This is a genomic window from Candidatus Eremiobacteraceae bacterium (assembly GCA_036511855.1).
Lineage (GTDB): Bacteria > Vulcanimicrobiota > Vulcanimicrobiia > Eremiobacterales > Eremiobacteraceae > JABCYQ01.
This window is the reverse complement of record DATCBN010000041.1, coordinates 1-51,462: the sequence shown is the minus strand read 5'-3', so window position 1 is coordinate 51,462 and position 51,462 is coordinate 1. Positions and strand designations below refer to the sequence as shown.

Genomic DNA, 51,462 nt, shown 5'->3' with positions numbered 1-51,462 from the left:
GGATCCTCGCCGTGGTCACGGTGCTGATCGGCGCCACGTTCTTCGCGTATCTCGTTTTCCCGCCGATCGCGTGGCTCGAAAAGCGCCACTGGCCGCGCTGGCTTGCGATTGCCACCGTCTACGTCGCGCTCGCGGTTGTGTTTGGCGGCATCTTCGCGTTTCTCGGTCCGCGCATAGCGTTCGAGTCCCGCACACTCGGCCGCGATTTCCCCGGACTACTCACGCAAGCGCGCGACAGCATCGTGGGTGCGAACAATAGCTTGTTGTCGTCAGTGCCGCTCGAAGCGCGCGAGACGGCTGCCAACCTCGTCGACCAATTGGTCGTCCAATTGCAGACCGATGCCGGCGCGTTCGCAGGTCAGGCGTTGAAAATCGCGCTGAGCGTCGCATCGGTGATTACCGCGCTCATCATCATCCCGGTGCTGGCAGCGTATATCATCATCGACCTCGAGCATCTCCGCTCGATGGCGCTTCGCATGGTACCCGAACGCCGGCGCAGCTTGCTGCTGGAGGTACTGGCCGATATCGAATCGGTGCTGAGCGGATTCATCCGCGGGCAGATCATCGTGGGCGCGATCATCGCGGTGATTGTGACGGTCATGCTTTTGGCACTGCACATCAAGTTCGCACTCCTCATCGGCATCTTCGCGGGCATCACCGATATCATTCCGTACGTGGGCGCGATCGCCGGCGCGATTCCCGCCGTCATCATCGCGCTGTACACGAACGGCCCCATTTCCATGCTCGTCGTGGCGGTTGCGTTCGCGCTGATGTATCAGATCGAAGGGCATTTCATTGCGCCGATGGTGGTTGGGCAGCGCGTGGGCCTCACGCCGCTGGTCGTGATCATCGCGATATTGACCGGCGCAGAATTAGGTGGCGTGCTCGGGATGTTCATCGCGGTGCCGGTCGCCGGCATCATCCGCGTGATCGTAAAGCGCTTCATGCATCCCCATGATCCACAGACTACTTTGCGCCCACCGCTTGTAGTGGAGTTCGCACGGGAGACGACGAGCACATCGGAGTGATGGGCACGAAAAAAAATGGGCAAGCGATGCTTGCCCTAGTACATCGGCCCTAGTACGTCGGCCCTATTATATCGGCCCTCTTACGACGAACGGAGTTACGCGACTTCTTGGTAGATGGTGAGCGCAAGCGCGGCGGTCTTCGCGCGTAATCCCGCAAGCCGCTCAGGCGGCGAAGCGATGACTCGGGCCCGCGCAAATTCGTTCAGCTTACAACCCAACATGATATAAGGTAACGTGAGATCGCTGTGCGGTTCTGCTCGGTGATCCAATTCGTCGACGAGCGCCGCGTCGTCGGTGTGTACGAGAACACGCCGGACGCCGAGCACTCGAAGACGTTGCAAGGCGGCGAGCATGCCGGCATAGCCGAAGTCGCGGCCTAGTTGCGACGGCGTTTCTCTGACCTCGAACGGAATGAAGTGCTCGCCCGAATCGGTGCCGAGCGAACCCAAGACCTGTACCCCGACGACACCCCGTTTTGATCCGCAGCGTACGACGGTGACGTGGGCTTGATAATCGGCGTCGCGAACGGCGCGGGCGGCCCTGCCCTTGGCCGGGGGCAATGCTAGGGGAAGGCGGGCTGCTTGAGCTTGGGCGTTCATGACGCTATAATTGTATCGAACAGGTGTTCGATAGTCAAGGCAGGGCAAGGCTAAGTCGGGTGCCTACTGGTTCAAAACTCGAGCCAGCCTAAGTCTGGGTCGATCTCTCGCGCGCGTCTTCCGGGACAAGCCCGGGATCGACCACTTCAAATAGTTCGTCGAACGCCGACATGTCTGCAAGGCCCGCCTTGTTGGCGAGCACTGCGTTGTAGACCGCGAAGACTCTGCCTGCAGTGGCTCTGGCGTCGAATTGGACGGCAGCCGCCCTTGAGTGTGCCGACGCCGCAGCGCGACGCTCAGGCGACGTGAGAAGCGCGAACAAGGCCTGCGCCATGGCGGGCGCATCCGCGACGAGTTCGCCTGCGAGGTGGATCCCGAACACATCGCGCGCCTGCGGCGTATCCACGGCAACCACCGGCAGGCCGGCTGCAAACGCCTCTGCCATGACCAACCCTTGGGTCTCCGTGCTGGATGGGAACGCGAAGACATCTGCGGCCGAGTAGTACTCCGGCAGCTCTGCATACGGCACGCTGCCGGCAAAGGCAACCGCTTCCTCCAGACCCTCTGCCGCAGCTTGAGCTTTCAGCGCATCGTCCAGCGGCCCGGCGCCAACGAGCAGCAAGCGAGCGGCCGGTAGGCGACTTCGCAAATGCTTCAAGGCCTCCAATACCAGAGGCACGTTCTTTTCCTGGGCCAGTCGAGAGACCAAGAGCACGAGCGGGGCGTCCAGCGGAATGCCGTGACGGTTCCGAACGGCCATGCCACGCGCCGCATCGCCATCGCGGAAGGCCTCGATATCGACTCCCGTTGGAACGACGCACAGCGGCGCATTGACGCCTTGCTGCCGCAGTTGCGTCGCGACTGCTTGTGTCGGCACGATCACCGCATCGGCGGCATTGGCGTACGTGCGCGTGAGTTCGCGCGTGAGTTGCGAAGTCAGGCGCTGACCGAGCGGCGAGTAATGCGCGTAATTCTCCAACAGCGTGTGATACGTGAACACGAGCGGCACACGAAATCTTCTGCGCGCATAATACGACGCCATCCACCCTGTGATGAACAACGAATGCGAATGGATGACATCGCACTGACCCAAGAACGCGCGCTTATTTTTTCTCGATACGAGCGGCAGCGTGAGACGGTATTCGGTGCGCGCCGGCAACGGAAGCGACGGCATCCGAAACACGCGACCGAATGTCTCCGCGCCCTTTGGAATGTGCGGCGCAAACGTGTAGACGTCGTGACCCGCGCGACGCAGGTGATCCGCGAGCGAATCCACCGACGTGACGACACCATTCACAATGGGACGATAGACTTCTGTGAAAATCGCGATCTTCAATCGACGTTGTGGATAACCCGCATCACGGAACGCATTGTGAAATTCGCGTTCCTGTGGTTGAACTCGGACTCCTCTAGCGGAACGCAATCGCTTAAAACTACAAATCTCGCATGCGTGTACCGCATATGAATACCGAAAATTGACGCTGCTATATTTCGCGTGATATACTGCTAGCAATCATCTGGCTATCTATAGCCACCATTTATTCGTATTCGTTCGCGTCATTTGCGAACGCGCGATCATTACACCGGGGAATATTCGCCCGGTCGTATCTCAAAAATTGCAAACAGCCCGCAACCGCTTTGCACCGGCGAGTTTCGCACAATTTCATAGGACTCAGTTCCGCCCGCCCTAGATTCGCCCAATATCCGCAAGGAGAAAACGATCTGAGCCGCATGAGCCGCATTGCGCCGCTAACCTTCTTCGCAGTAACCGCCCTGGTTTTGTGCGGCCTTGCGCGGTCGGAAGCTATTGCGCAAGGGCCGCCTAGCCGTCAGCATTCGGTTTCGTACACGATATCCACCGGAATTGCGCGTGCGACCGTCACGTCTGCGGAGCACGATGTTCAGGTCGCGTTCTTCGCCACCCCGAACCGCACCGACTATCTTCAGAACAACGATGTCGCTCCACGTGTTGCGCCTATGCGCATCATCACGCGCGTCACCACGCATCGCGTGCTCGTCAAGCCGGATCCGATCATCGAGTTCACGCCCGCGCTCGCGCCGGGCAAACGATCCATCGTAAAAGGCAGAGATGGTCTGCGCGTCGTCACCGAGCGCGTGACGATGTGGGATGAGGTTGCAGTCGAGCGCGCCGTCATTTCGCGCATCACCATCCGCGGTTCGCGGCCGGCGCACATCTTGGAAGGCACGCCGCGCACGCTCTCACAACTTAAATCCAGCACGCCGTATCACAAATTGATCCACGTGTACACGATGGAGGCCACTGCGTATACGGCGCTCACCGCAAAAGCGAATCCCACGGGATATACCGCCAACGGCATGCGAGCGCAGTACGGCATCGTCGCAGTCGATCCGGACGTCATCCCGCTCGGCACGCACGTGTTCATTCCGGGTTACGGTCTTGCCATCGCCGCCGATACGGGCGGTGCGATCGTCGGCCGGCGGATCGACCTCTGCATGGATCGCTACGGCGATGCTATCCGATTCGGTCGCCAGCCGGTCACGGTCTACGTCGTCGATCGGTAATTTATTCAATATATGTAGGAGGGCAAGCATCGCTTGCCCTAGTTTTTTTTCTGGGGAAGCGATGCTTGCCCTAATACAGAAGTCGGCGTCCGATGCCGACAAACCCGTACGCTTCTCCCAAACGGATTCTCGATGAGCGAGGTCTTCGCGCGCGCAAGCGCTTCGGTCAGAACTTCCTCGTCGATGCACGATTCGCCGCACGCGTAGCGCAGGCCGTACCCGAAGGTTCCACGATCGTCGAGATCGGTGGCGGCACCGGCGCACTCACCGCCGCACTGCTCGACCGGTCGCGAATGCTGACCGTGCTCGAGATCGACCGCGACCTCGTCCCCATTTTGCGCGATCGATTCAAGGGTGACCCACGCGTGAACGTCTGCGAAGCAGATGCCCTCACATTCGACTACAGCGGTGCGCTGGCCAAATCTCCACCGCCGCGCGCGATATGCGGCAATCTTCCGTATAATATCACCACGCCGTTGATCGAAAGGATCATCGAGTGCGCGCCCGTTTGGGAATGCGCCGTCCTCATGGTCCAGCGCGAGTACGCCCAACGTCTGACGGCGCGGGCCGGCACTCAGGAATACGGCAGTCTTTCGGCGTTTGTCGCCTATCATTGCCGAGTTCGAAAATTGTTGGACGTGGGATCGGGCGCATTTTATCCTGCGCCCGCAGTCGCGTCGTCTATCGTCGTTCTCGAACCGCTGAAAACCGACGCGCTCCGAGCGCGCGACGAGCGCCTGCTGCTGCGGTTTATCCGTGCCGCATTTGCGCAGCGGCGTAAGATGCTCGTCAACAGCGTCATCTCGGCGCTAGGCGACGACGCACCGCCCCGCGACTTGCTACTTCGTGCGATGCAAACCGCCGGTGTCGACATCGACGTGCGCGCAGAGCGAGTTCCGCTCGAAGGCTACATCCGAATCGTCGATGCATTGACCGCCCTAGGATTCACCGCGCCGCGCACATAACGAAAGAAGCACGACAAGACGCGGGGAGGACGATGGAAGAGACGCAGCAGGTCGCGCCGGTTATCGCTCCGGACGTTCCGGCGTTTGGACCGAAGCGCTGGCGGGGTTGGCCGATATTCGGCATCACCGTTTTCGGCGTCGCCGTACTCTACTTAGCGCAGATCATCGTCAGCGCGATACTCTTTATCTTCACCTACTTTCCATACGCTCGGGCGCATCCGGGCACGCCGACCGACGTCAACACAATTTCGAAACTGGTCTTCACGGCGCCGGCATTATTTGCCACGGTAGTCCCCGGCGAAGCGTTGATGGCATTTCTTGCGATCGTTCTTGTCGCCGGCGCGGTCGGGGCGACGCGTGCGAATCTCGGTTTCGCCCGGCCCCCGAAAGCCGTCGATTTGCTGATCGGAATTCTGGCGGGCCTGGCGCTCGTCTTGGTATCTTTTATCGTGGGGGAATTGCAAGAGAAAGTGTTCGGTCCCCACCCGCAAGCGTCCGTCGAGATCATCAAGAGCCATCACGGACTTGCGTCGTTCGCGTTTGACTTCGTCGGGGTCGCGCTTGCTGCCGGCGTGTGCGAGGAGATCATGTTCCGCGGCGTGGTTTTCGCAGCGTTGGTGCAACGGATGCCGCTGTGGTGGGCAGCCGCCTTAAGCGGATTGATTTTTGCGGCAGCTCACGCCGACTATTGGAGCATCGCGGCGCTGTGGGCCGTCGGCATGGGTCTCTGCTTCCTGTACTACCGCTCGCGCACGCTCTGGGCCAACATGATCGCGCACACCACGTTCAACGCAGTCACACTTGTTTTCGTGTATTTTCTTCCGCAGCTAGCCAAGTGACACGGAAGAGATCATCTCCCGTGCACCATCATGTACGAGATGTACGCGAAGTAGAAGATGCCGCAGATCGCTAAGGCGCGCGAATCCAGACGCCGCCGGACCGATGTGACGGCCAATACGAGCGCCACAGCCAAAAGCGTCGCCCCGCAGGCGACATAAGCTTCCACGTCGAGGCGCCAGGGCGTGGCGAGCAATCCGATCGCCGACGCCACTGACGTTTGGAAGATCATCGCGCCCAACACATTGCCTACCGCGAGGTCGTCCAAGCCGCGTCGCATCCACAGCACGACGTTCATGATCTCGGGAAGCTCCGTCGCGATCGGGCTCAAGAACAACGAAACGACGAGCGGCGGCACGCCGACCTCGGCGGACGCTGCGGTCACCGCGGTCACAAACCAGTGTGACGCGGCTACCGTCACAACCAATGCGAGCGCAAGTTGGCCGAACACCGCATATGTAGGCGCATGGGTGGCTCGCGGCGCGAGCCGCAGCGGCGGCGGACGGTCTGCCGCTGGAGCGCCTTTGCGGCGGATATGGTAGATCAGATGGACGACGTACGCGCCGAGCACGAGCGCTGCGGTGATCGAGCGCACCGCCGGCGTCGGATCGAAGGACGCGCCGACGGCCAGCGCAAACGTGAATCCGAAGAGCACGAGGCCGAAGACGGCGGACTGAACGTTGGCTTGCAGACGTTGCCCACTGTCGCTCATCTTCCGCCGAACGATCGCCGTGAGACCGATGAGCGCGAAGACCACCGTTGCGAGCATGAACGGCGCGCCGAGCACGGCGCCGATGCCGACAGCTTGGCTCGCGGGATCCCGGAGAACCAAGATCGCGACGATCGCGACCATCGTTTCGGGCAGCGACGAACCGATCGCGGCGACCACCGATCCCATCGCGCTTCGCGTCAGGCCGTAGATCGATCCGACCCATTCGACCGCGTTGGTGAAGGCGTCGCTCGCGACGACGAGCAAGACGAGCGCGCCAAGCAATTCGAGGGTGATGAGCACGGCCGTGCCGATTTTGCCCGCGTGCACCACATCCCTTGTCACGCGCACTGCTCCGTACGAAAGGAACGGTTCTGAGCTACCGCATCCTCCACATCGCCGATGTCCACCTCGAGATGGCCTTCGGCGGTCGCGAACCGGCCTTTGGCGCAAAACGGCGCGAGCAATTGCGCGCCGCGTTCGAGCGGGCGCTCGATCTTGCCCGCGAGCGTGGCGTCGACGCGGTCTGCATCGCAGGCGACCTTTACGAAGACCGGCATGCCGGCCCTGATACCGCCGCCTACATACGCCGGCATCTCAGCGCCCTCGACGCCATTCGCGTGTTCGTCAGCCCAGGCAATCACGACCCTTGCACGGCCGGATCGGTCTATAGGCAGATGCAGCCGCTGCCTGCAAACGTCGTCATCTTCGATGATCGTAACTTTCGTCCGGAGCGGCTCGCCGATGGCCTGACGCTGTGGGGATTGGGCCAGACGTCTGCGCTCGATCATGGACGCGCGCTCGCGGGTTTTTCATGCACCGGCGACGGCACGCATCTTCTTCTTTTTCACGGGTCCGACGAAGAGCATATGCCGCCCGGCAAGGAGACGATCGCGCCGTTCAACGGCGCTGAGATCGCGAGCGCCGGTGCGGCGCACGCCATGGTCGGGCACTTTCACGGCCTGCTTCAGGGACCGCACCATGCGTACCCCGGATCGCCCGAGCCCCTCAACAGAAATCAGGACGGCGAACACACGGCGAGCATCGTCACGGTCGATGGCGGCCGCGTGAGCGTCACGTTCGAGCGGATCAACAAGACGCGCTACGTCGATGCGGAACTCGATGTGGCCGGGTTCGGCGATTCCGCCGCGCTCGTCCAGGCCGTTCGCGAAAAAGTTGCGTCGTCGATTCCGTATCCCGGCTCTATCTTCTGCCGCTTCCGGCTTACCGGCGCGGCGCAGGCATCGCTCGACCCCGATCTGCACGCCCTGCGCGACGACATGACGCTCCAATATCCGGGATTCGAGCTCGTCGAAGATTATCAGGCATTTGATTTAGACGCCATCGCGAATGAAGGCAATACCGTGCGCGCGGCCTTTGTCGTCACGATGCGCGAGCGCATGACGAGCGCGGACGACGACGAACGTCTCCTGCTGCAATTCGCGTTGCGGTATGGCTTGCTCGCGTTTGCCAAGAAGAAGCTGCGCGCGTGATCCTCAAACGGGTCATCGTGGACGGCTTCGGCAAGCTCGTCGGTCGCGGCCCGTTCGAATTTTCGCGCGGGCTCACGGTGATCGCCGGTCCGAACGAGTCGGGCAAGTCGACGCTCGCCGAATGCATCATGCGTCTGCTGTTCGGATTCCCGCAACAGCAATACACGTTCGACCTGGATCGCTACCGGCCGTGGCGATCGGGTGTTCCATACCGTGCGCGCTTGGAGTTCGAGCTCGATGACGGGCGCGGATTCGAGACCACGCGCGACTTCGCCGACGATGTGAAAACCGTCACCCGCACGCTCGACACGAAGGAACAAGTCGATGCCTGGAGCGGGGGCCGCAAAGTTTCTCCGGGTCAACTGGCGCTCAGTCTGTCGCTGGACGCGTACCGCGCGGCTGCAGTCGTCGGTCCGGGCGAGCTTCAATCGAAAGAAGATGCCGATTTCGGCGCGTTGGGCGAGCGGCTCACCGCCGTCGTTGGTTCGGGCGGCGACGAAGGCGCCGACTCGGCGATTCTAGCGCTTAGTAATTTTGCCACGAAAGACATCGGCAGCGAAGCGTCCAGGACCACGCCTTTTGCCGCCGCCCGGTCCGACCGAGAACAGGCCGAACTCGATTGGAAGCGAGCGAACGAACGATCCCACGAATTGAAGGCCACCATCGAACAGCGCGCCGCGGCGATGGCCGAGGCCGACACGCTCGAGACCAAGTGCCGCCAAGCGGAGGTTGTTGTCACTGTCGCTCGCCTCCGTTCACTTGAGGAGCGCTCGCGCCGCGTCGAAGTCGCTCTCGCGGATGTCGCGCAAGCCGTGCAATCGCGCGACGCCATCCCTGCGGCAAGATTCGGCGCCGGTGATCGCGTTCAATCGCGTGAGGATCAAGCAAAAGCGGCTGCCGAAATCGAGCATGCGATATCGATCCGCGAGATCGCGATCGCGGAAGCCGCATCGGCGTTTGGGCGAGCCGACGGCCGCGAACCCGAACGCGCGCTGCTGCGATCGCAACGCGACGAGTGCAGACAGGCGATCGCCGGCGACGAACAGCGGACCACCCAGCTAGGCGCACAACTCGAAGCTGCGTCGACCCGGGCGGGCGATGCGCCGGAATTGGACCGCGTCGCGGTCGAACAACTCGAGGAGCAAGACATCGCCGTGGATGCGGTGGAAAGTCGCGCGCGCAACCTCGAGACGCGCGCCGCGATCGCGCGACAGATGCGCCAGGCCACGCCGATGGCATTCGCACCCGTGCTGCTCGTTGCGGTGATCGTGCTCGTCATCGGAATGTTCGAACAGTTGACGATGCTGACTCGCGCCGGTGTCGGCGCGCTCGTCGTCGGATTGGTGATGGTGCTCTTCTATCTTTCTGCGGCCGGCAAGCGTGCGGAGCGAATCCGAGCTGCTGAGGCCGAAGCCGCGGATGCCCGCGACGTGCTCGACCGCGCGCAGGCCGACCTCACAAAGGCCTGCCGATCCTTATACTGCACCGATGTCGCGTCGGTACGCGCGAGATTTAATGCGCAGCGAGATCGCGATGCGGTCGAAGCCGAAGCGGCTGCGCTCGCTCAGACGCTGGAGTCGCGCCGCGGCCAGCTCCGCTCTCTTGAAGCGCAACTCGAAGGCATCGGGGCTTTGGAGCGCGATGTTTTGACCGGATCGACGGCGGCGGAATCGGCGTCGTCCACACTGACTGCGCTGTTCGACGATGCCGGCGTCGCCGCCGGCCCCGACTTGGACGTGCGGATTGCCGCTTTCCGGGGGCTGCGCGGCGCGGCCGAGCACGCGTCGCGTGCCGACGCGTCGGTCGCGATTGCGCAAACGACGCTTGCAGAGGCGCTCGGCGACTTCGACGTCGACTCGCTTCGCGATGAGATCGGCCGCCTCTCCGCTGGATTGCGCGAGGCGTCGCCGGATTATGCGCAATCGAAAGGGGCGGTCGATGAGAAGACGGCTGTCGCCGCTCGCGACGACCTGCGCCGTCAACTGGCCGAGGCAAAGACGAGGGCTCGTGAGCTCACCGCGCGATGCGACGCGGCGAAACTGCCCGATATCGCAGAGCTGGAAGAGCGTTTGGAGGCCAGCCGTGCCGAGGAGCGCCGTTTGTTCACTGCCGCCCGCGCGGCAATACTCGCGCGGGATATCATCGACGAGGTCAAGATCGCTATCCACAAGAGCTATTTGCCGACCATGAACGCCGCGCTTGGCGAAGCGGTCGGGAAGATCACGTCGGGAAAATACGTCGGCGCCAATTTGAATCCGGCGGATTTCACGGTGCGGCTCACGTCGCTGGAACGAGGCGGCACGGTGGATCCGTGGCAGTTGTCCAGCGGTACGATCGAGCAAGTGAATCTCGCGCTGCGCGCGGCGACGGCGCAGGCGCTCGGCTCCGGAGAACACGTGCCGCTCATCCTGGACGACGCGCTCGCCCATGCCGATCCGGAACGAGCGGCCGGCGCGCTCACATTGCTGGCAAACGAAGGTCATCGCGGCATCCAATCGTTGTTCTTCACGCAGCGCACGGATCTGGTCGGGTTGGCGCGCGGCCTGCATGGCGTCGTCATCGTCAATCTCGACGACGAATCGGCGGCCCGCACGAACACGAGTGCAAGCGAATCGGCGCCGGCGGGCTTCTCCGAAGCCGGCTTTGGCCGGCCCGCCGGCTAGCCGGACTCCGTTGCTCCAGCTCGGCGTCGATGCGGTCAACTTGCTGCACGACAAACGCGGCATCGGCCGCTACGCGCGCGCGCTTTTGCGCCGCTGGGCCACGCGCGCAACAGGTCGAGTCCGCCTGACGTTGCTCGTACCCCACCGCTTTCCCGGTTTGGTGCGAACGAGATTGTGCCGGCAAGTTGGCGCGGACGTGGCTGTTGAGCGCAGGACCCGATCGGGGCAGCTCGGCCTGGATGCGGTCTGGTATCCGTGGAACGGCATGACCTGGGTCGCGCCGGTGAGAGCGATCGCCACCGTGCACGATGTCTGGCCATTCGAGTCGCCGTCGCCCGACGATCGGCGCCGGCGCAACGAACAGGAGCCGTTTCAGACGACCGCTCGCACGGCGGAATGCATTCTCGCGGATTCCAACTTCACAAAGCGCGAGATCGTGCGCCACTTGGGCGCGGACGAAGCTAAGATCCGGGTCGTGCATTTGGGCACGGACTTTCCGCCGGCATTCGCGGACGCTGAACCCGCCCGATTTGACGGCGCGCGACAATACGTGCTCTTCGTCGGCGAAGTCGAGGGCCGCAAGAACGTAGCCACGTTGGCAACGGCGCTGGGCATGTTGCCGTCACGCCTTCGGAGCGACACCGCGCTCGTGGTAGCCGGGCGTGCGAAACATCTCCCCGGACGGGATGCGGCCGGCGAAGTTGTCGTGCGCATGGAAGGAGAGGTCAGCGATGCCCGGTTGGCGGCGCTCTATCGCGGTGCGGCGGCGCTTGTTTTTCCCTCGATGTATGAGGGTTTTGGTTTGCCGGTGCTCGAGGCCATGGCGTACGGCACACCCGTGATCGCATCCGATGCGGCGAGCGTGCCTGAAGCCGGCGGTGATGCCGCACTTTATTTTTCGCCGGCCGACGCCGGTGCGCTGGCCGATCGGCTTGTCGACGTGTTGACCGACGAAACGCTGGCGGCCGATCTGCGCGCTCGAGGTCTAGTCCGCGCGGCGGCGATGAGCTGGGATGCGTGTGCTGAATCCACACTCAAGGTCATCGAAGACGCATGCAGAGTATGACCGGCGAAATCTACGCTTCGTTCTGGCCGCGCAGCATCGCCGCGCGTGCCGGCGTCATGACGACCGCGGCGAGCACGCCGCCGATCAAGCCGCCGATGTGCCCCGCGTTGGATATGCCGGTGTTCAGCAGACCGTTTCCCAACGTGAGGACGATCGGGAAAATCGCACTCTGCAAAAGCGCGGTGCGCGCGTGCGGGATCTTGAAGCCAAGCACGCCCATCGCGCCGAACACGCCCATGATGGCGCCCGACGCCCCGGCTGTCGCGTTGTCGGAACCGATCGTGGAGTAGTAAGCGGCGAGTCCGCCCGCGATCAGCGCGACGAAGTAGATGACGAAAAATCGCGCACTGCCGTACACGTATTCCACCAATATGCCCACTTGGAAGAGCGCGTACGAATTGAATGCGATGTGCAAGATTCCGTAGTGCAAGAAGCCGGACGTGATCAGACGCCACCACTGGCCGCCTTGGATCAGCGACGGAACGATTTGACCGGCCGCCACGAGCGGCCCCATCTCCTGACGGCCGCCCGTCACGAAGAAGTCGAAGGCAAAGGCGAGCCAGCATGCCGCCAGCATGGAGAGCGTCACCGGTGCCGTGCGCCAGCTCACGTGGCGGCCATCAGCGGTTTGCTTCGATGGCCGCGCGAACTCCCGCGGCGAAAAGCGGCATCATGATCTCATGGTGACCGGTGAACATGTAGCCGCGCCCGCCGTGAAGGTGCGGCCGCACGACGACATTCGTGCGCGTTCGGTAGTGGCGGATGAAATCGAAATCGGCGGTGACGAAGTCGTTGCGATAACCCAGGTTGCGCGCGACCGATAGCGCCTTCAAGAACACTTCGGGCAGCACGACGGCCGACCCGAAATTGAGATACGCGCCGCCATCGGTGACTGCGGCGACCACTTCGGTAAAGCGCCGAAAGTCGAACAACGTCGCGGCGCCGAGCGCCGCACCGTCGGCTTTTGGGTGCATGTGGATGATGTCGGTGCCGATGGCGACATGAACGGTCACCGGAACGTCGAGCGCCGCGCCTTGCGCCAGAATCGACGCCTCCGCGAACGGCGCACCCCGCTTGAGCAGCGCGTTGCCGAGCGCGCGGCCGAGTCCGAGCGACGGCCCTTCGCCGGCGATAGCGTCGAGGATGAAATCCGCGGTTTCGCGCGTCATGCCGAACGAGCCGTCGCGCAGACTTGCATCGACATCCTCAGACGTCTTGCCGACGATCGCAAGCTCGACATCGTGGATGCACACTGATCCATTGGTCGCGACCGCGTTGACGATTCCATCGCGCATGAGATCGACGACGATCGGCGCGAGTCCGGTCTTGATGACGTGACCGCCCGCGCCAAGCGCCACGGCCTTGCCATCGCGGTTTGATCGAGCGATGTCGGCGACCAAACTGCGCAGATCTTTGACCGCTAAGATGTCGGGCAACGACTCCCAGAATTGAGCGAAAGTCTGTCCGGGGACATGCGACTTTGCGAGCGCGTCGCGAGAGACTTTCGACGGCCGATCGTCGAGCGCGGTCAGCGATAGGCGATTGAGATCCAACGTGGGAAACGTAAACGGTCGCTTCACGGCGACCCGTTCGCAGAGCCCGCGGACTCGACCTTTGAATATCTCAGTTAAGTATTAGGGCAAGCATCGCTTGCCCAAATGGGTGAGCGTTGCTCACCCTAGTACGGGATGCTTGCCCCAGTACGGCTCACCATCCTACAGAGTCGCCGGCACGCCATAGGATTCCAGGAGCGCGCGAAAGCCCGCGCGGAATCGCTCGGCCGAAAACTTCGCCGCGTGCGCCGTCATCGAGTCGACGCTAAATGCGAATGGATCGAGATTTTTGAGCGCGTTGGCGAGCGACTCGGCCGTCGGTTCGCGAAAGAACACTCCGGTCACTCCGTCCACGACCGTCTCCATCGCTCCGCCCGCACCGAATGCCACAGTCGGCCTGCCTGCCGCCGCGGCCTCGACCGGCACAAGGCCGAAATCTTCTTCGCCCGGCACCACGATCGCGCGAGCACGCGCGAATATCTGGCGACGTTGCGCATCGGACACGTGACCGGTAAAACGCACGGTTGGTCCGGCGAGCGCTCGCAATCGCGCCTCATCCGGCCCGGAACCAAGGACGATCAATGGCGCGCCCAACGCATTGCACGCTTCAACGGCAAGCCGCACCCGCTTGTACGGCAAGAGCCGCGCGGCGACCACGTACGATTCGCCTATTTCGCTTGCGTCGGCCGGCGCAAACGCTTCCGTATCGGCTGGACAATGCAAGACGTCGCTCTCGCGCCCGTAACACGATAATATCCGAGCGGCCACGTTTCGCGAGTTCGCCACGATGTGATCGGGCCGCTGAGCGGCCGCGTAGTCCCACCGGCGCAAACCCGGCAGTGCCGCCGCCAGCAAGGGGCGCGACCACCACGGTGCGACATCGAACGCATACTCGTCCATGCGCCACAAAAAACGCGTCGGCGTATGGACGTACGAGACGTGCAGCGCCCCGGGGCGCACCCGTACTCCTTTGGCGAACGAAGACGTCGAGGATATCACGAGATCGAACGGCGACATGTCCAGCGCGGCAAACGCGGACGGATATAACGGCAAGAGCGCGCGAAACGACTTGTGCGCGAGCGGCAGGTGCTGGAGCCAGGTCGTGCGCACGTCGACGCCGTTGAACGCGCCTGCAAAAACGGCCGGATCGTAGAGCGACGTGTACACCGGCGCATCCGGATACATCGCGCGCATGGCAAGCAACACCCGCTCGGCGCCACCGAACTGGGTGAGATAGTCGTGGACGAACGCGACGCGCACGCGCCCGCGACTACTGCTGCGGTGACGTCTGCGGCAACACGATGCCGAGGATCTCGCCCGTCAGATAGCGCCTTGCGACGCGCTGGACGTCCGCCGCGCTCACGTGCGCGATGCGGACCGGCACGAGGTTCTCGAAGTTGGTGCCGTCCGGCGACGATACGGCACGGCCGAGCAGCCACGCCGCGTCGCCAAGACTAGACACGCTCGTGTAGTACTGACCCATCGCGAGGCGGCGGCCGTGATCGATGAGAGAATCGGGCAGGGCGGTTCCGCGCAAGCGATCGACTGCGCTCTGCAGATCGCGCACGGCACCATCGACGCTCGAGTCGCTTCCGTTGAGGAAAATGGCGAGCATGCCGGGCTGCGCCTCGTATTGGTAATACGCGCCGACGAATTCGGAAGGCAACGCATTGTCCGAACCCAGCGAGAACGAATGCACGTCGCCGCCGCGACCAAGCAATGCTTCGATGACGAGCATGACCGGGTAGTCGTTTGTGAACATGCCGGGCGCCGGATAACCTACCGCCACCCATGGTGCGGAGACCATGCGATGCGTGACGACTTCGTGTCCGCGCGGCGCTAACGGCTGTGCCTGGCCGTCCGGCTTACCGCCTCCGAACGGAATTGACCGGCCGCGTGCATCTGATGGCGCGATGCCGTTGAACGAGGAGCGCACCGCGCTCAGCACCGAGTCGTCGACGGCGCCTTCGAGCGCGACGATCGTGCCCGGCCCGAGGTGGTATTGCGCTGCGAACAGCGAGACGTTCGATGCCGTCAGCTTCGACAGGCTGATCTGAAGCCCGGAATCGGGATACGCATAGCCCGTTCCCGAATAGGTCACTTGGCGCAGCATATCGAGCGCCGCGATCGCCGGACTGGCGCCGTCCGCCGCCGCCGCCGACAGCGCGGCGGAGCGGACCGCGACGAACTGGCTGAAGTCGGGCGCACCGATCGCCTTCACGAGTCCCTGGAGCAGGCCCGCGAACTGCGGCGCCTGTGCTTCGAGATAGTAGCGCGTGTCGAACGGGTCGAGCGTATAGGACACCGTCGCGCCGACGCGCTGCGCCGCATCGGCGAGCGACTCGCCGCCATCGATTGGCGTGCGCAGGACAAGTGCTGCGGTCACTCCCGCAACGCCGGCGTTGGCAGATGTCTGTTGCGCGAGTCCGGCCGGCACCACCACTTCCGCCGCCACCAAGCGGCCGCCGGTCGCCTGCGAGACGATCGTCGTTCCGTTGGTCAGCCGCTCCGTCGTCGCGGTTTGGAATGAAGCCGCGGGCACCGACTGTGCCGCGCCGATGAGCGCGATCCATGCCGCCGAACACATCATCGCGAAAGCTATCGAGCGATTGCGCACGTCAACGATCTCCTTGTTTTGGGGCGATCCAGGCGATCGAGCCGCCGGTATCGGGTGACGTTACCACGGCCGGCTCCGGCGAGAGGTAGCGGCGTGCGATGTCGTGCACGAATCCGGGCGTCAACGACCGGGCCGCAGCCTCGTAGCCGCCCGTACCGAAAATCATGTCGACCGGCGTGTACGCCGTGGCGCCTTGCGCGAAGTACCAGCCCACGTTGTCGGCCACCGGCTGCGGACCATCCATATCGTGCAGCAGATGCGTCTGGAAGGCGATCGACGCCCGCGCGAAATCCGCATCGGAAAGCGGTGCGTCGACGACGCGCTGAACGGCCGCGCGGATCGCGCTAACGGCGCCGCGTCGATCGAGCCCAGTCCCCCACATGCCCACGAACATGATGCCTGGATCCTGTAGCGTGATGAACTGGCCGTCAAACTCCGACTCCGGTTGCGCCTTCGCAAGCGCGAGCGCCGCCGTGCCGTAGCCGTCGCGCATCAGATAGTCGGACAGAAAATCCATCGCCGTGGCCGCTCGTTGGTCGCTGATCGGAGGACCAACCCAGCCGAGGGCGACCGCTCTCACCGAAGTGGACGAGTCCACGGGCAAGACCACAGGCTCGAAGGACGTCCGAACGCTCGAGTGCGGCAACGGCTGGCTCTGACCGGTCGTTGCGCTCGAGGTCGCGATCGCGCCGTATACGTCCATCGAGCCGAGCCCTGCGCTCGCGACGATCGCGTTGGCGGGCCGAAACGCATCAGCGATATACTCCTGGACGTCCGTCAGCGACATCTTGTCAAGCGTGGCGGCAGTGCCGAATGTGGAATCGCGATAGGGGCCGTTCGCGAAGATCGAGGCGAACAGCCGCTCGCGCAAATAGATGTCGGGCTCGACGCCGGCGAGCGATAATTGCTCCGCCATGCGCAGCTTCGCGCTCTTTATCGCATCATCGCCAAGCGACGGATGGAAGATGCGCGTCAGCATCGCGTCTTGCACCGCGCCCGCTAGATAGGCGGGAACGACGATGCCGATCTCGGTCGCGGCGGGAAATACTTGGATCGCGACTTCACCACCGCTCGCGTTTGCGATGTCGCGCAGACTCGCGCCGCCGCGGTTGTCGTCGGCGATGGCAAGCGCCGCCAAACGCGCGATACCCGGCCGCGATCCATCGTAGCCGTCGGCTGGGCAACGAAACCAGATCTCGATCGCTTCGGTCGGCGACGCTCCGCCGCCGATGATGCGGTAGGTGAGTCCATCCGGACGTTGGCCCGATTGGGTCAATTGCGAAGCCGTATCGCCCGCCGCGACCGCCGGAATCTGTGCGACCGCTAGCAGCAAGGTCGAGAAGAAAAGCGCGGCGAGGGCGCCGCGCGATGAATACGTCATGCCATCCTCGTGATGTTGGATTATGCGGGCTCGGGAGGCGGGAACGGAAGTCCCGCGGGTTTTGTGCGCGCCTTTTCGTCCGGCGGTTTCGCGGCGGCGGCCGCGATCTCGTCTGGTATCGGTCGCCCTTTGTCGGCAGACCGGGGTTGCTCGGCTGCGATCGGGCTGGGTGATGGATCGGAGAGCAGCCGGTCGACCTCTTCGGCCTCGACCGTCTCGCGGTCGAGCAGCGCTTCGGCAAGGCGGTGCAGTTTGTCGATGTTCGTTTCAAGCAATTGGTAAGCGTGGGTGTAGCACGCGTCGATGATCGCGCGCACCTCGGTGTCGATCTGACCCGCGACCTCTTCGGAATAGTTGCGCTCTTCGGCGAAATCGCGTCCGAGGAATACTTGTTCGTGTTTTCGTCCGAGCGCGAGCGGGCCGAGTTTCGCGCTCATGCCGAACTCCATGACCATCTTCCGCGCCAGGCTGGTGGCCTTTTGAAAATCGTCTTGCGCCCCGGTCGTGCACTCGTGAAAGATGAGCTCTTCGGCAACGCGCCCGCCAAGGAGCACCGTGATCCGGTCGATGATCTCAGCGCGCGACATCAGGTAGCGGTCTTCGGTAGGCAGCTGCATCGTGATCCCGAGAGCCATGCCGCGCGGGATGATGGTGATCTTATGCAGCGGGTCGGCGTTGGGCAGCATCTTGCCGACAAGCGCGTGGCCGCCTTCGTGATAGGCCACGATCTCTTTCTCACGATGTGAGATGATGCGGCTCTTGCGTTGCGGGCCGGCGATGACGCGATCGATGGCTTCTTCGCAATCGGTCATGTCGATGGCGGTCTTGTTGGACCGGGCGGCGAGCAGCGCCGCTTCGTTCAAAAGATTCTCGAGGTCCGCGCCGGAAAAACCGGGCGTGCGGCGAGCGAGCACTTCCAGCTTGACGTCCTGAGCCAGCGGCTTGTTGCGCGCGTGCACGGCGAGTATCTGGGCGCGCCCGACGACGTCGGCACGGTCGACCACGACTTGCCGGTCGAACCGGCCAGGACGCAGCAGAGCGGGGTCGAGCACGTCTGGGCGGTTGGTGGCTGCGATCAGGATGACGCCGGCGTTCATATCGAAGCCGTCCATCTCGACGAGCAATTGATTCAGCGTCTGTTCGCGTTCGTCGTGGCCGCCGCCCAAGCCGGCGCCGCGCTGGCGTCCGACCGCATCGATCTCGTCGATGAACACGATGCACGGCGCGGTCTTCTTGGCCTGTTCGAACAGATCGCGCACGCGCGACGCGCCGACACCGACGAACATCTCGACGAAATCGGATCCCGAGATGCTGTAGAACGGCACGCCGGCCTCACCGGCGATCGCGCGGGCCAGCAAGGTCTTGCCGCTGCCCGGCGGCCCGAGCAGAAGCAGGCCCTTGGGTATGCGCGCGCCCAGCGATTGAAATTTTTTCGGGTACTTGAGGAACTCGACGACTTCGGCCAGTTCTTCCTTAGCCTCGTCGACACCGGCGACATCGGCGAACGTCACCTTCGAACGGTTCTCCGAATGCAGCTTCGCACGGCTTCGTCCAAACGACAACGCTTGGCTTCCGCCCGACTGCGCCTGCCGGAGAAAGAAGACGATGATGGCCACGAGCACGACCACCGGTATCACGCTGAAGAGCACTTGGAGACCAAGCGTGTTGGTGGTGTTATTATCGAAGCTGTACAAGATGTGATTTTTGTCGAGCAGCTGTTGAAGTTGGTCCGACTTGCCCGGCGGTGTGTTGACGATCTCTTTCGTGTTGTCGGTCATCGTGGCCGTGGCGAGCCCGTCGCTGAGCACGACCTTGGCGAATTTGGCGGGATTCGTCGCGATCTGGGTTATGAGGACGCTGTAGGCGGGCTGCTGCTGCTGTTGCTTGCCGTTTTGCTGATACCAGCTAAAAACGAGGAGCAGCAAGATCACGATGCCCACCCACCATGCCATCGCGCGACCGATTCTAGCCAAGGGAAGTTCTCCTGATGATTCTTCTGCGCCGGCCTATCGCGGCGCGGGACGGGCGTTTTGGAGCCGCAGAGCCCCCTGGCCGCGTGAAGGCGGCCGCTATGTACACTACGATTTGGGGGGGCGTTTCAGCTTACAAATATAAGGCAGATTTCTGAAGCCTTCTTGGTAATCCAAACCGTACCCTACCAAGAATTCGTCGGGCGCGGTCAGCCCTATATAGTCTATCGGCACCGGCGCGATCCGGTGAAAGGGTTTATCCATCAAAGCGACCGCGCGTAAGGTGCGCGGCTCGCGACTGCGGAGGTTGTTCAACAGGTATTCGAGCGTTAGCCCTTCGTCGACGATATCTTCGACGAGCAGCACGTGTTTGCCGGCGGGTTTTTGATCGAGATCCTTGAGCAGGCGCACGTTGCCCTTGCCGCCGTCGCGGCCGCTTCCATATGAGCTGACGACCATGAAGTCCAACGTCAGCGGGTGCGCGCCCAACGCGCGCATCAGATCCGCATAGAAGAGGATAGCTCCCTTGAGAATTCCGACGAGCATGATCGGCTCGCCGGCGTAATCGCGAGTGATGGCAGCAGCCAAACGCTGGACAGCGCTCGCAATTTGTTTGGAGTCGAAAACCACGTCGCCCAGCAGTGATTCCTGTGCTGTGACGTTCACGGCGGCGAGTGCTTCATATTGAAGATATCGGTCAGTCCGCCTTGTCCCGATAGAGCGGCGGACTTCCATGTGACGTCGACGGTCGCTTCTCCGCAGATGGGCGTGAACGGTTCCATGATCCGAACGCCGAGCGCGGCGGCGATTCGGCCGTCGATGCACAGGAGCGGCACCGACGCGCGCAGATCGCGCGGAATGCCCTCCTTGGCGAGGAAGCGAGCGAGCGACACGGGATTCCGGCGACCCGACGGCACGCATGTGTCGCCTGGAACCGACAGCCTCACCGTGAAGTTCGGCGACGCGGGCAGCGACGCAGCGCGCAAGCGGACTGAATGGATCGCGCCGATTTCGTCGTCGTTTGTAGGAGGGTGAGCAGCGCTCACCCTTTTTTTTGGGCGAGCGATGCTCGCCCTCCTACAGGGTACTCGCGGGGCGACCCGGAGCAAGCCGGCGGACAAGACCACTTTCGCGTTGCCGGCGTGGAACTCGCCGCCGCGGCCCTCACGAATCGCACGAACGATCGCGTCACAGTGAGCCAACGAAAAATCCAACGGCGTGCCCGCCGTATCGCGGACGATCATCCTTACGACTCGACGCAGCAGCGCGGGCGTCAGCACGCGAAGCACGGGCGTGTTGAGCGCTGCGCGGACTTTGCGAGAACGGGCGCGGTCGAGTTCCGTCCGCGCGAGCGTATCCAGCTCCGCGCGGTCTTCGGCCAACAGCAGCGCGGATCTCGCCAGCGTTTTGTCGGGTGCAGCGCCACGCGCGGACCACGCTGCAAGAAATGACCGCACGAGATTGCGCGCATAGCGCGGCTGCGCGTTCGTTTCGTCGACGGAGACGGGCAGACGCATCCTGCGCACGGCGTCCGCTAAGCCGGATTTCGACTCGCGCAAGAGCGGCCGCACCAGCGTGATGCCGCGCGCGACTTGCCTGCTTTCGGGCATCACGGCTAGCCCGTCGACGCCGCTCCCCCGCATCATCGCGATGAGGACCCATTCGGCGACGTCGCCGCCGTGGTGGCCCGTGACGATCAGCGAAGCACGGACGCGCTTCGCCATCACGGTAAGTGCGGCATAACGCGCTTTGCGCAACGCCGCCTCGGAAGTGCCGGCACCCGTAGCGCGCAAGTGAAGGTGCGCGACCAGCGTGCGGGCGCCAACCGCCATCGCCTGAGCGCGAACGGCTGCGATATCGCGATCGATGGAAGCGCGTGGGCGCACGCCGTGATCCACGTAGCACGCGACGACGTCGGCGTGCGGCGCGAGCTTGCGCGTTTCAAGCAGAGCAGCCGCGCTATCCGATCCGCCCGAGCAGGCGACCGCAATAGTTGACGCATTTGCGATCGCGCCGGATGGGGAAGATGCCATCATGGTACGCATACTTTGGCGGATGCCGGCCCTATTCCGGCGCAGGCTGTTTGGAACTCGGCCCTTAGGCGCGGCGGGCGACGCGCTCGACTTCCCGGCGCGCTTCGCGTTCTTTGATGGCTTCGCGTTTGTCGTATTGTTTTTTCCCGCGTCCTAGGCCGAGCTCCACTTTGACAAGGCCGCGTTTGAAATAGACGCGCAGCGGCACGAGCGACAATCCCTTTTCTTGAAGATCGGACACGGCGCGCTTGATCTCGCGGCTGTGGAGAAGCAGCTTTCGATCGCGGCGCGCCTCGTGCTGCGAAAAAAACGAACCCTGTTGGTATGGCGGCACGTGCACGTTGAGCAGCCAGACTTCGCCGTTCCTGATGTTCGCGTATCCGTCCACGAGCGAGCACCCGTTCACGCGCAAACTCTTGACTTCAGTACCGGTTAGCGCGATGCCGGCTTCGAATTTGTCGAGGATGAAATAGTCGTGATAGGCGCGCCGGTTTGCCGCGATCGGCTTGATGCCCGTTTCCTCAGCCATCCGGCGAAAGCTCCGTGACGAACCGCGACTGAGCGTTGGCATAAACCGTGCCGTCCGCGCCGCGCAGGACACCCGAAACTTCGAGCACGCGTCCGCGCCGTCCGGTCACGCGGCCTTCCACCACAAGCGAATCACCCGTCGGCACTGGTTTGCGGAAGCGCACCTCGAGCCGCGCCGTGACCGCCCGCTCACCGGTCGTGAGCGTGGCGTGCGCCATCGCCTCGTCCAAAAGCGTGGCCACGATGCCGCCGTGCATGATGTTGCTCCATCCTGCGAACGCCTGACCCGGCTCGACGGTGCAGGTCGCGACACCGTCGCCGTATTCGAACTGCATGTGCAATCCGTTCGGGTTTTCAGGACCGCACGCAAAACAGCGCCGGTCGTCCTGCAGTTGCGGGCTCATGTCGCCGCCATCGTTGTGCTTGCGCGCAATCGTCAGTAGCCGGTGGCCAACCGGGTGGCCAACTGGGCCGGTAGATGCGCGTGCTCGATTCGCTCCTGCACGACGCCGACGTCGTACGAGACGCGCCGCACTTCTACGGCATTCGCGACCGTGTCGAGCACTGCATACGATGCTTGAGGATTGTGGTCGCGGGGCTGGCCCACGCTACCCGGATTGATGAGGTAACGGTAGGACGGCGCCAAGTCGATGCGCCCCCCGTGCAGCAATTTTTGTTGAAACGCCCGTCCTTCGAGGTCTTGATAGTAGACTTCGGCCACGTGCGTGTGCCCGAAGAACGTGACCGGCGCCTCGACGCGTTCGAAGGCGCGCTGTGCGTCCATGACGTCGAGGATGTAATCGAAGTGAAACACCGGCGCGCCGTGAACGAGCGCGAATCCGCCCTTTAGATCGCCCGCAGCCGCTCCGTCGAACCGGCGGTCCCGCCCGAGCGCCTGGAGATAATCGCGGTTAACGGATGACAGCGTTTCTTGGGTCCAAACCAGCGCTTCGTGCGCGAGCGGATTGAAATATTCTGCGCCTTTGCCCGAGACGGCCGCTTCGTCGTGGTTTCCCGCGATGGCGATGCAATTGCGTCCGCGAAGGCGGTCGCAGCATTCGTTCGGGTTTGGTCCGTAGCCGACGATGTCGCCGAGGCAAAGCAAAGCGTCGACCTCGGCCGCATCGATCTCAGCGAGAACGGCGTCAAGAGCTTCGAGGTTGGCGTGAATGTCCGACACAATGCCAAAACGCATCCGGCCTACGTCCTACAATAGCGTAAGGAGCGCATCTATTCTCGCCGCCGCTGCGATGTGCCTCCGGCTAATCGCGCGCCTTATCGTCGCGTTGCTGAAAACGGCACCACATCGACTTGAGTACCGGCAGCCAAGTGACCGACACGTTCCGGCACGACGATGAGTCCATCCGCGAATCCCAGTATGTGCGAATGCGCTGACGTGCCGATGAGCGGCTGCGCACGCAATCCGGTGGGACCGGAGGTCAATCGTACTGGAATGCGATGTTCGAGATTGGTCGAAACGTCGATCGCTTCGCTCAATTCCGCGCGCCAGGTCAATGGCTCGCGTGTGATGTCGAACATCCGAAGTAGTATCGGTTTGCCGATCGCTTCGAGAACGACGAGCGCGGAGACCGGATTTCCGGGCAGACCGATCACCGGCTTGTCGCCGACCGCCGCGAGCACCGCCGGCCTCCCGGGTTTCGCGCGAATGCCGTGGACGATCACGCCGGGAGGGCCGGCCGCGTCGATGACATCGGGTGTGTAATCGCGTTCGCCAACACTCGATCCGCCGGAGATCACCACCGCATCGTTTTCTGCGAGGGCCAACGCGAAGGCCGCGTCGAACGCGGCGCGATCGTCGGGAACGCGCGGATACAGACGCGGCGCGAAACCCATCGCGGCCAACGCAGCGCACAATGCGGCGCGATTGCTGTCGCGGATCTGCCCGGGTCCGAGCGGCACACCCGCCGGAACCAATTCATCGCCGGTCACGAGAATGGCGACCCGCGGTGCGCGGTACGCGCTGATCTCTGCGACGCCGGCTGCGGCAAGCATGCCGATGGCTGCCGGACTGAGCGTTGTGCCGCGCTCGCACAGCAAGTCGCCCGCGCGGACATCGGCGCCTTCGAGGGTGACGTGATCGCGAACCCCTTCACCGTCGCGGATCACGACGAAGCCGCCGTCGTCTTGTGCATCCTCGATCATGACGACGCCGTCGGCCTGCGGCGGCAGCGCGCCGCCGGTCGGTACGCGAAGACTCGTGCCGCTCTCGAGAATTGCCGGCGCGGCAGCGCCCATTGCCACGTCGCCGGCGACTCTAAGGCGAACCGGCAACTGCTCCGTCGCACCCGCGACTTCTTGCGCGATGACCGCGAAACCGTCGACGCACGATCGCGTGAACGGAGGGGCGTTCTCCGCCGCCCTGGCATCGGCCGCCAGGATTCTGCCCTCTGCGGCGCTCACCGGCACCGTCTCCGGTTCCGCCTTCCGGAGCGGATGTCGCGCCATAGCCGCGAGCGCCTCAGCGATGCTCACGGGCCCTATCACAGTTCGGGATTTCGCAGACATTCGAGGTTTTGACGACACTGAAGACCTCCGACCGCACCCTTGGGCGACCGATAATTGAAGAAACGACCGAACCATCGCGTTCTCTGGAGGTCAGATGTTTCCCCATAAGATGGATGACTTGCTGCGCATGACCGTCGATGCCGGCGCGTCCGATTTACACCTCGTCGTCGGCAGCGCTCCCATGATCCGGCTTCATGGCGAACTGTCGGCCGTGGTGCCGGAAAAGCTTACGGCCTCGGTCGCGCAAGAGCTGATCGCGTCGCTTATGGAGCGCGCCGATCAAGCGACGCTCGAAGAACACCGCGAAGTCGACTTCGCGTACTCGCTGCCCGGCGTCTCGCGCTTTCGAATCAACGCTTGTTTCCAGCGCGACTCGATCAGCGCCGTCATGCGATCCATTCCCGGTAATCCGCCCATGCTTGAAAAGATGGGCTTGCCGGCCGTCGTCGAGCTGATGACGCACAAGCCTCGTGGACTCGTGCTCGTCACCGGACCCACCGGCTCCGGCAAATCCACCACGCTTGCCGCCATGGTGAATTATATCAACCGGAACAAGGCGCTGCGGATCGTCACGATCGAAGATCCTATCGAATTCCTTTACACGAATGAAAAATCGGTCATCAGCCAGCGCGAAGTCGGCCGCGATACGCTGTCGTTCAACAATGCGCTGCGATCGGCGTTGCGCCAAGATCCCGACGTGATCTTGGTAGGCGAGATGCGCGATCTCGAGACCATTTCGCTTGCGTTGACCGCGGCCGAGACCGGCCACCTCGTGTTCGGAACTTTGCACACCACGTCGGCCCCTGAGTCGATCAACCGCATCGTCGACGTCTTCTCCCCCGCACAGCAAGAGCAGGTCCGGTTGCAGCTTTGCGGTGTTCTTGAAGCGATCTTCACGCAAACGCTCGTTCCTAAAGCGGACGGCAGCGGACGCGTCTGCGCGATGGAGATCCTGCTCGGCACGCACGCGGTCCGCAACTTGATCCGCGAGAACAAGCCGGCGCAGATGATGAACGCCATCCAAACGGGCCAGTCCGTCGGCATGCAGTCGCTCGACAAGTGTCTCGCCGAATTCGTCAACAGCGGATTCGTCTCGTTCGAGGACGCGCTCGAAAAGACGTCGCATCCGGAGGAGCTGCAGCGCATGTGCAACCAAGCCGACAACAAAGTCAAGTTCGTCTCCGGATTCTGACGTAGCCATCGCCGGCCGCTGACGCGCTCGACAGGGCGACCGTCGGCGGCCCTGTAATTCAAGGCGGATGCTCGACCGCCGGTTGATCCGCGATGATCCCGCACGTGTCCGTCTCGGCCTGCGACGCCGTTCGCTTGATGACGGCATCGTGGACGATTTTCTCGCGCTCGACGCGCGCTATCGCGCGGCCGTCACTGCGCTCGACAGCGCCAAGGCCGATCGGAATCGTCTGTCGGCTGAATTCGCAAAAGCAAAAGCCGGCGGCACCGACGCGGTCGCCGCACTGCGGGCGGAATCGGCTTCGGTTGGGGACGCGATCAAGGCCCTGGAGACCGGTACCGCCGAGCTCGACGAACAGCTGAATCTTCTGCTCACCGGTATCCCGAATCTGCTCGCCGACGACGTGCCCGACGGACGCGACGAATCCGCCAATGTCGTGGTGCGGCGCGTGCTAGAGCCCACTCGTTTTGACTTCGAACCGAAGCACCATTGGGACATCGGCGAGCGTCTGCGCATTCTCGATTTCGAGCGCGGTGTTTCGCTGGCGCGCAGCCGGTTCACAGTGCTCGCGGGCGATGGCGCGCGTCTAAATCGCGCGCTTGCCAATTTCTTCCTCGAACAAAACCGGACCGCGGGATTCACTGAGATCTCGCCGCCCGTACTCGTCAACCGGGAAACGGTGCAGGCCACCGGACATCTGTCGAAATTTGCCGATGCGATGTTCGCCGTGGAGGGCGGCGAGCTGTTCCTATCGCCTACGTCTGAAGTTCAACTCGTGAACATGCATCGCGGAGAGATCCTCGATGGCGGCGATCTGCCCGTCCGCTATACCGCCTGCACTCTGTGTTTTCGCTCTGAAGCAGGGGCTGCCGGCAAAGACACCCGCGGCTTGGTCCGGCAACACCAGTTCGAAAAGGTTGAAATGGTCGGGTTGTGCGCACCCGATCAAAGCGCTTCGCTCCACGAACAGATCGTCGGCCAGGCCGAGAGCTTGCTGCAAGCACTCGAGCTGCCGTACCGGGTCGTACTGCTGTGCGCCGGCGATACCGGATTTGCATCGCAAAAGACCTTCGATCTGGAGGTCTGGCTGCCCGGCCAGAATGCTTATCGCGAGATCTCATCGTGCAGCAACTGCGGCGACTTCCAAGCGCGGCGAGCCGCCATACGATATCGGTCCGCGCCGAAAGCGCGCCCGGAGTTCGTCCATACGCTGAACGGATCGGGCCTGGCGCTCGGGCGGACGCTGGTCGCCGTTCTCGAGAACTATCAACAGGCGGACGGTTCGGTGCGGGTGCCGGCGGTGCTCCAGTCATATATGGGCGGCACGGAGATCATCGGCCCGAGGGTGTAACAAACGGGCCTGAACGGCGGTCAATAAGCTATCGGCGCACTGCGCGCCGGTGCTTCACCAGGGAGGGTGACCGCGATGAGATGGCCGGCTTTGATCCTAGTCTCGATGGTCATCGCAGGTTCGGTGGCAGGGGTGGTGTACAAGCGCTACGCCGATCATCTTACCGAATTGCGGCATGCGGTTCGGGTCGCAGCCACGGGATAGCGTGTGGCACCGACCGGACCTGGATGAAGAAGAGGCGGGCCCAGAGCGGGCTCGCCTCTTTTGTATTAGGGCAAGCATCGCTTGCCCCGTTCGTATTGTAGGAGGGCAAGCATCGCTTGCCCGTTTTTTCGTCGTTATCTGGACTGCGCCGCCTCTTGCAACTGCACGCGTGCTTCATTGAGCTGCGCGACTGCTTGCGCTCGGTAGCCGCCGTAGTCGTGGTTGTCTTGCTTCAGCATGGAAATCGCGTGGTCGACATACGTCCGCGCGTAGACGATGTTTTGGTTGCTCTGCTTTTGGCCGCGCTGCCAACCGGACGGCTGCGGCAGGTCTTGTATTGACGGCACGGACTCGTCAGCGCGATCCGCACGCAGGGCGAGGAGCAGGTCGTTGTCGGCTCTTTGCATCGCGCTGACTGCTGCGGCCCGGTGCCCGGCGTAGTTGGTGGTATCGTGCTGCAGCATATCGATGCCATGTTCGATGTATGCACGGCTGTAGCGAACATTGCTATCGCTGCTCTGGTTCGGGTTCACCGACGTGAGCGCGGTCCCAAGCTGATTGCGGGCAGCCTGTAGGTCGCTGATGGCCTTGAGGCGGTAGCCGCCGTAGACGTTGCCGTCGCGGCTAAGCATATTGATCGCTCGCTCGAGATAGTTCTGCACTCGCGTCAAGTTTTTGTCGCTGTTGACTTGCGAGCGTTCAAACGTCGCTTCGTCGGCTGAGTTGACGGCCACGCGATTCGCGTAGTTCCCGTGATTGCTGTCGTAAGCAATCGCGTTGGCGATATCCGTCCGGGCGTTGTTGATGTCGGTGATCGCTGCGGCTCGGTGGCCGCCGTAGTCGGACTTGTCGTTCTGCAGTGCGTCCGCCGCGCGCTCCACGTAGCGGCTCACATACACCATGTTCGAAGTGACCGGCACGGCCGCGGCGGGCGCGGTTTGCCCGATCAGCGCTGCCAGCCCGATAGCGGCTGCGGCAACCGCGATTTTCCCATTGTACATTTCTTGCTCTCCTAAATTCATCAGTCGATGACGCGGGTATTATAGATATCATGCCCTGGCGTCCTGACTGAGAAACGTCAAATCGGAATCAGAAGCTTCGCGTCGCCGTGAGAAATCTGTGAGACTATATCCGGGACAACGGTTGAGCGAACTCCAGGACACTACCGCTTACTGCTAGTTACGATAGAAGATCGAGCCTTTGTCTGGATTATAGAACACAAGATGTTTGGATTGTCCGGCGTTCTCGACGGTCAATTCATTCCCGTCCGCCCCGGCCGGAGGAGAGAAATTTGAAAGCTCGACCTTGCTTGAGCCGTCCTCGAAATCGTGATATGTCCAGTCGCCGCTCTGTGCGATCCGCCGGCCATCCGGCTCCGTTGATGTGCTCACGTACGATCCGTTCGCCCGTAGTTCCAGCTCGTCGTCGCCTGAGTTGAGACCGTACGTTCCGACGATCTCCGAGCGACTCACCGGGTGATGCGAGAAACCGCCGGTCGCCACGACGCGAAACACCCAATGGGCGCCGCACAATCCTGCGTATCCGAAAATTATGATCACGGAAAAGACGAATCCGGCTTTGATCGCAAGCGTGGAAAGCCTTCGAGCACGGTCCGGCGCTAACTTTCGCAAACCAAGCTCGGCGATCCAGCCGAGCGTGTAGCACACGTTCGCCGCAATCGCAAACAGTATCACCGCGAAGATTGCGAAGAAACCATCGGGTATTGGGTAGTCCCAATAGCTCGACACGAAGACTCGTGGGGGGAGAGTCAAGAAAATCACCGCGATCGTCAAGCTCGCGACGCCCGCCAAACCGACGACCAGATTGTAAGCGATACGCCGCTTCTCCCACCAAATGACCACATCAAGCGCGTTGCGCCGGATCGCGGGGACGTCGGTGAACCTGATCAGCCACCGTCTTATCAAGGGTTATCCGCCGTCACGCAATGCGTCGCACTTGGCGGCGAAGACGAAGTCGCTTTCGGTGAGGCCGTCGATCTTATGCGTCCATAGCTCCACCGTGACTTTGCCCCACGCAAGGTGCACGTCGGGATGATGCCACTGTTCTTCGGCCATCGCGCCCACGCGGTCGACGAACGCCAACGCCTCGGCAAAATTCTTGAACGCGTACGTCTTGACGAGGTGATGGCCACCCGAGGCTTCCCACCCGCCGATTTCAGGCAACAGTTTTTCGATTTCCGTCGCGGTCATCGGCGGCACGCCGCCCTCGCACGGCACACAATCCCGGGCGGAAAGACCGCTCATATTTTCCTCCCGGCTAGAATTGCGAAGGCTCCGCTAAGCTTGAGAACGCAGCCATGGTCCGTTTCGAGCCGGAAGTAGTCGCGGGAGCGCTCCGGTGCGGCAAGCAACCATTGCTCGAGCGCGCCGCGCTCAGAGTCCGGCATGTGCATCCGCTCCGTCCACTCCACGAACGCGTAAGGCTTTAATTGAAGCGCGTCTTCGGCGACGAAGCGAATGCCTTCGGCCTCAATCCAAGCACGCCACTCAGACATTTTCCACGCGCGGACGTGGCTTGGATCGCGCCATTTCTCGAACCGGTTCATGAACGCATCCAGCTCGTCGTCTTCGGGCGCCATGTTGTCGTCGAGCAAGAAGAGCCCGCCGGGAACCAGCACGCGCGCGACCTCTCGGACGAATGCCCGCGGATCTGCGAAATGGTGCGGTGCGATCCGCGCAGTCACGAGCTCAAACGTCGCAGCAGCGTAGGGCAATTGTTCGGCGTCGGCAAGGGCGAACGTGATGTTCGTCGCGCCGCGCTCGGCTGCATAGGCCGACGCCGCTTCTAACATGCGAGGCGTCAGGTCGACCGCGGTCACAGAAGCGACGAACGGGGCGAAGGCAAGGGCGGTGTGCCCGCCGCCGGTGGCCACGTCGAGCATCCGCTCGGTGCCCGTGGGCGCGGCGAGTTGGAGTAGCCGTTGCAGGTCATCGCCCTTGCTGTGCGATTCGCTAGTCACATAGCTTTGTGCGGCAGCGCCGAATTGCGCCCGAACCTTTTCTTTGATGGCTGCTTCGTCGATGTTCCCGATGGTCAGCCTCCGATGTGTGACATCTCGACTTTGGGTAAAGCATCGGTGTTCTCGCCGCGCTCCTCGGAGTAACGGTCGGACCGCGCCGACCAAAGCGAATCCGTGAACGCAGCGATTTCGGCATCCGAAGCCCCCCCACGCAGCAATGCCCGGAAATCGTGCCCGCGCGTCGCGAACAGGCACGTATAGAGCAGACCTTCAGAGGCCAATCGTGCGCGCGTGCAATCGTGGCAAAACGGCTGCGTCACCGATGCGATGACGCCGATCTCGCCTCCGCCGTCGAGATACCTGTACCTGCCCGCGACTTCGCCGCGGTAGTTCGGTTCCGCGGCATCGAGCGGCATTTCACGCCCGATGATGCCGATGATCTCCGAAGCCGAGACGACATCTTCCAACCGCCACCCGTTGGTCGAACCGACATCCATATATTCGATGAAGCGCATGATGTAGTCGGGGCCTCGAAAGCGCCGGGCCATCGGCAGCACGTCGGCTTCGTTCACGCCGCGCTTGACGACCATGTTGATCTTGATCGGACGGAAGCCGGCGGCCAGAGCCGCGTCGATACCGTCGAGTACGCGCGCAACCGGAAACTCGACGTCGTTCATCGCCCGAAATGTCGCGTCGTCCAACGAGTCGAGGCTGACGGTGACGCGATGAAGCCCGGCGGCGCGCAATGCGGTGGCTTTATCCGCGAGCAGCGATGCGTTCGTCGTCAGCGTGAGGTCGCGAACGCCATCGATGTCAGCCAGCATGGCCACGAGTTTGTCGATATCTCGCCGTAGCAGCGGCTCGCCCCCGGTGAGCCGGATCTTTTCCACGCCGCGGTCGACAAGTATCCGCGCAAGGCGCGCGATCTCCTCGAACGTGAGCAGTTGCGAAGCCGGCAGAAAGCGGAAGTCGCGACCGAAGACGGACTTGGGCATGCAGTAGGTGCAGCGGAAATTACAGCGGTCGGTGACCGAAATGCGCAGGTCGCGCAGCGGACGAGCTAAGGTGTCGACGATTGTGCCGTTGATCATCAGAACGAGGTAAGTTAGACGACGGTATGCGTTCGCCCCGCCAAAACGTCAGAGGTTCAGTGCGCTTACCCCCGCAAATAGAGCCTGATGGCAGAACGACACGACGACGCGAGCTGGTGGACTTTTTCCGTCGACGAAGAGGTGCGCTCCGATCCCGCGCGCAGCCGGTTCACCGGCGACCTAGACGTCAATCCGGCGATGCCGGACGGCCGGCGAATGCTCGACTACCATAAATATCTTGGCCTGGATAGCCTCCTCGCAAGCCAGCGTCCGAGCTCCGCGGTTCCCGACGAACGCGTCTTCATCATCACTCACCAGCTGCACGAGTTGACCTTCAAGATGCTCGCGTTCGATTTCGCGGTCATCGCGCGCACGCTCGAGAAGTTGTTATCCAACGGCGATGCTGACTCAATCCTACGGCACTGCAGCGAGGACGAGCCGTTCTGGCGCCCGGCGCTCACCGCCGCGGCCCGCGCGAGCTTTTCGTGCCGTGAACTCCTGCCGTCGATCATGCGCTACCTCGGCGATCCGCGCGACGCCGACGAGACCTTTAGCAGCATTGAATTTTATCGCTTCCGCGACAATCTCGTGCCTGGAAGCGGATTCCAATCAGCACAGTTCCGGCTCATTCAGCGCGCGCTCGGCAAGTCCAATCTGCTGTCAGTGCGGCTCTTCCCATCCGACACGTATCGCGCGAACTACGGAGACAAATACGATGGCACGGCGGCGGTGGTCGATCCGTTGATCCTTCGCAACGATGCGGTCGTCGCCACGCCGCCGGCTGATTCGCCTTACGCGCTCGCAGCAAAAGTGGACGATCTTGCCCACGCAGTGTTGCACCGCATCGGGTCGCTTGCCGGCCAGCCCGGCGCAACGGTCGAGAAGATCGCGCCCGCCGATGTCGATCGCGCCGCGAACATCCTGGAGCGCATACTCCTCAGCCGGCGCAAAGAGACGGGCGCCGCCGATCTCGCCGAACGCGAGAAACAGCACGCCGAAGCCGTCGGTCGTTTTCGCGCCGACATGACCGCCGCGGTCGCCAAGGAAAATCACCGGCGCGATGATCTGCAGACCGCCCGCGCGGGTGCGCAATTGCTGCGCAAACGCGCGCATCGTTCGCACTTGTCAGACATCCTGCGCCACATCGCGCGCGCGGACGAAGCGCTGCACGACCCGTCGCATGACAGCTTCTTGTCGGTGCATCTCCGGGTCACGCGCGAGCGCATGCGGCAAGTGAACGCTTACGCAGCCAAGCGCGGCGAGGCCGAACCCACAGCCGGCACGGGCGGCGGCGGCATCGAATATCTCGGATGGGCGCAAAAGCACCTCATCCCGCTATTCCCGGCGCTGGTCGCCTATCGCGAGGTCGGCGAGTAGCAGAGCAACGAATGTGGGGCCGAGGTTTCTTCTCGGCGTGGCCTTCTAATTGTAGGAGGGCAAGCATCGCTTGCCCATTATGTTCTTCCTGGCCGACCATGAAGGTCGGCCCCACAGAGTCACAAAGGTCTCACAGAGCCGAGCGGAGCTACGTCTTGACGTAGATCTCCCCGCCGCTCTCGCGGAACTCCTCGGCTTTTGCTTTGAGGCCTTCTTCTATCTCCAGCGCGGCTGCGTAGTCGCGCACGTCTTGCGTGATGCGCATCGAACAGAAGTGTGGACCGCACATGGAGCAGAAATGCGCGACCTTCGCTCCCTCGGCCGGGAGCGTCTCGTCGTGGAAATCGCGCGCCGTCTGCGGATCGAGCGACAACGCGAACTGATCTTCCCAACGAAATTCGAACCGCGCCTTCGATAAGACATCGTCGCGCTCGTGCGCGTGCGGATGACCCTTCGCGAGGTCGGCCGCGTGGGCCGCGATCTTGTACGCAATCACGCCGTCTTTGACGTCCTTCTTGTTGGGCAGGCCGAGGTGTTCTTTGGGCGTCACGTAACAGAGCATCGCGGTGCCGTACCAGCCGATCATCGCCGCGCCGATCGCGCTCGTGATGTGATCGTAGCCGGGCGCGATGTCGGTGACGAGCGGCCCGAGCGTGTAGAACGGCGCCTCCTGGCACACGGCCAGCTGACGGTCCATGTTCTCTTTGATGAGGTGCATCTGCACGTGGCCCGGACCCTCGATCATGGTCTGCACATCGTGTTTCCACGCGATCTTGGTCAGCTCGCCTAGCGCGTCCAATTCGCCGAACTGCGCTTCGTCGTTTGCGTCGGCGGTGCAACCCGGCCGCAGCCCATCGCCGAGCGAGAATGAGACGTCGTACGCCTTCATGATCTCGCATATCTCTTCGAAGTGCGTGTACAAGAAGTTCTCTTGATGGTGCATGAGGCACCATTGCGCCATGATCGACCCGCCGCGCGAGACGATGCCGGTCACGCGTTTCGCCGTGAGCGGCACGTAGCGCAGCAGCACGCCTGCGTGGATCGTGAAGTAGTCCACTCCCTGTTCGGCCTGCTCGATCAGTGTGTCGCGATAGATCTCCCAGGTAAGATTCTCCACTTTGCCGTTGATCTTCTCAACGGCTTGGTAGATAGGCACGGTACCGATCGGCACGGGAGAGTTGCGCAGAATCCATTCACGCGTTTCGTGGATGTTCTTGCCGGTCGAAAGATCCATGACGGTGTCCGCGCCCCATCGCGTGGCCCACGTCATCTTCTCCACTTCTTCTTCGATGGACGAACTCACCGCCGAATTGCCGATATTGGCGTTGATCTTCACGAGGAAGTTGCGGCCGATGATCATCGGCTCGGCTTCTGGATGGTTGATGTTGGCGGGAATGATGGCGCGACCGCGCGCGACTTCATCGCGAACGAATTCCGGCGTCACGCCCTCGCGAATGGCGATGTACTCCATTTCCTGCGTGATCTCGCCGCGCCGGGCGTAGTGCATCTGAGTGACCGTGCGTCCAGACTTCGCTCGTAACGGTTTGCGTCCGCCCGCAAAGCGGATGGCATCGAGCTCGGACTTCGCTTCGCGTTCGCGGCGATACTCGGATGTGGCTTGCGCCAGTTCTTCGACGTCTCCACGAGCACGGATCCAGCCGGCGCGGAGCGGCTCTAAACCGTCGCGCACGTCGATCTGCATGCCGGGATCGGAATGTTGACCGCTCGTGTCGTACGCCTGAAACGACGTGCCGTCAGTCAAATGAATTTGTCGCGCCGGAACGCGCATGCCGGCGGGCCCGTCGATGTATACCTTATGGCTCGTCGCTTTTGATTTTGGGTGAATGGTGAGGCTCATCCGAGCTCCCTTCGCTGGAGTTATCCAGAGCAGGTTCTAACGGTCGGCGGCCGCAGCCGCCCTCTCAGTCCGCTCATACGGACTCCCGCGCGCGTCTCTTGTTCGAAGGTTTCGGTCCGTGCGCCTTCGATTGACACTGTAATAGGGCAAGCATCGCTAGCCATTTTGGGTGAGCGATGCTCACCCTCGTACGGAATCGCAGGCCCCACGGAGCCCCTACTTTGCGGCTTTGACCTGCGCTTCGGTGACGGCGCCCGCGTGATTGCTCCACGATCCGCGAATGTATGAGATGACGTTCGCGACTTGTGAAGGCGTGAGCTGCCCTTTCCACGCCGGCATCTGCGTGGAATACGACTTGCCCATCACCGCTTGGCCGTGCAAGCCGTTGTCCAAGACAGCGATGACTTTTGCGGCATCGCCGGTGACGAAGGGATTTCCGTCCAGAGGGGGTGCGAGGTTCGGCACGCCGCTGCCGTTGGCGCTGTGGCACGACGTGCAGTTCTGCGAATAGACCGCCTGGCCTAGCGCTACCGGATTCGAAGCGGTCCCGCCGCCGGCCGCCGCAGCTTCTTGGGCGCCGGCTGGTGCAGCGCCGTAGCCTCGCACCGGCGTCTGACCCGCGCCACCGCTCGCGGCGATGTGAGCCTGCACCGAAGACGCTCCATACCAACCCAAGCCAAAGACGGCGACCACCGACAACAAGGTGAGACCAATGAAATAAGGCCGCTGATTCAGCGCGCGCTTTCGATTGCGGTCGATCCACGGCAAGAACATGAGAATCGCGACGAAGACTGCAGGGACGATCGCGGTGCCGATGAGCTCACCCGATACGGCAAAGCTGCCGACCGAGAACATGTTGCCTGGCAGCAAGTTGAGCAAACCGAAGAGCGGGAAGAAATACCATGCCGGCGACGGCACGAACGCCGAGTTCGTCGGGTCGGCTTTGGCGAGGAGCGGCGCAGGCATCCACACCGCGAGCGAGACGATGACGAGGAACGTGACCAGCGAGGCGACGGTATCCATGAAGATCTGGTCGGGGAAGAAACGGCCGAACTTGCGCGGCGTCTCGTCGGCCGGCGGACCGGCTGCACCGTTGTGGCGGAACACCGCGAGATGGAGCCCGACGAGGCCGAGCAGCATGATCGGAATCAGCCACACGTGGATGCCGAAGAATCTGTTGATGGTCAGCGTCCCCATTTGCAAACCGTCTTGCAGAAAATTGGCTTGGGCCGGGCCGACGATGGGGATGTCGCCGGCGATCTTGATGGAAACGGCAGATGCCGAATACGCATTGAGATCCCAGGGGAGCAGATATCCCGTTAGCCCGAGCACGAGCGTGAGCAGGAACAAGATGACGCCGATGACCCACATGATCTCGCGCGGCTTCTTGTAGGCGCCCCAGATCATCACTTGCAGCAAATGCATCGTCATCAACGCGATCATGGCCGACGCGCCCCAGAAATGCATGCTGAGAAGGAATGCGCCCCCCGATACGTGATCGTAGATGAATTTCGTGGACTCCCACGCCGTGGCCGATGATGGCGCGTAGTAGAACGTAAGAAAGATGCCGGTGACGATCTGAATGACCAGCGCGATCAGCGTGGCACTGCCGAAGACGTACCAGTAACTCGCGCCGCCTGGAACGTCTTCCGTGAGAAAATTCTTCAGGGCGGAGATGCCGCCGGTGCGTTCCTCGATCCAGTTGAGCATTTTTCTCCTCCCTACGTGTACGAGACGATCAAGCGGTCGGCGGTCGTCTGTTCAAAGTTGATCCACGTGACCTGCGCGATTCCCGATTTGTCTTGGAACGGCAATGGGTCCAAACCGCGGTTGGCCGGACCGGCCATATGCTTGCCGAATTTCGTGTACGTCGAACCGTGACAGGGACAGAGGAACTGCTGCTCGTCTTTATTCCAATTGAACCGGCAGCCGAGATGCGGGCAAATCGGACTGAACAACGCGATGCCGATATTCTCGTACGTGACCGGCACTTCGTATTTCACGTCGCCGTGCGGGACTTGGAAAAGATCCGGCCGGTCAGCTTTGAATTGTGCTTCCTGGTCGGGCGTCATCTTCACGCCCCAGACGTAGTCGTTGGACTCGCTCATGAGATAGCCGTCCACTGTGGTCTTAGGAAACGTTATTTTCATGGGATCGGCCGCCGCTTTTTCGAATTGTTCGAATTCGTCTGCGTTGAGCGGATACCACTTCGGCTTGCCGGCATCGAGAATATCTTTGGACGGCACAAGCCCGCCGAGAACCGGAATCGCCACCCCGAGGCCCACGATGGTGCCGGCGATCACGGTCACTTGCGTCATGAACGTTCGGCGGCTGATCTCGGCCGGAGTCTCCGGCTCGTCATGGACGTGAGCGGTATCGGACACGCGTGCACCCTCCCGAAGGACTAGTAGGCGGTTGATGGTCTACGAAAATTGGCACGGAAACGCGGCGCGATGCTCCGCGCCAAAGCGAACGGGTCGCTCTGTGAAAAGCTCGCGAGTGCTTTGCCGCCGGGCGCTCCGGCCCCTCGAAATGGCTGCTACGGATGTAGCAGGCCCGATGCAAGGTCGACGCCGCGCCTACGGCCGAACGATATCCGTACATGACGACGCTACGCACTTTGGCGCCGGGCATCTTGTTCGCAGTTGCGCTGGCGCTCGTCGCGGTGTTCTTAGGCTTCAAGTGGCCTGTGGTAGGCGCTCCGATTTTCGCGATCGCGGCCGGCATCGTGGCGCGCCGACTCATCGGCGCGAGCGGGGCGTTGGAACCTGGAACAAGATTTGCGTCGAAACATCTGTTGCAAGCCGGCATCGTGCTGCTCGGATTCGGGATCGATCTCGCGGTGTTGTGGCAAGACGGCCGGTCGAGTGCATGGGTGCTCGTGGGCACACTCGTCGCCGGATTGGCCGGCGGACTCGTGCTTGGGCGGTTGATGCGGGTCGGTTTCAACATGCGTCTGCTCGTTGCGGCCGGCACTTCGGTCTGCGGGGCGTCGGCCATCGCCGCGCTTGCGCCGGTGATCGGCGCCGAGGCCGGCGAGGTCGCGTTCGCGACCGCCACGATCTTCCTCTACAATATAGTGGCGGTCTTCTTGTTCCCCGCCATCGGACATGCGCTTCATCTCAGCGATGCGACATTCGGCACCTGGGCGGGCACGGCGATCAATGACACATCGTCGGTGCTCGCTGCCGGATACGCGTATGCTCCGGCGGCCGGCCAAATCGCGACGATCGTGAAACTCGCGCGAACGCTTGCTATACTGCCGATCGCGGCAGGGGCAGCATTGTACGTTTCGCAACGCAGCGCCGGAGCGCGCGGCCGTTTCGATTTCGTCGCGACGATGCCGTGGTTCATCGTGCTTTTCGTCGCCGCTGCGGCGGCGGCGTCCATCGGCGTCTTGCCCGCTGCCATTCTCGGCGGGCTTGCGACGACCGGACGCTACATCATGATCGTCGCGTTCGCCGGAGTCGGGTTCGGATCGGACTTCGACAAATTGCGAACGGTCGGTTATTCGCCGCTCGTGCTAGGCGCCGCTGTGTGGGCGCTCGTCGCTCTTTCGAGTCTCGCCATTCAAGGCGTCCTTTGATCGTGTGAACCACTCACCCAATGGGCAAGCGATGCTTGCCCTAGTACAGCCGACCATAAAAGTCGGCCCCTACAAATAATTGATTAGAATCCCTGACGCACGAAGAAGTACACGGTCATCACGATCCCAACGACGGTGATGAATCCGCGGACCAGAGACTGATCGAAGCGCCGGACGTAGCGCGCGCCGAAATATCCGCCGATGGTGGATCCGACGATCATCACCGCCGCATACGGCCATACGATGTTGCGCGCGAAGACGAAGGTGACGAACGACGCCGTGTTGATGATCGCCGCGAGCACCGTCTTCACGGCGTTCATCGCATGGATATTGCGCATGCCCATGAGTCCGAGCGTCGCAAGCATCAAAATGCCGATGCCGCCGCCGAAATATCCGCCGTATACGGAGATGACCAACTGCGCGGCGGAGATGCCGGCCAGCGCGCGAGGTGACGGAGCCGCGATTTGGTGTTCGCCGCGGCCCATCCACTCCGAAAGACGTTTGCTGAGCATGAACGTCAGCGTTGCGACGCCGAGCAGGTAGGGAATAAGTCGCTTAAACGCTTCCTGGGGCGTCCCAAGCAACAGCAGCGCGCCCGCAAAACCGCCGATCAGACTGGCGACAGAAAGCCAAACCACGAACATCGTCGCCTTCGGAAAATCCTCGCGATAGCCGGTGATGCTCGCAAAAACACCGGGCAGCAGCGCCGCCGTGCTCGTGGTATTCGCGTTGATGGGAGGAACGCCGACGAACAACAGCGCCGGAAACGTGAGAAAACTTCCCCCGCCCGCGACGGAATTCAACACGCCGCCGAATACCGCCGCAACGAAGAGAATTATCCACGTGGTCATCGCGCCGCCCTTGGCGGGCCCGGCGGCGATTCCATTTTGCGAAGGCCGAGGATGCTCAAGGTCGCAAAAGCCAACGATAGGCGTTTCTCAAGGCGTCCTTTCCTCGAGTCGGCACGACGCTTCCGTGACCAACGACAAGCCGATCAAAGTCCCAATCCAAAATGCGCTCGATCTTGTCGCGTAGATACGTGCGATCCGCCGGCGCCAAGCGGTAGAACCATGGGATATTGCATCCGGGGTACGCTCCGATGGCGCCGAACGACCACTTTGTAAACCATCCCCTGCTTTCATCTAGATTGAATGCTAAGTCTGCGACGATCAAAGAACGGCTTGGCCGATGGAAGAACACGAACTCGTCGAGAAAGAGCCGCATGCGATCGACATAGAGCTGATCGAGACACGGCGCCCAGAGCGGAACGCGCGCGTCCAAAGCGCGAAGGGATGAAAGCGATCGATTCCATTCGACCAGCACCGGCGCTCCAAACAACCTCGCGCGCGGATAGGCTGCCGCGTAGTCGCGAAGGTAGAGGTCGTGCCACCAACTGGGCCAGACGATCGAGTCGACAGCGCCCAGCGATGCCAGCGCCTCTGCTGTTGCCGAATCGAGAATGGTGGGTGAGTGAACGAACAGTCCATTCGTCGGCAGCCGGATGATCGTCATCGTGTGCGGCAACGGGATGCCGGCAAAGCGGACATCTTTCTCCAACACCCAGATATCCTGATCAAGTCGCGATGGTCCGTCCGTCAACTTTTCCTCCGAACCTGAAATAAACGCCGGCGCTATATTGACAAATCCCGATGCAATCGCTAATATCGACGTATGTCAATACAACGATGTTGCCCCGCGACGACGATCGTCGACCTCGACTTCGGCGAACATGCCCAGCTTTTCAAGGCGCTGGGCGATCCCCATCGATTGGCGATTCTGGCCACGCTAGCGCGGGCCAAGGACGAAGTCTGCGTCTGCGACTTCACAGCGGGACTCCCGTTGGAGCAGCCCACCGTTTCCCATCATCTTCGTTGGCTGCGCGACGCGGATCTCGTCCGTGGCCAGCGCAAAGGAACGTGGGTCTACTATCGCCTTGCTCCCGGCGTCATTGGCCGACTGCGTAAAGCCGTCAATGCGCTGTTCTCAGAGAAAGCCGTCGCCGCATGAAAACCCACCTGAATCTTGCCACGAGAGATCTCGCGAAAAGCGTCGCCTTTTACCGCACGCTGCTTGATGCCGAACCGGCGAAATCTCTCGATGACTACGCGCTGTTCATCACTGAAGATCCCGGTTTGGAGCTTGCGCTCGATCGAGACTTAGCCGCAAAGCCTGGACGCTCCGCCCATTTCGGCGTCGTCGTCGAATCGGTTGAAGCGGTCGATGCGGCCATCGCGCGCTTGCAGGCCGCCGGCGTGCCGGTGGACATCGAACGCGAAGAGACGTGCTGCTACGCCAAGCAGACCAAGGTGTGGGCAGCAGACCCGGACGGCCGGCGCTGGGAAGTGTACACCGTCCTCGAGGACACCGAGACGCGAAACGAAGGCGGCGCGACGTGCTGCTCCGGCGCCGATCCTCATGCCGATGAATGCTGCGCAGTGTAGTAGGTGCCGGCGTGAGCGATGAGATCGGAAGCAAGGTTCTTGCCCTCACGTTGACGTCGGCCGGCAAGTTGCACGATGAATTCGACGGCATCTTCTCACCCGAGACTGTGCGGCTCTGCCTCGCGGAGAGCGCCCAATCGCTCGTAGGTTCGCACGTAGACGATTATATTCCGATTTTCGCGTATCGATTCGCTCGCGAGCGGTTGCGTGCAGCCGCGCATAACGAAGGGAAATTGCCGAACATCATGCCCGAAGTGTTGTTCGTGTGCGTGCATAACGCGGGCCGCAGCCAAATGGCCGCAGCGCTCCTCGACGCGCGGGCAGGTGGCCTCGTTCACGTACGCTCTGCGGGCAGCGCGCCCGCGGGAAGCATCAACGCCGTCGTCGTCGAGGCGCTGAGCGAGATCGGCATCGACATCGGCAAAGAATTCCCAAAACCGATGACCGACGATGTCGTTCGCGCTGCCGACGTCGTCATCACGATGGGTTGTGGCGACGCATGTCCGATCTATCCGGGCAAGCGCTACGAGGATTGGGAGGTCGAGGACCCGGCAGGCAAGGACATCGCCGCAGTCCGCCGCATCCGCGACGACATCGAGCGCCGTGTCGAGCGGTTGATCGAAGAGCTGCGGTCCAACGAAAGCACAAAGGCTTGAATGGATTTGAGGGACGCGCTCGTTTCAACCAATAGCCGCCCGCTCCTCGCCGACCTTTCGTTCCTCGATCGGTTCCTTACGCTTTGGATCGTCCTCGCGATGCTGCTGGGCGTCGGTCTAGGCACGCTGGGTGTCCGGCTCCCCGCGGCCCTCGTTCCCGTCGGGCTCATCGTCATGATGTATCCGCCGTTCGCGCGCGTGCGCTACGAAGCGCTACCGGCGGCGCTGCGCGACACACGGCTGCTGGGGCTGTCGTTGATTCAGAATTGGATCATTGCGCCGATCCTAATGTTCGGACTCGCCGCCGCATTTCTGCACGGACGTCCGGACCTGTTCGCCGGTCTCGTTATGGTCGGACTCGCGCGCTGCATCGCGATGGTCGTCGTGTGGAGCGAACTGGCCCAAGCGGACCGCGAGTACACAGCGGCGCTCGTAGCGCTCAATTCGGTCTTCCAAGTGTTTGGATACGCCGCGTACGCCTATCTTTTTGTGACGGTGCTTCCGCCGCTCGTTGGTCTGCCGAGTCTCGCCGTTCCGCTTTCGATCGAGACTGTCGCCGTCAGCGTCCTGATCTACCTTGGAATTCCGGCTGCTGCCGGCGCTTTGACTCGTGCGTTCCTTCGCCCGAAGCTCGGCGCCGCGCGCTACGACGAGCGTTTTGTTCCGACGATCGCGCCGCTGACCCTCGTCGCGCTGCTCTTCACGATCGTCGCGATGTTCGCGCTGCAAGGTGCGAGGATCGTCGCGCACCCCGTTGATGTGCTCTTGGTCGGCGTTCCGCTCGTCATCTACTTCGCCGTGATGTTCGGCGTCTCGTTTGCGATGGGCCGGCGCGCCGGTGCGTCATACGGGCGCACAACGTCGCTCGCATTGACCGCAGCGAGCAACAACTTCGAACTCGCGATAGCCGTTTGCGTCTCGGTCTTCGGCATAGATTCGGGCGAGGCATTCGCGTCTGTCATCGGACCGCTCGTCGAAGTCCCCGTCCTACTCGCGCTGGTGAACGTCGCGTTGCGGATGCGCCCGTGGTTTGCGGATTTCGAGGCGTCTAAGCCGACATCGCTCTACAGTGCCTGAGGCCGGTTCGATCAGTCGGCCATTCCTTGCCGCAACGCGACCACTGCGGCCTGAGTCCGCGCGGTCACATGCAGTTTTGAAAATATTCTGCTCACGTGATTCTTGACGGTCTTTTCGCTCAGCACGAGCGCGGATGAGATCTCTTTGTTCGACATTCCGTCGACGATCAGCCTGATCACTTCGGATTCGCGTTTAGACAGATCGGTTCGGGCGCCGGTCCTGTCTGAGTGTTGGCGGCGATCGCTCGATTGAGCCAAGCGCTCTCCAACACCTCGCTCGCCGCGCGCCACCGATATGACCGACGTTATGACCTCGGCTGGCGTCGCATGTACGCTCGCAAATCCATCCGAGCACAAGACGCGCGCGATTTCGAACGATCGTTCGTTCCCCGGCATGACGAGCGCGCAGATTCGCATGCGCGGGTTCTCGGCGCGGATACTGACGAGCGCTTCGGCGGAGCGGAGTTCGAGCACGGCCGTACCGACGAGCGCCACATCGACGGCCGCCTCGCGGACATCCGCCTTCACTTCTATCTCCGCCGACCGGCGGAAGACGTGAGTGAGGCCTTCCTTATACAGCGCTTGCGGTTCGACGATGGCAACGCGAACGGGAGCCGTCATGGCTTTAGCGCTTTCCGGCGCGATGTCACGCCGAGCTCTGCTTTGGGAGAGGACCCCGCGCTATGCCGCCGCCCCCTCGTGAACGAACGTCACTGCGCGGGACCCACTTGTGTCGTCGTGCGAGCGGCGCTCGCGTGCCGCTCGCATCCGACGGACGGGTTATTTACAGCGTGCAGACTCCGGAGACCGGACCGAGCTTCACGCCTGCCATGGCGGCACTGACTTTGGTCTTCAGCGCGTTCGGCAAGTATACCAAGCCGCCCGCGATGATCGCTTTGTCGGCGATGGATTGGCCCTTCGGCAGTGTCGTCGAATCCATCCATTGCACGTAGCCCTTAAGCGCGGTCACCGTCTTCTTCACGCCGTAGCATCCGTAGAAGTCGGCGTACGAGAATCCGGCGATCGGCCATGCTCCGTTTGCGGGCGAATCCGGCACGATCGTGTCGTTGAGGATATCGGTCGGCGTGAAGTTGCTGGGCAATGAGACGCCGTTCAACGCTCTCGTGATCGATGTCGTGTTCAACTTGATGTACTGCTTCTGTGAGGGATGGTTGAGCGAGAAATTGTCTTGCAGCAGCGCAGCCGGGATGTTGTTCGGTGGCCCGAGGAATGAAGGACCAACGTAACCGATCGCGCCGGCGGTGGCCGCGACCTTGCCGGCAACGCCCTGGCTTCCGGTTTCGCCGTCGAAGCCGGCCGGCCACGTGAGCAACGTTCCCACGCCGATCGTCCACGGGAACGTCGTGCTGGCGCACGCCGTGTTCGTGTGGTTCGAAAGCAGGAACGTCGTGCCGCTGCCATCCGCACGATAGACGACGAGGATCGGCAGATTCGACGACACTTGAATACCGTTGTTATCTGAGGTGATGTGCGAATCGTTCCAATTGGTGATGCCCCCGGTGAAGATGCCGCAAAGCGATTCCACCGAGAGATGCAGGCCGCCCGATGGAACGGTGAGGCCCGACGGATTGTACGGCGTCGCGACGCCGTCCAACGTCACAGGCACTTCCAATGCGGGGCCGCGCTGCGTCTGGTCGTCCGACTGATATTGGGAGATCTGCGTAGAACTCAACGGCGCATCGCTCATCGCGTAATCCCATACGGGGTACGGATAGTTCGGGAATAGCGTCGACGTCGGCGGGGGCGGGTTGCCCGGCGTTATGTTCGAGGGAGTTTGGGTGAGGTATGCGGTGAGGCCGCCGCCGCTTCCAATGGATGCGTACAGGATCTGGATCTTGTTATTCACGGGGCCCGTCGGCTGGCTAGCGATGCCGACGCCGTAGTTATCCATGAGTGAGCGCTCGACGAGTGAGATGAGCGAGCTGCCGCCGCCGAACACGCCGCCGACGCTGATGTCGGGGTTGGCGCCGGTCTTCGAATTGGCTTTTTGGGTACCGGGAATCACCGGCGCGGCCGGCGAGGACGACGAGTTGCCCCCGCACGCCGCAAGCGAGCCGACCATGCCGATGGCAAGTCCGGCCGAAAGAACCTTATTCAGGATCTTCCTAAAGCGATTAGGCATATCCACCTCTAGAACAAGTGTGAGTGGCGCAAACGGAGCCTTGCGTATCCTCGCAAGATTCGCCCAGTAGCCCACTTAGCGTAGCGTGCGAATGTTATCGCATGATTATCGCGACATAGGGGAGAGGTTAAGCATCGGCGTCGGATGGAGTCGGGTCGGACGGTGGCGTGTAACTCCTGCCTTTAAGATGTCCGTGTCCATATGGCTGCTAATCCAACCTGCCTGGGGACGTGATCGCTTCCTGATCTAAGTTTAGGACTTTTCGCAGATTGCCAGGGTACCCAAATTGATGTATTGTCTACTAATACAGTAGATTTAATAGAGAAACAATTGCCGTGCCCACGCGCGTTTGGAGCGGACCTGTCCGATGTGATAATGTCGCGATAAGGAACGCTTAACATTCGGGGCTTATACTCAAAGGAACGTACGAAATACGGGGAGGTCCTTAGATAATGCCCCTCGCCCCGCATGTGCGCGTGCTTTGCCACTTCATCGCGATCGCAATCATTCTCGCCGGCATTTTGCGGCCGGAACTCGCGTCCGCCGCGCTCACCGGACAAGTGAGCGGCACGGTCACCGACGGCGTCACGCACGCGCCGGTCGCCGGCGTGAAGATCGTCGCTACGTCGCCGAGCGGAACGTACAATGGGATCACAAATGTCCGCGGCGGCTACGCGCTTGTCGGACTTGCGCCCGACACGTACACGCTCACGTTTGAAAAAACAGGCTACGCGCTCGCGACCGTCACCGGCGTCACGGTGCTGCCGGACGACACAAAAACCATCGACGAGCGCCTGACCGTCGACGTGCGCACGCTGAGCACGGTTAGAGTGACGAGATCCGCGAGCAGCGCGTACCAGCCCAATGCGACCGAGACCAGCTACGCCGTCACCAGCAAAGCGCTGCAGACGCAGCTCGGTAAGTCGTTCAACACGGACGAGAGTTCGCTGCTTGCGGGCCTCCCGAGCGTCACGAAAGACAGTTCCGGAACCATCAAGATCCGCGGCGGGTTCGACTTCCAGACCGCCTATCAGTTCGAAGGCATCGACTATACGCTGCCCAACGCGTCGCTGCAAAGCCGCTCCGGCAACGTCGCCAATTTCAATCTCTTGAACGGGGTCGGTTCGCTGCAGCTCATTCCCGGAGGCGGCGACTCTTCACACGGCGACACCGGAACCGGTCTGATCGCGCTATCCGCCAAGCGAGGGACGTATCCGGCTTTCGGGATGATCGATCTCGAAGCCAACTTCCTCGGGGGCAACTGGCAGAACTTCGGCGATCCGCTCTACCATCAGGCCGGATTTGAATACGGAACAGCCACGCCGAACGGCCGCTGGTCGGAGTACATCGGATTCACCGGCGTCCGTCAAGATTTCCAGTTCGGGCCACGAGGCAGCGATGTGACGAAGCTCGCGTCGCTGCTCTCCACCACCAACGCCACCGTCGCGAACCTCCCGCAGAGCCAGCAGCAAGACGACGTCGTCAACAATCTTTTGTACCGGTTCGGCTCGCGTAGACAAGAGCAGTTGCAGATGTTCTTCCAGCGCCAGGATGTTTCGCAGCAGCTCGCCTTTGTCGACACGCTCGGCCTGCAGAACTCCAGCAATGTGGGGCATCCGGGTCCCGGGCTGCTCACGCCGTTGCAGACGCAAGCGATCTACCCGGTATTCCCGGGCGCGAGATTGCCGGGTCCGGCACTCGGATCGAACACATTTGACAGTCCGTTCACCGCGTACAAATTCGAATATTCGAATACGTTCAGCCCGAACGCGTTCGGCACGATCCGCTTTTATCGAGCGATCGACATCCAGCGCGAAAGCCTCCCGCAAACCGGACTCTTCACGCCTGCGAATGGCGGCTCACGCACGGGCGTTGCGGCAGAGATCAGCGCCCAGGAAGGCTCGAAACACTACATCGAGTTCGGGGGGAAATACGATTTCGCGAAACCGTTCGGCACCACGGTGGACGTCACGCAAGCAAATGCGTTCGCGGGCGGCTATCAGGTCTTCACGGTCGTGAACGTCAACGGCTTCAATCATATCCAGACGTTTTCTCCGCTCGCCGCGTTTGATTTCTTGCCCGTGAATTCCAATGGCTGCCCCTTCCTCTATCACGTGCCCGCAAGCACCCAAAGCATTCTCGTGCCTTGCGGATATATCGCGTCTCGTCTCACCACCGGCATCCCGCGGTTGCCTGCGGCCGTATATGGCCCGACCGTGCGCCAGCAGATCTACGCTTGGTTCGCACAAGACACGATCGCGATGAGTCCGCTGTGGAAAATCCAGACGGGCCTGCGGCTAGACGGCTACAACTTTCTCGTTCCCGACGATCCGAGCAATCCGCCGTCGATCGATGCGGTGCGCCACCAGCGGTTGTACGAGCCGCACATCGGCATCACGCACGTCATGGGCCCGCGCGACTCGATTCGCGCCACGTTTGGGCGCACGCTTTCCATCCCGCTGCCGAGTTTTCTCGGCAGCAATGTGGAGCGAAACTCGTTTGCGGCCTTCAAAGGAATCCCGTCCTTCGACAATCTCACGGGCAAAGCGGCGGTGTATTGCGGTCTTACCTTTAACCAGCCGTGCAGCGACTACGCGGACCAGATGTATTGGATCACTCGCGATGTGCTCTATACCGATCCTAGCCGGTCGGTGCAGGGCCTTGGCGTCACCAGCTCGCCGCCTGCGCAACCATTGCATGGTGCGACTTTTTCGAATTACGACGTCACGTACTCTCACGACTTCGGACACGGACTGGGGCTTCGCCTGACGCCGTTCTACCGGCGCGGTTACGACATCGTGGAAAATTCGCGAAATATCGTCGGCTTCGATCCGTTCACCGGCGCTCAGACTTTGGGACCGTTGTTCGAATCCAATCTCGGGATTCAAAAAGCGACGGGTTTGGAGTTCGACATCACCCAAGATTCGGATTTCGGGTTGTCGGGCCAGTTTTCGGCGACGTACATCAACCAGATCGGCAACGATCCGCCTGGGCAATATCTTCCGACCGCGTCGCTTGCGCTGGGCAACCTCTACCACTCGCCCAATCTTTCGCCGCTCGAGGCGACGCTTGCCCTGAACTACCGCAACCGTTCGGGCATCCGGATCAACCCGGTGATCTCGGTCAACGACGGCTATCCCACCGGCATCGGGCTGCTCGGCGCGTTCTACGTGAATGGCGTTGCGTACAACATCCCAAATACCGACGGGACGATCGGCAACGTCAACGGCGCGCCCCAATATGTCGATCCCCAGAATCCTGGAACACTGTTCAACCCGCACATCGCGGCGACGCGTGGTGTGAATGCCGAGACGTCGGCGGCAGGCGGCTTCTTATCCAAGCCGTCGGCCAACGTCAACGTCACTTTTGAATTCACGCCGCCCGGCACGCGGCGCACGTTCGGCGTCGCCGTGACCAACTTGTTCAATCAGCTCTACGGCGTGCCGCAGTTCAACCATTTGTACACGAGCCCAGTGTCCACCGGATTGCGCGGGCCCGGCAACGGCGCTGCGACCGGCTACCCTCTTGACGCATTCCCGACAAGTCCGTATGTGATCTTGCCGCTCTTGCAGCCCACGACGTTCCGCGTCTACATTCAGGAACGGCTATGAAAGCGATCGCCGCTCTCGCCGCCTCGCTCGGCCTGACTATCGCACTCGCCGGGTGCACGTCGGGCCAAGTCGGCGTGCAGCCCGCCACGACGGTCGTCAATCCTGCGAACTCGACGCTCGACTTCGCGGTCGGCATCGCGACGCTGCAGACCTCCGGCGCACCTATCGTCGGCCTCAATGTGGTCGAGACGTTCCGGCAGTCTAACGGACTGAGCGGGGCACTTGTCGATACGCCGAAAATCACCGGCCCGTACAATTTCGTCGGCGAAACCGTCAACGGCGGCAATGCGAACTATATCAGCGGCACGCCGCCGGGCGGCGACTGCAATGCCGCCACGTTCGGGTGCACGGGCGGGGCATTCGGCTACGGAATCGCGCCCGATAATCTGATCGGACCGACACAAGTCTTCGCTCAGTACAGCCAGCCGCTGCTCCACGATCGCAACGGCCTCAACACGTTGCTCTATTACGGTGGCCCGCCCGCGTGGCCTCAGGTCACAAACGGCACGTACCCGACCGGTTTTGTCGGATTCAGCCCGGGATTTCTCACGTTTGATGCATCGCCCGTCCTCGGCAGCTACGATCTGACCCTGCAGATCCCGACCGGCTTGCACTCGCACGTCGTCGTCGCGAAGACCGCGCAGTTGACGTCGCTCACGCCATTGCCCGTGCTCATCGCGTTACAACCTTTCGCCGACCCGGACAATCCGGGTGGATTGAAGATCGACGTCAACGTGCCGGCGGGAATCTCCGAAGAGTGGGTCTTCGTCGCCGACTTCGGTCAGTGTTATCCGCAGACCACGCTTGGAACGAGCCAAGCATTTTTCACCGTGCGCAGCACGCAACCGGGATTGCAAGAACTAACTCTCGCGCCCGATCTCGGGCCGCGCATAGGACAGCAGACCACCCACACGATTTGCACCGCCGCCGATAATCAAGCGGCTACAGGCAACCCGAACGCGACCGGCGATCGTTATTCGATCTACGCCGCAGGCTTCGACTATCCGGCATACGCGGCGGCGTATCCGCAAAGCAACGCTGTTTCGCCGCCGATCACGGGCACAAACGGACAAGCCGACGTCACGTTGTCGAGCGTACAGCAATTCACATACGGCACCGAGCCGACGTCGGGACCATGAAGGAGCGATCGATGCGGATAGCCGGATGCGCGAGGCTTGCCGCGTGTTCCATCGCGCTCGTCGTGACTGCGCAAGGATGCGGCACGGCCGCGAATCCGAGCGGAGCGGTGCCCACACCGATGCCGTCGCAGCAGTCGCTGTACGTCGGCAACTGTCCGTCGGGCGGACTGCCGCCCACGATCGCCGCGTTTCCGCCGCCGGTGGGCGTCGCGACGGGGCCCGGCTTTGTCACGCCGCCGATACCAGGAGGCAGTTGCGTCGGCGGCATCGCGATCGCGAACGAATTCACCCTCATCGCCGCTACCGGAACCGGCGGCACGGCGTTCTTCGACTTGCCGATCACCGGTTCGAGCACACCCGTCTTCTTGATTCCGGCGCAGCGCCCCAATCCCACGTCGGTGAATGCAGTCGCGATCGACGCGACGGGTACGCTCTACGTGGCCGACGCGCTGGCCGGAACTATCTCGGTCTATCCGCCGCCGCTGCTCGGCGCCACGGCACCGGCCTTTCAGATCGGGGGCGTCAATCAACCGGCGCAGATGACATTCGACGCGAGTGGAAGCTTGTTCGTCGCGGCGTGCGGATCCAACCAAATAGTGCGCTTCGATCCGCCGTTCTCCGCATCGAGCGTTCCCGCGCTGGCATTTGCGCTTCCCGGTGCTTCGCAATGTCCGCACGGCGTCGCGTTCGACGCGAACGGCGATCTATTCGTCGCGGCGCGAAACGTCAACGCGGTGTACTCCTTCACGCCGCCATTCTCTTCGACGAGTCAGCCGGCGTATGCGATCGTCGGCGCGTTCACGATGTTAGCAGCGCCCGAAACCGTGACGATCGACAACGTCGGACGGCTCTTCGTCGCCAACGGATCGGGGTCGTCCAGCGGGATTCTCGTGTTCCGGCCGCCGTTCTCGGCGAACAGCTTACCGGCCAATATATTGCAAGGCGTGACGACGCCTACCGGACTTGGGGTGGGACCATGAAGACATTCGCGCATCGCGCAGGACTCTGCGTGCCGGCATGCATCGCCGCGCTCGCCCTCAGCGCGTGCGGAGGCGGAGCGGGCACTGCCATGCCGCTGGACCCGCCGTCGCCGTTCGTGCCGACGGGCGCCGTATTTGTGGCGAATACTGCGTCGTCAACGCTCGCGTGGTACGCGGCGCCCGCGATCGGCGATATCGCACCGCAAAACGTCATTTTCGGAAACAGCAAGACGGGCATCTTCGGTCCATCGTTCATCTTCGTGGATCACGCCGGCATGGTTTGGTGCTCGAATGCGCTGCCCGGCAACACCAACGTCTCCAAATACGATCCGAGAGCGCTGCCGAACACCCCACCGCTCATCGAGATCGCCGGGCGTAAAACGCACCTCGGCCCACCCGAGGGACTTTCCGTCGACGCGACCGGCGCGCTCTACGTCGCCAACGGCGTTTCGAACAACATTCTGGTGTTCAAGCCGGGCGCGAACGGTGATGCGAAGCCGGCTATCAACATTTCCGGCAAGAAGACGCACTTGGACAATCCCACTGGGCTCTGGCTCGACGCCGCCGGCAACATCTATATCGCGAACGGCGGCGGAACGTACGGCGGCAGCGTGGTCGAGTTCGCGGCGGGTTCGAGGAAAGACGCAACGCCCATACGGATCATCGAAGGGCTCGACACCAAGCTCGTCAATCCGCGCGGCATCACGCTCGACTCGTTCGGCCAGATCTACGTCACGACGAGCTCGAGCGTGTTGACCTTCGCCGCCGACAGCACCGGCGACTCTCCGCCGTTGCGTTCGATTTCAGGTTCGAATACGATGTTAGGATCTGCCGGCGAGGTCGTCGTCGACGGCGGCGGCAACGTCTATGTTGCAAGCTCCGGCAAGAACGCGCTCGTCGAATTCTCCGCCGGCGTGACCGGGAATGCCGCGCCGCTAGGGACCATCGCGGGGTCCAACACACAACTCGACACGCCGACGGGCATCGCGATCCGCTAAGCCGGTCAGGTGCCCTTCTCGGCGCCGATGTAGCGGATCAGTTTCAGCACGAATGCCGGTTTCGTGTAGAGCAAGTTCGGATCGCCATACGCGGTGTAAAGTTCGTTTTGCGCCCAGCGGCGATGATAGGCGAACGAGACGTTGTATGCGCTCGTGTACGGCCCCGGCTGAAGTCCCGCGCCGTTGAGGAATGAGAAGCCGTCGGGGGGCCCTGACCCCAAGATTCGCCGCAGCCCTACTGAGAACGACGATTCGGGTCCGAGTTGA

48 protein-coding genes and 1 riboswitch are annotated in these 51,462 nt (G+C 62.3%); of the genes, 20 read left to right on the top strand and 28 right to left on the bottom strand.

Annotation, left to right across the window (positions count from 1 at the left end; translation table 11 throughout):
- A partial coding sequence (locus VII69_05995; protein ID HEY5094642.1) for an AI-2E family transporter occupies positions 1-1,028 on the top strand: 1,028 nt, incomplete at its 5' end.
- A gap of 95 nt (positions 1,029-1,123) precedes the next feature.
- Here VII69_05995 and VII69_05990 read toward each other — a convergent pair.
- Complete coding sequence (locus VII69_05990; protein HEY5094641.1) at positions 1,124-1,627, bottom strand: hypothetical protein; 504 nt, start codon at positions 1,625-1,627, stop codon at positions 1,124-1,126.
- An 88-nt stretch (positions 1,628-1,715) separates the two neighbouring features.
- Entirely contained in the window at positions 1,716-2,963 is a 1,248-nt protein-coding gene (locus VII69_05985) for a glycosyltransferase (protein HEY5094640.1), read from the bottom strand.
- Between the two features lie 395 nt (positions 2,964-3,358).
- Between VII69_05985 and VII69_05980 the strand changes: the two genes are divergently transcribed.
- From VII69_05980 to VII69_05970, 3 genes are all read left to right on the top strand, one after another.
- A complete protein-coding gene (locus VII69_05980; protein ID HEY5094639.1) occupies positions 3,359-4,171 on the top strand; it encodes a 3D domain-containing protein in 813 nt (270 codons plus the stop codon).
- Positions 4,172-4,263: 92 nt separating this feature from the next.
- Positions 4,264-5,136, top strand: a complete 873-nt coding sequence (gene rsmA / locus VII69_05975; protein ID HEY5094638.1) for a 16S rRNA (adenine(1518)-N(6)/adenine(1519)-N(6))-dimethyltransferase RsmA — start codon at positions 4,264-4,266, stop codon at positions 5,134-5,136.
- A 32-nt stretch (positions 5,137-5,168) separates the two neighbouring features.
- Positions 5,169-5,975 carry a type II CAAX endopeptidase family protein gene (locus tag VII69_05970; GenBank protein HEY5094637.1) on the top strand — a complete coding sequence of 269 codons (807 nt, stop codon included), beginning with the start codon at positions 5,169-5,171 and terminating at the stop codon, positions 5,973-5,975.
- An 11-nt stretch (positions 5,976-5,986) separates the two neighbouring features.
- Here VII69_05970 and VII69_05965 read toward each other — a convergent pair whose 3' ends face one another.
- Positions 5,987-7,027, bottom strand: a complete 1,041-nt coding sequence (locus VII69_05965) for a hypothetical protein (protein ID HEY5094636.1) — start codon at positions 7,025-7,027, stop codon at positions 5,987-5,989.
- On the opposite strand from VII69_05965, the gene VII69_05960 reads away from it, so the two are divergent.
- Genes VII69_05960 through VII69_05950 form a run of 3 tightly spaced genes read left to right on the top strand, consistent with a single transcriptional unit; the run spans position 7,021 to position 11,904 of the window.
- Positions 7,021-8,175 (top strand): metallophosphoesterase, encoded by a 1,155-nt coding sequence (locus VII69_05960; protein HEY5094635.1) that lies wholly within the window; start codon positions 7,021-7,023, stop codon positions 8,173-8,175. The genes VII69_05965 and VII69_05960 overlap by 7 nt on opposite strands.
- Positions 8,172-10,838, top strand: a complete 2,667-nt coding sequence (locus tag VII69_05955; GenBank protein HEY5094634.1) for an AAA family ATPase — start codon at positions 8,172-8,174, stop codon at positions 10,836-10,838. Before VII69_05960 ends, VII69_05955 begins: the two co-directional genes overlap by 4 nt.
- A complete protein-coding gene (locus VII69_05950) occupies positions 10,819-11,904 on the top strand; it encodes a glycosyltransferase family 1 protein (GenBank protein HEY5094633.1) in 1,086 nt (361 codons plus the stop codon). Before VII69_05955 ends, VII69_05950 begins: the two co-directional genes overlap by 20 nt.
- Before the next feature lie 10 nt (positions 11,905-11,914).
- Here VII69_05950 and VII69_05945 read toward each other — a convergent pair whose 3' ends face one another.
- The 12 genes from VII69_05945 to glp form a co-directional block, all read right to left on the bottom strand.
- Positions 11,915-12,514, bottom strand: a complete 600-nt coding sequence (locus VII69_05945) for a rhomboid family intramembrane serine protease (GenBank protein HEY5094632.1) — start codon at positions 12,512-12,514, stop codon at positions 11,915-11,917.
- 10 nt (positions 12,515-12,524) lie between these two features.
- Positions 12,525-13,484, bottom strand: coding sequence for a hypothetical protein (locus tag VII69_05940; GenBank protein HEY5094631.1), 960 nt, complete (start codon positions 13,482-13,484; stop codon positions 12,525-12,527).
- Positions 13,485-13,619: 135 nt separating this feature from the next.
- Positions 13,620-14,717, bottom strand: a complete 1,098-nt coding sequence (locus VII69_05935; GenBank protein HEY5094630.1) for a glycosyltransferase — start codon at positions 14,715-14,717, stop codon at positions 13,620-13,622.
- A 10-nt stretch (positions 14,718-14,727) separates the two neighbouring features.
- Positions 14,728-16,074: a hypothetical protein gene (locus VII69_05930; GenBank protein HEY5094629.1), complete on the bottom strand. Its 1,347-nt coding sequence runs from the start codon at positions 16,072-16,074 to the stop codon at positions 14,728-14,730.
- A gap of 1 nt (position 16,075) precedes the next feature.
- Complete coding sequence (locus VII69_05925; GenBank protein HEY5094628.1) at positions 16,076-17,455, bottom strand: insulinase family protein; 1,380 nt, start codon at positions 17,453-17,455, stop codon at positions 16,076-16,078.
- 20 nt (positions 17,456-17,475) lie between these two features.
- On the bottom strand, positions 17,476-19,428 hold the full coding sequence (ftsH, locus tag VII69_05920; GenBank protein ID HEY5094627.1) for an ATP-dependent zinc metalloprotease FtsH: 1,953 nt from the start codon (positions 19,426-19,428) through the stop codon (positions 17,476-17,478).
- Between the two features lie 105 nt (positions 19,429-19,533).
- Positions 19,534-20,091, bottom strand: a complete 558-nt coding sequence (gene hpt / locus VII69_05915; protein HEY5094626.1) for a hypoxanthine phosphoribosyltransferase — start codon at positions 20,089-20,091, stop codon at positions 19,534-19,536.
- A complete protein-coding gene (gene tilS, locus VII69_05910) occupies positions 20,088-21,461 on the bottom strand; it encodes a tRNA lysidine(34) synthetase TilS (protein HEY5094625.1) in 1,374 nt (457 codons plus the stop codon). The genes hpt and tilS overlap by 4 nt, the downstream gene beginning before the upstream one ends.
- A 61-nt stretch (positions 21,462-21,522) precedes the next feature.
- Positions 21,523-21,987: an SsrA-binding protein SmpB gene (gene smpB / locus VII69_05905; protein HEY5094624.1), complete on the bottom strand. Its 465-nt coding sequence runs from the start codon at positions 21,985-21,987 to the stop codon at positions 21,523-21,525.
- Positions 21,980-22,390 (bottom strand): PaaI family thioesterase, encoded by a 411-nt coding sequence (locus VII69_05900; GenBank protein HEY5094623.1) that lies wholly within the window; start codon positions 22,388-22,390, stop codon positions 21,980-21,982. Before VII69_05900 ends, smpB begins: the two co-directional genes overlap by 8 nt.
- Positions 22,391-22,422: 32 nt before the next feature.
- Positions 22,423-23,181, bottom strand: a complete 759-nt coding sequence (locus tag VII69_05895) for a metallophosphoesterase family protein (GenBank protein ID HEY5094622.1) — start codon at positions 23,179-23,181, stop codon at positions 22,423-22,425.
- Positions 23,182-23,261: 80 nt separating this feature from the next.
- The gene (gene glp, locus VII69_05890; GenBank protein HEY5094621.1) at positions 23,262-24,479 is read right to left on the bottom strand and encodes a gephyrin-like molybdotransferase Glp; all 1,218 of its coding nucleotides are present in this window, start codon (positions 24,477-24,479) and stop codon (positions 23,262-23,264) included.
- 127 nt (positions 24,480-24,606) lie between these two features.
- Here glp and VII69_05885 point away from each other — a divergent pair, with 127 nt between their 5' ends.
- From VII69_05885 to VII69_05875, 3 genes are all read left to right on the top strand, one after another.
- Positions 24,607-25,704: a type IV pilus twitching motility protein PilT gene (locus VII69_05885; protein ID HEY5094620.1), complete on the top strand. Its 1,098-nt coding sequence runs from the start codon at positions 24,607-24,609 to the stop codon at positions 25,702-25,704.
- Positions 25,705-25,771: 67 nt separating this feature from the next.
- Positions 25,772-27,055, top strand: coding sequence for a serine--tRNA ligase (gene serS / locus VII69_05880; GenBank protein ID HEY5094619.1), 1,284 nt, complete (start codon positions 25,772-25,774; stop codon positions 27,053-27,055).
- A gap of 75 nt (positions 27,056-27,130) precedes the next feature.
- Entirely contained in the window at positions 27,131-27,259 is a 129-nt protein-coding gene (locus VII69_05875) for a hypothetical protein (protein HEY5094618.1), read from the top strand.
- A gap of 134 nt (positions 27,260-27,393) precedes the next feature.
- Here the strand turns inward: VII69_05875 and VII69_05870 are convergent, their stop codons facing one another.
- From VII69_05870 to moaA, 5 genes are all read right to left on the bottom strand, one after another.
- Positions 27,394-28,260, bottom strand: a complete 867-nt coding sequence (locus VII69_05870) for a hypothetical protein (GenBank protein ID HEY5094617.1) — start codon at positions 28,258-28,260, stop codon at positions 27,394-27,396.
- Positions 28,261-28,434: 174 nt separating this feature from the next.
- Positions 28,435-29,184: a hypothetical protein gene (locus tag VII69_05865; GenBank protein HEY5094616.1), complete on the bottom strand. Its 750-nt coding sequence runs from the start codon at positions 29,182-29,184 to the stop codon at positions 28,435-28,437.
- Positions 29,185-29,187: 3 nt separating this feature from the next.
- Positions 29,188-29,523: a 4a-hydroxytetrahydrobiopterin dehydratase gene (locus VII69_05860; protein HEY5094615.1), complete on the bottom strand. Its 336-nt coding sequence runs from the start codon at positions 29,521-29,523 to the stop codon at positions 29,188-29,190.
- The gene (locus VII69_05855; protein HEY5094614.1) at positions 29,520-30,239 is read right to left on the bottom strand and encodes a class I SAM-dependent methyltransferase; all 720 of its coding nucleotides are present in this window, start codon (positions 30,237-30,239) and stop codon (positions 29,520-29,522) included. Before VII69_05855 ends, VII69_05860 begins: the two co-directional genes overlap by 4 nt.
- A gap of 74 nt (positions 30,240-30,313) precedes the next feature.
- Entirely contained in the window at positions 30,314-31,330 is a 1,017-nt protein-coding gene (gene moaA / locus VII69_05850) for a GTP 3',8-cyclase MoaA (protein ID HEY5094613.1), read from the bottom strand.
- A gap of 87 nt (positions 31,331-31,417) precedes the next feature.
- On the opposite strand from moaA, the gene VII69_05845 reads away from it, so the two are divergent.
- Positions 31,418-32,707 (top strand): hypothetical protein, encoded by a 1,290-nt coding sequence (locus VII69_05845; protein ID HEY5094612.1) that lies wholly within the window; start codon positions 31,418-31,420, stop codon positions 32,705-32,707.
- A gap of 148 nt (positions 32,708-32,855) precedes the next feature.
- Here VII69_05845 and thiC read toward each other — a convergent pair whose 3' ends face one another.
- The 3 genes from thiC to VII69_05830 all read right to left on the bottom strand — a co-directional run bounded on the left by thiC (position 32,856) and on the right by VII69_05830 (position 36,949).
- Complete coding sequence (gene thiC, locus VII69_05840; protein ID HEY5094611.1) at positions 32,856-34,565, bottom strand: phosphomethylpyrimidine synthase ThiC; 1,710 nt, start codon at positions 34,563-34,565, stop codon at positions 32,856-32,858.
- A riboswitch (TPP riboswitch) is annotated at positions 34,555-34,664 on the bottom strand. It overlaps the preceding gene by 11 nt.
- A gap of 117 nt (positions 34,665-34,781) precedes the next feature.
- The gene (locus VII69_05835; GenBank protein ID HEY5094610.1) at positions 34,782-36,275 is read right to left on the bottom strand and encodes a cytochrome b N-terminal domain-containing protein; all 1,494 of its coding nucleotides are present in this window, start codon (positions 36,273-36,275) and stop codon (positions 34,782-34,784) included.
- Positions 36,276-36,286: 11 nt separating this feature from the next.
- Entirely contained in the window at positions 36,287-36,949 is a 663-nt protein-coding gene (locus tag VII69_05830) for a ubiquinol-cytochrome c reductase iron-sulfur subunit (GenBank protein ID HEY5094609.1), read from the bottom strand.
- Positions 36,950-37,167: 218 nt separating this feature from the next.
- On the opposite strand from VII69_05830, the gene VII69_05825 reads away from it, so the two are divergent.
- On the top strand, positions 37,168-38,151 hold the full coding sequence (locus tag VII69_05825) for a putative sulfate exporter family transporter (GenBank protein ID HEY5094608.1): 984 nt from the start codon (positions 37,168-37,170) through the stop codon (positions 38,149-38,151).
- Positions 38,152-38,234: 83 nt separating this feature from the next.
- On the opposite strand, the gene VII69_05820 is transcribed toward VII69_05825, so the two are convergent.
- Positions 38,235-39,002, bottom strand: coding sequence for a sulfite exporter TauE/SafE family protein (locus VII69_05820; protein ID HEY5094607.1), 768 nt, complete (start codon positions 39,000-39,002; stop codon positions 38,235-38,237).
- Between the two features lie 55 nt (positions 39,003-39,057).
- Entirely contained in the window at positions 39,058-39,750 is a 693-nt protein-coding gene (locus VII69_05815; GenBank protein HEY5094606.1) for a DUF4336 domain-containing protein, read from the bottom strand.
- A 72-nt stretch (positions 39,751-39,822) separates the two neighbouring features.
- On the opposite strand from VII69_05815, the gene VII69_05810 reads away from it, so the two are divergent.
- Genes VII69_05810 through arsB form a run of 4 tightly spaced genes read left to right on the top strand, consistent with a single transcriptional unit; the run spans position 39,823 to position 42,325 of the window.
- Complete coding sequence (locus VII69_05810; protein ID HEY5094605.1) at positions 39,823-40,158, top strand: metalloregulator ArsR/SmtB family transcription factor; 336 nt, start codon at positions 39,823-39,825, stop codon at positions 40,156-40,158.
- On the top strand, positions 40,155-40,592 hold the full coding sequence (locus VII69_05805) for an ArsI/CadI family heavy metal resistance metalloenzyme (GenBank protein ID HEY5094604.1): 438 nt from the start codon (positions 40,155-40,157) through the stop codon (positions 40,590-40,592). The genes VII69_05810 and VII69_05805 overlap by 4 nt, the downstream gene beginning before the upstream one ends.
- A gap of 11 nt (positions 40,593-40,603) precedes the next feature.
- Positions 40,604-41,248, top strand: coding sequence for an arsenate reductase ArsC (locus tag VII69_05800; protein ID HEY5094603.1), 645 nt, complete (start codon positions 40,604-40,606; stop codon positions 41,246-41,248).
- Complete coding sequence (gene arsB / locus VII69_05795) at positions 41,249-42,325, top strand: ACR3 family arsenite efflux transporter (GenBank protein ID HEY5094602.1); 1,077 nt, start codon at positions 41,249-41,251, stop codon at positions 42,323-42,325. It begins immediately after the preceding gene.
- An 11-nt stretch (positions 42,326-42,336) separates the two neighbouring features.
- On the opposite strand, the gene VII69_05790 is transcribed toward arsB, so the two are convergent.
- Positions 42,337-42,945 carry a response regulator transcription factor gene (locus tag VII69_05790; protein HEY5094601.1) on the bottom strand — a complete coding sequence of 203 codons (609 nt, stop codon included), beginning with the start codon at positions 42,943-42,945 and terminating at the stop codon, positions 42,337-42,339.
- Between the two features lie 163 nt (positions 42,946-43,108).
- Positions 43,109-44,467 (bottom strand): substrate-binding domain-containing protein, encoded by a 1,359-nt coding sequence (locus tag VII69_05785; protein HEY5094600.1) that lies wholly within the window; start codon positions 44,465-44,467, stop codon positions 43,109-43,111.
- Between the two features lie 452 nt (positions 44,468-44,919).
- Here VII69_05785 and VII69_05780 point away from each other — a divergent pair, with 452 nt between their 5' ends.
- Genes VII69_05780 through VII69_05765 form a run of 4 tightly spaced genes read left to right on the top strand, consistent with a single transcriptional unit; the run spans position 44,920 to position 51,195 of the window.
- Positions 44,920-48,078, top strand: coding sequence for a TonB-dependent receptor (locus VII69_05780; GenBank protein HEY5094599.1), 3,159 nt, complete (start codon positions 44,920-44,922; stop codon positions 48,076-48,078).
- Positions 48,075-49,217: a hypothetical protein gene (locus tag VII69_05775; protein HEY5094598.1), complete on the top strand. Its 1,143-nt coding sequence runs from the start codon at positions 48,075-48,077 to the stop codon at positions 49,215-49,217. Before VII69_05780 ends, VII69_05775 begins: the two co-directional genes overlap by 4 nt.
- Positions 49,214-50,197, top strand: a complete 984-nt coding sequence (locus tag VII69_05770; GenBank protein ID HEY5094597.1) for a hypothetical protein — start codon at positions 49,214-49,216, stop codon at positions 50,195-50,197. Before VII69_05775 ends, VII69_05770 begins: the two co-directional genes overlap by 4 nt.
- Positions 50,194-51,195: a hypothetical protein gene (locus VII69_05765; GenBank protein ID HEY5094596.1), complete on the top strand. Its 1,002-nt coding sequence runs from the start codon at positions 50,194-50,196 to the stop codon at positions 51,193-51,195. Before VII69_05770 ends, VII69_05765 begins: the two co-directional genes overlap by 4 nt.
- Before the next feature lie 5 nt (positions 51,196-51,200).
- Here the strand turns inward: VII69_05765 and VII69_05760 are convergent.
- A partial coding sequence (locus VII69_05760; GenBank protein HEY5094595.1) for a hypothetical protein occupies positions 51,201-51,462 on the bottom strand: 262 nt, incomplete at its 5' end.

Bases quoted from the DNA above. Each gene is read 5' to 3' on its own strand.
- VII69_05895 (HEY5094622.1), bottom strand. From the start codon at position 23,181: ATGCGTTTTGGCATTGTGTCGGACATTCACGCCAACCTCGAAGCTCTT.
- VII69_05825 (HEY5094608.1), top strand. From the start codon at position 37,168: ATGACGACGCTACGCACTTTGGCGCCGGGCATCTTGTTCGCAGTTGCG.
- VII69_05770 (HEY5094597.1), top strand. From the start codon at position 49,214: ATGAAGGAGCGATCGATGCGGATAGCCGGATGCGCGAGGCTTGCCGCG.
- VII69_05790 (HEY5094601.1), bottom strand. From the start codon at position 42,945: ATGACGGCTCCCGTTCGCGTTGCCATCGTCGAACCGCAAGCGCTGTAT.
- VII69_05785 (HEY5094600.1), bottom strand. From the start codon at position 44,467: ATGCCTAATCGCTTTAGGAAGATCCTGAATAAGGTTCTTTCGGCCGGA.
- VII69_05780 (HEY5094599.1), top strand. From the start codon at position 44,920: ATGCCCCTCGCCCCGCATGTGCGCGTGCTTTGCCACTTCATCGCGATC.
- VII69_05925 (HEY5094628.1), bottom strand. From the start codon at position 17,455: ATGACGTATTCATCGCGCGGCGCCCTCGCCGCGCTTTTCTTCTCGACC.
- tilS (HEY5094625.1), bottom strand. From the start codon at position 21,461: ATGATGGCATCTTCCCCATCCGGCGCGATCGCAAATGCGTCAACTATT.
- VII69_05820 (HEY5094607.1), bottom strand. From the start codon at position 39,002: ATGACCACGTGGATAATTCTCTTCGTTGCGGCGGTATTCGGCGGCGTG.
- VII69_05875 (HEY5094618.1), top strand. From the start codon at position 27,131: ATGAGATGGCCGGCTTTGATCCTAGTCTCGATGGTCATCGCAGGTTCG.
- VII69_05845 (HEY5094612.1), top strand. From the start codon at position 31,418: ATGGCAGAACGACACGACGACGCGAGCTGGTGGACTTTTTCCGTCGAC.
- VII69_05835 (HEY5094610.1), bottom strand. From the start codon at position 36,275: ATGCTCAACTGGATCGAGGAACGCACCGGCGGCATCTCCGCCCTGAAG.
- VII69_05970 (HEY5094637.1), top strand. From the start codon at position 5,169: ATGGAAGAGACGCAGCAGGTCGCGCCGGTTATCGCTCCGGACGTTCCG.
- VII69_05810 (HEY5094605.1), top strand. From the start codon at position 39,823: ATGTCAATACAACGATGTTGCCCCGCGACGACGATCGTCGACCTCGAC.
- VII69_05860 (HEY5094615.1), bottom strand. From the start codon at position 29,523: ATGAGCGGTCTTTCCGCCCGGGATTGTGTGCCGTGCGAGGGCGGCGTG.
- VII69_05900 (HEY5094623.1), bottom strand. From the start codon at position 22,390: ATGAGCCCGCAACTGCAGGACGACCGGCGCTGTTTTGCGTGCGGTCCT.
- rsmA (HEY5094638.1), top strand. From the start codon at position 4,264: ATGCCGACAAACCCGTACGCTTCTCCCAAACGGATTCTCGATGAGCGA.
- VII69_05870 (HEY5094617.1), bottom strand. From the start codon at position 28,260: ATGTACAATGGGAAAATCGCGGTTGCCGCAGCCGCTATCGGGCTGGCA.
- serS (HEY5094619.1), top strand. From the start codon at position 25,772: ATGCTCGACCGCCGGTTGATCCGCGATGATCCCGCACGTGTCCGTCTC.
- VII69_05980 (HEY5094639.1), top strand. From the start codon at position 3,359: ATGAGCCGCATTGCGCCGCTAACCTTCTTCGCAGTAACCGCCCTGGTT.
- moaA (HEY5094613.1), bottom strand. From the start codon at position 31,330: ATGATCAACGGCACAATCGTCGACACCTTAGCTCGTCCGCTGCGCGAC.
- VII69_05990 (HEY5094641.1), bottom strand. From the start codon at position 1,627: ATGAACGCCCAAGCTCAAGCAGCCCGCCTTCCCCTAGCATTGCCCCCG.
- VII69_05805 (HEY5094604.1), top strand. From the start codon at position 40,155: ATGAAAACCCACCTGAATCTTGCCACGAGAGATCTCGCGAAAAGCGTC.
- thiC (HEY5094611.1), bottom strand. From the start codon at position 34,565: ATGAGCCTCACCATTCACCCAAAATCAAAAGCGACGAGCCATAAGGTA.
- arsB (HEY5094602.1), top strand. From the start codon at position 41,249: ATGGATTTGAGGGACGCGCTCGTTTCAACCAATAGCCGCCCGCTCCTC.
- smpB (HEY5094624.1), bottom strand. From the start codon at position 21,987: ATGGCTGAGGAAACGGGCATCAAGCCGATCGCGGCAAACCGGCGCGCC.
- VII69_05775 (HEY5094598.1), top strand. From the start codon at position 48,075: ATGAAAGCGATCGCCGCTCTCGCCGCCTCGCTCGGCCTGACTATCGCA.
- VII69_05885 (HEY5094620.1), top strand. From the start codon at position 24,607: ATGTTTCCCCATAAGATGGATGACTTGCTGCGCATGACCGTCGATGCC.
- VII69_05765 (HEY5094596.1), top strand. From the start codon at position 50,194: ATGAAGACATTCGCGCATCGCGCAGGACTCTGCGTGCCGGCATGCATC.